The organism is Mycobacterium sp. 852002-51057_SCH5723018 (assembly GCF_001667035.1).
In the GTDB taxonomy this organism is placed as follows: Bacteria; Actinomycetota; Actinomycetes; order Mycobacteriales; family Mycobacteriaceae; genus Mycobacterium.
Window position 1 is genome coordinate 1 of sequence record NZ_LZIR01000069.1, and the last position, 42,051, is coordinate 42,051.

At 69.4% G+C, this 42,051-nt stretch carries 42 protein-coding genes, 1 tRNA gene and 1 pseudogene; 19 read left to right on the forward strand and 25 right to left on the reverse strand.

Annotated elements, in window-relative coordinates; genetic code table 11:
* Nucleotides 1-163: pseudogene (locus A5764_RS30060) on the reverse strand (hypothetical protein); the annotation flags it as partial.
* A gap of 16 nt (nt 164-179) precedes the next feature.
* On the opposite strand from A5764_RS30060, the gene A5764_RS12945 reads away from it, so the two are divergent.
* Nucleotides 180-974: an S-methyl-5'-thioadenosine phosphorylase gene (locus A5764_RS12945; protein WP_067113904.1), complete on the forward strand. Its 795-nt coding sequence runs from the start codon at nt 180-182 to the stop codon at nt 972-974.
* Nucleotides 971-2,008, forward strand: coding sequence for an NAD-dependent epimerase/dehydratase family protein (locus A5764_RS12950; RefSeq protein WP_067113905.1), 1,038 nt, complete (start codon nt 971-973; stop codon nt 2,006-2,008). Before A5764_RS12945 ends, A5764_RS12950 begins: the two co-directional genes overlap by 4 nt.
* A 6-nt stretch (nt 2,009-2,014) precedes the next feature.
* Here the strand turns inward: A5764_RS12950 and A5764_RS12955 are convergent, their stop codons facing one another.
* Nucleotides 2,015-3,568 carry a hypothetical protein gene (locus A5764_RS12955; protein ID WP_231989697.1) on the reverse strand — a complete coding sequence of 518 codons (1,554 nt, stop codon included), beginning with the start codon at nt 3,566-3,568 and terminating at the stop codon, nt 2,015-2,017.
* A gap of 388 nt (nt 3,569-3,956) precedes the next feature.
* Here A5764_RS12955 and A5764_RS12960 point away from each other — a divergent pair, with 388 nt between their 5' ends.
* Genes A5764_RS12960 through A5764_RS12970 form a run of 3 tightly spaced genes read left to right on the forward strand, consistent with a single transcriptional unit; the run spans nt 3,957 to nt 6,975 of the window.
* Entirely contained in the window at nt 3,957-5,636 is a 1,680-nt protein-coding gene (locus tag A5764_RS12960) for a hypothetical protein (protein WP_067113907.1), read from the forward strand.
* Between the two features lie 14 nt (nt 5,637-5,650).
* Nucleotides 5,651-6,307: a glycosyltransferase family 2 protein gene (locus tag A5764_RS12965; RefSeq protein WP_067113908.1), complete on the forward strand. Its 657-nt coding sequence runs from the start codon at nt 5,651-5,653 to the stop codon at nt 6,305-6,307.
* Nucleotides 6,304-6,975, forward strand: coding sequence for a DUF2064 domain-containing protein (locus tag A5764_RS12970; RefSeq protein WP_067113909.1), 672 nt, complete (start codon nt 6,304-6,306; stop codon nt 6,973-6,975). Before A5764_RS12965 ends, A5764_RS12970 begins: the two co-directional genes overlap by 4 nt.
* Before the next feature lie 7 nt (nt 6,976-6,982).
* Here the strand turns inward: A5764_RS12970 and A5764_RS12975 are convergent, their stop codons facing one another.
* From A5764_RS12975 to A5764_RS13030, 12 genes are all read right to left on the reverse strand, one after another.
* The gene (locus tag A5764_RS12975) at nt 6,983-8,335 is read right to left on the reverse strand and encodes a hypothetical protein (protein WP_067113939.1); all 1,353 of its coding nucleotides are present in this window, start codon (nt 8,333-8,335) and stop codon (nt 6,983-6,985) included.
* Nucleotides 8,336-8,346: 11 nt separating this feature from the next.
* Entirely contained in the window at nt 8,347-9,459 is a 1,113-nt protein-coding gene (gene menE, locus A5764_RS12980) for an o-succinylbenzoate--CoA ligase (RefSeq protein ID WP_231989698.1), read from the reverse strand.
* A 68-nt stretch (nt 9,460-9,527) separates the two neighbouring features.
* Nucleotides 9,528-9,830 carry a DUF3349 domain-containing protein gene (locus A5764_RS12985; RefSeq protein WP_067113910.1) on the reverse strand — a complete coding sequence of 101 codons (303 nt, stop codon included), beginning with the start codon at nt 9,828-9,830 and terminating at the stop codon, nt 9,528-9,530.
* A 53-nt stretch (nt 9,831-9,883) separates the two neighbouring features.
* Entirely contained in the window at nt 9,884-10,183 is a 300-nt protein-coding gene (locus tag A5764_RS12990) for a hypothetical protein (RefSeq protein WP_067113911.1), read from the reverse strand.
* Complete coding sequence (locus A5764_RS12995; RefSeq protein WP_067113912.1) at nt 10,180-11,433, reverse strand: inorganic phosphate transporter; 1,254 nt, start codon at nt 11,431-11,433, stop codon at nt 10,180-10,182. Before A5764_RS12995 ends, A5764_RS12990 begins: the two co-directional genes overlap by 4 nt.
* 97 nt (nt 11,434-11,530) lie before the next feature.
* The gene (locus A5764_RS13000; RefSeq protein WP_067113913.1) at nt 11,531-11,938 is read right to left on the reverse strand and encodes a VOC family protein; all 408 of its coding nucleotides are present in this window, start codon (nt 11,936-11,938) and stop codon (nt 11,531-11,533) included.
* A gap of 13 nt (nt 11,939-11,951) precedes the next feature.
* Entirely contained in the window at nt 11,952-12,434 is a 483-nt protein-coding gene (locus A5764_RS13005; protein WP_231989695.1) for a maleylpyruvate isomerase family mycothiol-dependent enzyme, read from the reverse strand.
* Nucleotides 12,435-12,440: 6 nt separating this feature from the next.
* Nucleotides 12,441-13,337, reverse strand: a complete 897-nt coding sequence (locus A5764_RS13010) for an SDR family oxidoreductase (protein WP_067113914.1) — start codon at nt 13,335-13,337, stop codon at nt 12,441-12,443.
* 32 nt (nt 13,338-13,369) lie between these two features.
* The gene (locus tag A5764_RS13015; protein WP_067113915.1) at nt 13,370-14,272 is read right to left on the reverse strand and encodes a 1,4-dihydroxy-2-naphthoyl-CoA synthase; all 903 of its coding nucleotides are present in this window, start codon (nt 14,270-14,272) and stop codon (nt 13,370-13,372) included.
* Nucleotides 14,269-14,961 (reverse strand): hypothetical protein, encoded by a 693-nt coding sequence (locus A5764_RS13020; RefSeq protein ID WP_067113916.1) that lies wholly within the window; start codon nt 14,959-14,961, stop codon nt 14,269-14,271. Before A5764_RS13020 ends, A5764_RS13015 begins: the two co-directional genes overlap by 4 nt.
* Nucleotides 14,962-14,965: 4 nt before the next feature.
* Nucleotides 14,966-15,439 carry a nitroreductase family deazaflavin-dependent oxidoreductase gene (locus A5764_RS13025; RefSeq protein WP_067113917.1) on the reverse strand — a complete coding sequence of 158 codons (474 nt, stop codon included), beginning with the start codon at nt 15,437-15,439 and terminating at the stop codon, nt 14,966-14,968.
* Complete coding sequence (locus tag A5764_RS13030) at nt 15,408-16,346, reverse strand: aldo/keto reductase (RefSeq protein WP_067113918.1); 939 nt, start codon at nt 16,344-16,346, stop codon at nt 15,408-15,410. The genes A5764_RS13025 and A5764_RS13030 overlap by 32 nt, the downstream gene beginning before the upstream one ends.
* Before the next feature lie 82 nt (nt 16,347-16,428).
* Between A5764_RS13030 and A5764_RS13035 the strand changes: the two genes are divergently transcribed.
* Nucleotides 16,429-16,980, forward strand: coding sequence for a TetR/AcrR family transcriptional regulator (locus tag A5764_RS13035; RefSeq protein ID WP_067113919.1), 552 nt, complete (start codon nt 16,429-16,431; stop codon nt 16,978-16,980).
* A 14-nt stretch (nt 16,981-16,994) separates the two neighbouring features.
* On the opposite strand, the gene fadD8 is transcribed toward A5764_RS13035, so the two are convergent.
* Nucleotides 16,995-18,614 carry a fatty-acid--CoA ligase FadD8 gene (gene fadD8 / locus A5764_RS13040; protein ID WP_369807315.1) on the reverse strand — a complete coding sequence of 540 codons (1,620 nt, stop codon included), beginning with the start codon at nt 18,612-18,614 and terminating at the stop codon, nt 16,995-16,997.
* A 112-nt stretch (nt 18,615-18,726) separates the two neighbouring features.
* On the opposite strand from fadD8, the gene A5764_RS13045 reads away from it, so the two are divergent.
* The 6 genes from A5764_RS13045 to A5764_RS13070 all read left to right on the forward strand — a co-directional run bounded on the left by A5764_RS13045 (nt 18,727) and on the right by A5764_RS13070 (nt 25,594).
* Nucleotides 18,727-20,340: an amidohydrolase gene (locus A5764_RS13045; RefSeq protein ID WP_067113921.1), complete on the forward strand. Its 1,614-nt coding sequence runs from the start codon at nt 18,727-18,729 to the stop codon at nt 20,338-20,340.
* Nucleotides 20,337-21,329: an o-succinylbenzoate synthase gene (locus A5764_RS13050; RefSeq protein WP_156664655.1), complete on the forward strand. Its 993-nt coding sequence runs from the start codon at nt 20,337-20,339 to the stop codon at nt 21,327-21,329. Before A5764_RS13045 ends, A5764_RS13050 begins: the two co-directional genes overlap by 4 nt.
* Nucleotides 21,326-22,114: an alpha/beta fold hydrolase gene (locus A5764_RS13055; protein WP_067113922.1), complete on the forward strand. Its 789-nt coding sequence runs from the start codon at nt 21,326-21,328 to the stop codon at nt 22,112-22,114. The genes A5764_RS13050 and A5764_RS13055 overlap by 4 nt, the downstream gene beginning before the upstream one ends.
* A gap of 98 nt (nt 22,115-22,212) precedes the next feature.
* Nucleotides 22,213-23,871, forward strand: coding sequence for a 2-succinyl-5-enolpyruvyl-6-hydroxy-3-cyclohexene-1-carboxylic-acid synthase (gene menD, locus A5764_RS13060; RefSeq protein WP_067113923.1), 1,659 nt, complete (start codon nt 22,213-22,215; stop codon nt 23,869-23,871).
* Nucleotides 23,868-24,401 carry a DUF3592 domain-containing protein gene (locus A5764_RS13065; protein WP_067113924.1) on the forward strand — a complete coding sequence of 178 codons (534 nt, stop codon included), beginning with the start codon at nt 23,868-23,870 and terminating at the stop codon, nt 24,399-24,401. The genes menD and A5764_RS13065 overlap by 4 nt, the downstream gene beginning before the upstream one ends.
* A 38-nt stretch (nt 24,402-24,439) precedes the next feature.
* Nucleotides 24,440-25,594, forward strand: a complete 1,155-nt coding sequence (locus A5764_RS13070; protein ID WP_067113925.1) for a glycosyltransferase family 1 protein — start codon at nt 24,440-24,442, stop codon at nt 25,592-25,594.
* Nucleotides 25,595-25,604: 10 nt separating this feature from the next.
* Here A5764_RS13070 and A5764_RS13075 read toward each other — a convergent pair whose 3' ends face one another.
* The gene (locus A5764_RS13075; protein ID WP_067113926.1) at nt 25,605-26,429 is read right to left on the reverse strand and encodes an SDR family oxidoreductase; all 825 of its coding nucleotides are present in this window, start codon (nt 26,427-26,429) and stop codon (nt 25,605-25,607) included.
* A gap of 115 nt (nt 26,430-26,544) precedes the next feature.
* On the opposite strand from A5764_RS13075, the gene A5764_RS13080 reads away from it, so the two are divergent.
* Complete coding sequence (locus A5764_RS13080) at nt 26,545-27,237, forward strand: demethylmenaquinone methyltransferase (RefSeq protein ID WP_067113927.1); 693 nt, start codon at nt 26,545-26,547, stop codon at nt 27,235-27,237.
* 3 nt (nt 27,238-27,240) lie between these two features.
* Here A5764_RS13080 and A5764_RS13085 read toward each other — a convergent pair whose 3' ends face one another.
* From A5764_RS13085 to menJ, 3 genes are all read right to left on the reverse strand, one after another.
* The gene (locus A5764_RS13085) at nt 27,241-27,576 is read right to left on the reverse strand and encodes a DUF732 domain-containing protein (protein ID WP_067113928.1); all 336 of its coding nucleotides are present in this window, start codon (nt 27,574-27,576) and stop codon (nt 27,241-27,243) included.
* A 25-nt stretch (nt 27,577-27,601) separates the two neighbouring features.
* Nucleotides 27,602-28,276: a class I SAM-dependent methyltransferase gene (locus A5764_RS13090; RefSeq protein ID WP_067113929.1), complete on the reverse strand. Its 675-nt coding sequence runs from the start codon at nt 28,274-28,276 to the stop codon at nt 27,602-27,604.
* Between the two features lie 85 nt (nt 28,277-28,361).
* Complete coding sequence (menJ, locus tag A5764_RS13095) at nt 28,362-29,582, reverse strand: menaquinone reductase (RefSeq protein ID WP_369807316.1); 1,221 nt, start codon at nt 29,580-29,582, stop codon at nt 28,362-28,364.
* 21 nt (nt 29,583-29,603) lie between these two features.
* Between menJ and grcC1 the strand changes: the two genes are divergently transcribed.
* Nucleotides 29,604-30,620 (forward strand): nonaprenyl/(2E,6E)-farnesyl/geranylgeranyl diphosphat synthase, encoded by a 1,017-nt coding sequence (gene grcC1 / locus A5764_RS13100; protein ID WP_067113930.1) that lies wholly within the window; start codon nt 29,604-29,606, stop codon nt 30,618-30,620.
* Between the two features lie 81 nt (nt 30,621-30,701).
* Nucleotides 30,702-31,562 carry a zinc metalloprotease HtpX gene (gene htpX, locus A5764_RS13105; protein WP_067113931.1) on the forward strand — a complete coding sequence of 287 codons (861 nt, stop codon included), beginning with the start codon at nt 30,702-30,704 and terminating at the stop codon, nt 31,560-31,562.
* Nucleotides 31,563-31,655: 93 nt separating this feature from the next.
* On the opposite strand, the gene A5764_RS13110 is transcribed toward htpX, so the two are convergent.
* The 4 genes from A5764_RS13110 to A5764_RS13125 form a co-directional block, all read right to left on the reverse strand.
* Nucleotides 31,656-33,215 (reverse strand): SulP family inorganic anion transporter, encoded by a 1,560-nt coding sequence (locus tag A5764_RS13110; protein WP_067113932.1) that lies wholly within the window; start codon nt 33,213-33,215, stop codon nt 31,656-31,658.
* A gap of 236 nt (nt 33,216-33,451) precedes the next feature.
* The gene (locus A5764_RS13115) at nt 33,452-34,477 is read right to left on the reverse strand and encodes an NAD(P)H-dependent glycerol-3-phosphate dehydrogenase (RefSeq protein ID WP_067113933.1); all 1,026 of its coding nucleotides are present in this window, start codon (nt 34,475-34,477) and stop codon (nt 33,452-33,454) included.
* 41 nt (nt 34,478-34,518) lie between these two features.
* On the reverse strand, nt 34,519-36,006 hold the full coding sequence (locus tag A5764_RS13120) for an NAD(P)/FAD-dependent oxidoreductase (RefSeq protein ID WP_067113934.1): 1,488 nt from the start codon (nt 36,004-36,006) through the stop codon (nt 34,519-34,521).
* Between the two features lie 112 nt (nt 36,007-36,118).
* The gene (locus A5764_RS13125) at nt 36,119-36,610 is read right to left on the reverse strand and encodes a YajQ family cyclic di-GMP-binding protein (RefSeq protein ID WP_067113935.1); all 492 of its coding nucleotides are present in this window, start codon (nt 36,608-36,610) and stop codon (nt 36,119-36,121) included.
* A gap of 69 nt (nt 36,611-36,679) precedes the next feature.
* Here A5764_RS13125 and A5764_RS13130 point away from each other — a divergent pair.
* Nucleotides 36,680-36,765, forward strand: a tRNA-Tyr gene (locus A5764_RS13130).
* A 157-nt stretch (nt 36,766-36,922) separates the two neighbouring features.
* Here A5764_RS13130 and A5764_RS13135 read toward each other — a convergent pair.
* The gene (locus A5764_RS13135) at nt 36,923-37,327 is read right to left on the reverse strand and encodes a YkvA family protein (protein WP_231989696.1); all 405 of its coding nucleotides are present in this window, start codon (nt 37,325-37,327) and stop codon (nt 36,923-36,925) included.
* 267 nt (nt 37,328-37,594) lie between these two features.
* Here A5764_RS13135 and A5764_RS13140 point away from each other — a divergent pair, with 267 nt between their 5' ends.
* A complete protein-coding gene (locus tag A5764_RS13140) occupies nt 37,595-38,881 on the forward strand; it encodes an NRAMP family divalent metal transporter (protein WP_067113937.1) in 1,287 nt (428 codons plus the stop codon).
* 4 nt (nt 38,882-38,885) lie between these two features.
* Here A5764_RS13140 and A5764_RS13145 read toward each other — a convergent pair whose 3' ends face one another.
* On the reverse strand, nt 38,886-40,235 hold the full coding sequence (locus A5764_RS13145; RefSeq protein WP_369807317.1) for a hypothetical protein: 1,350 nt from the start codon (nt 40,233-40,235) through the stop codon (nt 38,886-38,888).
* A gap of 112 nt (nt 40,236-40,347) precedes the next feature.
* Here A5764_RS13145 and A5764_RS13150 point away from each other — a divergent pair, with 112 nt between their 5' ends.
* The gene (locus A5764_RS13150) at nt 40,348-41,790 is read left to right on the forward strand and encodes an amidase (protein ID WP_067113938.1); all 1,443 of its coding nucleotides are present in this window, start codon (nt 40,348-40,350) and stop codon (nt 41,788-41,790) included.
* Between the two features lie 178 nt (nt 41,791-41,968).
* On the forward strand, nt 41,969-42,051 hold an 83-nt coding region (locus tag A5764_RS29380), incomplete at its 3' end, for a hypothetical protein (RefSeq protein ID WP_231989699.1).

The window sequence follows — 42,051 nt, forward strand, 5'->3', positions numbered from 1 at the left end:
CCCCCCCCCCCCCCCCCCCCCCCCCCCCCCCCCCCCCCCCCCCCCCCCCCCCCCCCGCGCCCCCCCCCCCCCCCCCCGCGCCGGTGCCGGCGACCACCGGCGCCACCGCGTTGGGCAGTGTGCGCGGCCGCGCCCCCGAGATCCACTGCGCGAAACTGGCCACCAGGGCATCCTGCCCTATGCACCACAATGGGCGGGTGCTTGGAGTCATCGGCGGCAGCGGCTTTTACACGTTCTTCGAGTCCGACACCCGCAGCATCGACGTGGAGACCCCGTACGGGCCGCCCAGCGCCCCGGTCACGGTGGGCGCCGTCGCCGAACACGAGGTGGCCTTCCTGCCCCGGCACGGCGCGGCCCACCAATTCTCGGCGCACACCGTGCCGTACCGGGCCAACATGTGGGCGCTGCGCAAGCTCGGCGTGCGGCGCGTCTTCGCGCCGTGCGCGGTCGGCAGCCTGAACCCCGACAACGGTCCGGGAGCGGTGGTGGTGCCCGATCAGCTGGTCGATCGCACCACCGGCCGCGCCGACACCTACTTCGACTCCGGCGGCATCCACGTCGACTTCGCCGACCCGTACTGCCCGACCCTGCGGGCCGCGGCCACCGGACTGCCCGGCGTCGTCGACGGCGCCACCATGGTGGTGATCCAGGGGCCGCGGTTTTCCACCCGCGCCGAAAGCCGCTGGTTCGCCTCGGCCGGGTTTTCTCTGGTCAACATGACCGGCTACCCGGAGGCCGTGCTCGCCCGTGAGCTCGAGATATGCTATGCCGCAATCGCTTTGGTGACCGACCTGGACGCCGGGGTGCGGGCCGGCGAGGGCGTCACGGCCGTCGAGGTATTCGCCGAATTCGAAAAGAACATCGAGCCGTTCAAAGAGCTGGTGCGTGCGGCGATCGGCCGGGTCGCCGCCGAGAACGCGTGCAGGCACTGCCAGCCGCACACCGGCGTCACGCTGCCGATGCAGCTGCCATGAGGGTGCTGCTCACCGGGGCGGCCGGTTTCATCGGGTCGCGCGTGGACGCGGCGCTGCGGGCGGCCGGTCACGACGTGGTCGCCGTCGACGCGCTGCTGCCCGCCGCACACGGCCCCGACGCGGTGTTGCCGCCGGGATGTCACCACGTCGACGTCCGCGACGGCGAGGCGCTGGCCCCGCTGCTGGACGGTGTGGACCTCGTGTGTCACCAGGCGGCGATGGTGGGCGCCGGGGTCGACGCCGCCGACGCGCCCGCCTACGGCGGCCACAACGACTTCGGGACGACGGTGTTGCTGGCGCGCATGTTCGCCGCCGGGGTGCGCCGGCTGGTGCTGGCGTCGTCGATGGTGGTCTACGGGCAGGGCCACTACGCCTGCCCCGACCACGGGCTCGTCGACCCGCCGGCGCGGCGGCGCGTCGACCTCGACGCCGGCATCTTCGAAAACCGTTGTCCGGCCTGTGGTCTCGACCTGGCATGGCGATTGGTCGGCGAGGACGCCGCGCTGCGCCCGCGCAGCCTGTACGCGGCCAGCAAGACCGCGCAGGAGCATTACGCGCTGGCGTGGTCGGAGGCGACGGGCGGCTCGGTGGTGGCGCTGCGCTACCACAACGTCTACGGCCCCGGCATGCCGCGCGACACCCCGTACTCCGGGGTGGCGGCGATCTTCCGCTCGGCACTGGAAAAGGGTCAGCCGCCAAGGGTTTTCGAGGACGGTAGGCAGATGCGCGACTTCGTCCACGTCGACGACGTGGCCGCCGCCAACCTCGCCGCTGCGTCGTCAGTGACCGAGCGAGACGGCTTCACCGCGTTCAATGTCTGCTCCGGACGGCCGATCTCGATCCTGGAGGTGGCCGGCGCGCTGTGCGAGGCGCGCGGGGGCTCCGCTTCGCCGGTGGTCACCGGCCAGTACCGCAGCGGCGACGTGCGCCACATCGTCGCCGATCCCACCCGCGCCGCCGAGGAGTTGGGGTTCCGCGCGGCCATCGAACCGCGCCAGGGCCTGCGCGAATTCGCCTTCGCGCCGTTGCGTTAGCTCGTTCTACGGGTCCTGCGACGGCCGGAAGATCCGGGGCCGGTGCACGGGGATCTCCGAGGTGGCGGAATCGTCTCCCCGGAAGATGCGGGGAGAACCGGCAAGCTGCGGTATCACGCCGGTCGGCGCCTCCATGTCGTCACCGGCCGGGATGCGGGTGGTCTCCGCGGACGACGGAGGGCCGGCGTGGCCGACGGGGATGCGCGTCGTCGGCGCGGCACCGGGCTGAGGCCCGCTGGCGCGCGTGTGGGCGGCGCGGCGGCGTTGCCGTCGCCGGCGCCGGCTGCTGAGCTGGCCGGTGACGATCGCCGCCGCGAGGATGCACAGCGCCAGCACGCACAGCGCCACGTCGAAGGTGCTGGTGATCTGCTGGGCGAGGTTGTTTCCGTAGACGGGGTTCGGCGCGGGCGCGTTGGGCGATTCGGCGAACCGTGGCGCCAGCGCGACCCCGACGACGACGCGCGTGATGCTCAGGGTGGCGACGAGCCCGCACAGCGACGAGATCAGCCGCGCCGAGACGGCGTCGTTGGCCAGGTTGATGCGCAGCCAGATGGCGAGCACCGCGGTGGCCAGGTCGAAGGCGGCCAGCACGACGGTGTCGTATCGGGAGAACGGGTAGTTCAGGCTCACGGCCACGACGAGGTCGGTGATGCGCATGAGCATCGACCCCAGGCACCAGATGGTGATGAGCAGCAAGCCATTTCGGGCGGCCGCGCGCCAGGCGTTTTCCTCCGTCGTCGACGCGTCGCGACGGGCCAGCAGGGCGCGGGGCGCGAAGATCGCCGCCGCCGCCGCCCACGCCAGGTAGCCCTCGAACCCGACCCCTGCCGTCGAGGTGTTCTGCGCTATGCCGTGGAACGCGTCGATGTCGCGGCCGATGGGCAGGGCCCAGACCAGGGTCCCGGCGATCAGAGTCGACACGCCCAGCGCCACGGTCGCCAGCCGCGAGGCCCTGGTGTTGCGCAGCAGCCAACGGGACCCGACCAGGACGGCGACCAGCGCCACGGCGCCGTACACCACCGCCGTCGCGATGACCGCGATGTTTTGCTTGCCGAAGTCGCCGTGCAGCGCGTAGCGCACCCGCCAAAACAGGTTGAACACGAAGCTCAGCGCGGCGCCCGCCATCGACGCGTAGCCGATGATCCGGGCGGACCTGAAGCTCTCACCCTCGGCCGCCGGACCGGTGATCACCGGTTGCGCGCTCAGCAGGGAGCCGGCGATACCCAGCCACGCCCCCGGCCCGACGCCGCCCGGCACGTTCACGGCGCCGCCGAACCGGACGGTTTCGACCACGTCGAACACCACGAAGCCCAGCACCAGCACCGCGTAGGGGACGTTGAGCCACAACCGAAGCCGCCCCGCCAGCGCGGGGTTCAACCGCCCGCTCGACGTCCGCCAGGAGCCGGCCAGCACGATCGAGATGAGGGACAGCAGGGTCGCGACGAACATCAACGCCAACACCGTCTTGCTGCTGCCGAGGATGCCCATCCCGACGTACAGGTTCCACGGCAGCATCAACGCGATGACGAGCAGGGCCGCCGCGGTCAGGTCGGCGGCGATGCTCCGCCGCCGTGTCGGCCCCCCGGCACCCGGCGGGGCCGCGGCCCCGGGGCGGCGGCCGGCGCCGCCCGGAGCCGTTTGCTGCGTCTGCCCGCGGATGGGCCCGGTAGGCGCGTCGTCGCTGCTCTGACTCACGGTTCCCCCCGGGTATCGAGGACGGTTACTGGCTCCGCAGCTTCGGTGACGGGGCCGGGGAACCCCCTGCCGCGCCGCCTTCGTTGCTTACTTGGAAACATAATCTCCGTTCGGACGACGCGGCAGTGTCGAAAAGGGGTTCTGCGGCGCATCGGCGAACGTTGTCGACCGAATGACTGTTACTGCCGACGCTATCGCAGTGTAATGATGCGGGAGATGCTGGTGGTGGGGTAGCCAGCCGAAGGAGTGCGGGATGGACGTCGTACTGGGGGTCGCGGTTACCGGCCCCGTTGCCCGCTTGGCGCTTGTCGGATCGGGCGCGCGGGGCGCCGAGGTGATCGACCAATCCAGCGTCGACCTGGCTGACCACCCGATCGGCACGCTGACCGACACCGTTGTCGGCACAAATCGCCTGCTGGCTGACGAGAACCATCGACTGGTCGCGACCCGGCTGTGCTGGGACGACGATGCTCAGGCCGACCGGCTCCGCCAGGCGCTGGAAGATTCCGGTGTCCACGACGTCGGGGTGCTGTCGGAGTCGCAGGCGGTGACGGCGCTGATGCGGGCCGCGGGCCGGGCGGGCGGCGTGCTGGTGGTCAACGACGAGACGGCCTCACTGTCGCTGGTCGAGGACGCGGACGCGCCGCCGACCATGCTGGCCAGGGAACCTCTCGGCGGCGGCTCGGGCGGCGACGCCACCGCCGCGCTGGACACCATGATGGCCCGGCTCACCGACCAACCCAACGCCCCGCACGACCTTTACCTGGTGGGCGCGTCGTCGGACCTCACCCAGGTCGCCGACCAGCTTCGCGACGCGTCGACCATGCGGGTGGAGATTCCCGACGACCCCACCTTTGCGCTGGCCCGGGGCGCAGCGCTGGCCGCCGCGCCGTCGATGGCAGGGGGCCCGGACGCGACCGCGATGGCCCCGGCGGCCGGGTTCGCCGGAGCCGCGACCGGGTTCTCCCCGGTGGCCAGGCTCACCGGCGACGAGACGGCGTTCGCCCCGGCGGCCGGTGCCGCTGCGGACGAACCGCAGCTGGCGTACTCGCAGGCCGCCGAGGGGCAGCCGTACGCCGACGAGTACGGCCCCGAATTCGATGAGGACGACTACGACGACGACGAAGAAGCGGGAACCGGGCCGGCGCGGCTCAGCCGGCGATCCTTGCTGCTCGGCAACGCCGTCATCGCGTTCGCCGTCGTCGCATTCGCGTCCCTGGCCGCCGCGGTGGCCATCGCCGTCAGGCCGACCGCGAGTCAACAGCCGGTGGTCGGACACCAGAACGCCGCCCCGGGCAAGTTCATGCCGCTGTTGCCCACGCAGCAGCAGGCGCCGGTGCCACCGCCTCCGCCGGATCAGCCCTTCGCCGGATTCCAGGGGGGCGTCGTTCCGGACGCCAATGGTTACCTTCCCGCCCAGGTAGTTTCGCCGGGCTCCGGTGGGGGGCCGGCCGCCCCGGTCGGACCCGAAACGCCGGGAACGCCGGGATTCGTGCCGAACCCGAACCCGAATGTGCCGATCCCCGTTCCGATCATCATTCCGTATCCGGGCTGGCAGCCCCCGTATACGCCGCCGCTTGGGCCGACGACCACGACGCCCACCACCACGACGCTCACCACCACTACGCCGACGACCACGACCACGACACCGCCGACGACGACCACGACACCGCCCGCCGCCACGCCGACGCCGCCGACCACCACGACGCCGCCGACCACGACTCAGCCGCCCTCGACCACCACCGTGGCGCCGACCACGAAGGCGCCCTCCACGGTGACGCAGACGACCACCGTTGCGCCGCACACGCAGACGCAGGCGCCACAAACGATTCCGACTCAGCCGCATACGCAGCAGCCGGTGACGCCACAGCCGGCGACCCCGCAGCCGGTAACACCACACCAGCCGGTGACGCCGCCCCCCACCCATCACTGATCGCGGGCGAGTCCATGCCCGAGGACGCGGTCACGGTGGTGCTGCCCTGCCTCAACGAGGAGGAGTCGCTGCCGGCGGTGCTGGCCGCCATACCCGGCGGCTACCGGGCGCTGGTGGTGGACAACAACAGCACCGACGACACCGCCGGGGTGGCATCGCGACACGGCGCCCAGGTGGTCGCCGAACCACGGCCCGGGTACGGATCGGCGGTGCACGCCGGGGTGGTGGCCGCGACGACGCCGGTCGTGGCCGTCATCGACGCGGACGGCTCGATGGATCCCCGGGATCTGCCCCGGCTGGTTGCGGCGTTGCACCTGGGCGCCGATCTGGCGATCGGGCGGCGCCGACCGGTACCCGGGCTGCATTGGCCCTGGGTCGCCCGGGTGGGCACCGTGGTGATGAGCTGGCGGCTGCGCACGCGCCACGGTCTGCCGGTGCACGACATCGCGCCGATGCGGGTGGCCCGGCGCCAGGCCCTGCTGGACCTCGGCGTCGCCGACCGGCGATCGGGCTACCCGCTGGAATTGCTGGTGCGGGCGGCCGCCGCCGGCTGGCGCGTGGTCGAGCTCGACGTCAGTTACGGTCCCCGCACCGGCGGCAAGTCGAAGGTCAGCGGGTCGCTGCGCGGCAGCATCACCGCGATCCTCGACTTCTGGAAGGTGATCTCGTGAGGGTCCTGCCGGTGACGGTGCTGGTGGTCGCCAAGGCGCCCGAGCCCGGCCGGGCCAAGACGCGGCTCGCGGCGGCCGTCGGTGACCGGGTCGCCGCCGACATCGCCGCCGCCGCGCTGCTGGACACGCTCGATGCGGTGGCCGCCGCGCCGGTCGCGGAGCGCGTGGTGGCCCTCACCGGTGACCTGGACGCCGCGGCGGGCGCCGCCGAGATTCGGCGGCGGCTCGAGTCGTTCACCGTCATCCCGCAGCGCGGGGACGGCTTCGCCGACCGGCTCGCCAACGCCCACGCCGACTCCGGTAAAGGTTCGGCCGGCTATCCGGTCCTGCAGATCGGCATGGACACCCCACAGGTCACCGCCGCGGTCCTCTCGGATTGCGCGCGGCGGCTGCTCGACGCGCCGGCCGTGCTGGGGTTGGCCCACGACGGCGGCTGGTGGGTGCTCGGGGTGGCGGAGCCGGCCATGGCCGAATGCCTGCGCACCGTCCCGATGTCGCAACCCGACACCGGCGAGCTGACGTTGAAGGCATTGCGCGACAACGGGATTGACGTGACACCGGTGCAGCCGCTGGCCGACGTCGACGTCGCCGCCGACGTGGCCGCCGTGCGGGAGGCCTGCGCGCCCGCCAGCCGATTCGCCCGGGTCACCCGCGCGGTCGGCCTCTGACGCCCGGCTACCAGTGGGTGACCATCACGGTGTTCACCAGCAGCGCGCCGGCGGCGTTGACGGCCAGCCAGCACCGGTGCGAGCGCACCGGCAGCAGGGCGGGCGCCGCGGTGAGCCAGATCGTGAACGGCAGCCAGATCCGCTCCACCTCGGCCTTGCTCAGCATGCTCAAGTCGGCGCAGGCGATGGCGCCCAGCATGGCCAGCAACACCAGGTGGAAGCCGGAGCGGCGGCGGATGGCGGCTTTATCAAAGACACGGCTGACTCCCGCGACGCTGCCGAGCCCGATCGCGCACACCACGGACGCCAGGTTGGCCCAGCTCCAATACTGGAACGGCCGGTATTTGGCGATACCCTGCCAATAACGTTGCTGCACAAAGGCATAGCCGTCGAACCAGTAGAAGCCGGCAACGGCGAACGCCACCGCCACGGCTAGTGCGGCCAGGGCCGCCGGGCCGAGCGCACGCAGTACCGCCCGCCAATCGGAGGCGCTCACCAGCACCGCCAGCGCCGGCATGCCCAGCAGGATCAGGCCGTAGCTGAGGAACACCGCCCAGCCCAGCAGCAGCCCGGCGCCCGCGGCAAGCAGCGCCGGGAAACGGACGGCCCGGTGCACCGCCACGGCCAGCAGTGCGATGCCCCACGTCGCGACCCCGGCGAAGTAGCCGTCGGCCGACACGGCGACCCAGATCGCCGTCGGCGCCACCGCGACGAACGGCGCGGCCCGGCGGGCGGTCTGCTCGTCGACCAGGGCGCGCACGGCGATCACCACGGCGGCCGCAGCGCTGGAGCCCGCCAGCAGGCACAGCAGGCCGGCCCACGCGCCGCCGTGCAGGCCGATCCGGTCCAGCCAGACGAATGTCAGCAGCGCGCCCGGCGGATGCCCGGAGACGTGGGTGGTCCAGGAGTTCGGCTGGTAGTCGACGATCCGGCCGGCGAACGTGCGGACCGCGGCCGGGATGTCGGTGATCGTCGGCACCTGGGACAGGTACTCGTCCCGGGTGGTCAGCCGCCCGGCGAAACCGCGCTGCCAGCCGTCGATCATCGCCAGGGCGAACGCCCACCCACACGCGGTGACCCAGGTGCCCAGCGTCAGCGTCCGCCACGAAAGACGTTGCGCCACAGCCGGTCCCCACACCACCACGGCCGCCGCGATCAGGAGTGCCGGCCCGCTTCCCCAGCTGGCGTGCACCTCCCACGCCCCGAAGATCGGGTCCGACCCGGCGTGCGTGGCGAGCCGCTGAGCGCCGATGTCCAGCCGCGGCCTGACCCCCAGGTTCAGATGCGGCAGCACGAACGCCGCCGCCACCAGCGCGACCCCGACCGCGACAGCCAGTAGCTCCCGCCGCGCCCTCGTCACGGTCACTCAGCCTATTGACCGACGCGATGGTCCCTGCCGCCGAACCGCCGCACCAACGCCGCCCGGTCGACCTTGCCGATGCCGCGCCGCGGCAGCGCCTCGACGATGTGCAGCTCGCGCGGCGCTGCGGTGGCGTCCAGCGTGCCGGCCACCTGGGTCCGCAGCGCCTCCAACGTCGGCGGTTGGCACCCGTCGCGCAGCACGATCACGGCGACCACTCGCTGTCCCAGCCGCTCGTCGGCAAGCCCGAACACCGCGCAGTCACCGACGGCGGGATGGCCGCACAGCGCGGCCTCGACGGGCTGCGGCAGCACGGTCAACCCGCCCGTGCTGATCGCGTCGTCGGCGCGGCCCAGCACGGTCAGCACACCGTCCTCGTCGAGGGCGCCCAGGTCGTCGCTGCGAAACCAGCCCGCCTCGGCGAACGGGTCGGGGTCGACCGGGTTGCGGTATCCCTTGGCCAGCGTCGCGCCACCGATGACGATGCGCCCGTCGGCGTCCACCCGCAGCCGCACCCCGTCGAGCGGCACCCCGTCGTACACGCAGCCGCCCGCCGTCTCGCTCATGCCATAGGTGCGGACCACCGTGACGCCCGCGACCGCCGCGGCTTCCAGGATCGGCCGCGGGGCCGGTCCGCCGCCGAGCAGCACCGCGTCCAGCTCGGCGAGCGCGGCCACGGCCGCCGGGTCGGCGAGCGCCTTGGCCAGCTGGGCGGCGACCAGCGAGGTGTATCGCCGCCCCGAGCCCAATCGCCTTACCGCCGTGGGCAATTCGGTGACGTCGAACCCGGCGGAGACGTCCAGCTCGACCGGCGCGAAACCGGCCAGCAGGCTGCGCACTAGCACCTGCAGGCCGGCGATGTGATACGGCGGCAAGGCCAGCAGCCAGCCGCCGGATCCGCCGAGCCGGTCGTGGGTGGCCGACGCGCTGGCGGTCAGCGCCACGGCGGTCAGCAGGGCGCCCTTGGGGGGACCGGTGGTTCCCGACGTCCCCGAAGTCACTGCCACCAGGGCCACGTCGTCGTCAATCTGGGAGCCCACCCGCAGGCCCACCCGCATCGCCTGCGAGACGCGGTCGTCGCCGGCCGGTAGCGCGACCAGCGCCGGATCGCGGCCGTCCAGCACCCGCTGCAGCGCGGGCATCAGCACTGGCACAGCGGAGCCCGATGCGACCCTGAGGGCACGCAGGACGGCTATGCGCGGTCCTCGGCGCCGTCCGGCTCATCGAACGGCCAGCCCTTGGCGGCCAATCGCTCCCGCACGCGCTCGACGTCTTCCGGCGACGGCAGCTCATCGGTGAGCTGGGTGATTGCCACGCCGATGTCGATGTTGTCGAATTCGCCGCGCTCCATCAGGTCACACGCCACGGCCTTGACCTCGTCATTGCCCAGCCGGCGGGTCAGCAGGGCGAGCACGGCGAAGGTATCGGTGGGCGGGACGCCCTCCGGGTATCCCGCGCGCAGCCACGAGACGATCGAACTCAGGAATCCGTTCACTTAGCTTTCCCTCCCCCGCACACGGGTTCGGCTGGGCGGACGACGATTCGATCCTACTTGGGTTTGGCGCCGAGGAATGGCTGGCCGACCTGGTGTGCGATGAAGTCGCGGGCGACGTACAGCAGGGCGAAGAGGATCACCGCGACCACCACCGCATAGATTGTCCACGCGACCGCCAGCAGCGCGGGATTCTTGTGCGGTGTGCTCCCGTCGGGGCTGACCTCTCCTGTGCCGACGGCGTGGAACCGGAGCCCGAGGGCGAAGATTCCCGGCAGTGCGGCACCGGCCAGCATGCTGAAGACCAAGATCTTCAGGGACGCTTGGTAGTTGAACCAGTCGGAGAAGTGGCTCATGAGGGGTTCCTCGCGCTCACCGTGTCTTGGGAATCGGGGCCGGAGCCGGGCCGGGAACTCGCCCCGGTTCCGACCTTGGGTCCCGTATCGGAGGGCGGCTTGTGCTGGTCCTCGTCGAGACCGGCGGTGAGGCTGCCTTCCCATTCGGCGTTGACGTTCTTGGCGTCGACCTTGACCCTGCGCGACCGGATGTAGATGGCGGTAGAAACCGCGACCAGTAGCCCGAAGCCGATGATCGCGCCCGGGTAGCCGCCGATGAGGTGCACGATCCAGTAGGTGACCGCCCCGACCAGCCCGGCCAACGGAAGCGTCACGAGCCACGCGGTCACCATCCGGCCGGCCACGCCCCAACGAACCTCGCCGCCTGGCTTGCCCAGCCCGCTGCCCATCACCGAACCCGTGCAGACCTGCGTGGTCGACAGCGCGTAGCCGAAGTGGGTGGATAGCAGAATGACTGCGGCCGAGGAAGATTCGGCGGCCATGCCCTGCGGCGACTTGATCTCGACCAGCCCCTTGCCCAGGGTGCGGATGATCCGCCAGCCGCCCAGGTAGGTGCCCGCCGCCATCGCCAGGGCGCAACAGACGATGACCCACAGCGGCGGCGCCGCGGCGCTCTTGCTGATCGCCCCGTAGGACATCAGCGCCAGGAAGATGATGCCCATCGTCTTCTGCGCGTCGCCGGTGCCGTGCGCCAGGGAGACCAGCGACGCCGAACCCCACTGGCCGTAGCGGAACCCGGCCTCGGTGCGCTCGGTCCCCACGCCCCGGGTGATCCGGTAGACCAGCCAGGTCGCGATGGCCCCGACCAAGATGGCCAGGATCGCGGCGACGACGGCCGGAATCAACACATGGGACACCAGGCCCTTCCAGATCACCCCGTGCGCGCCGACGGCGGCGATCGTCGCACCGACGATGCCGCCGATCAGCGCGTGCGACGAGCTCGAGGGGATGCCGAGGAGCCAGGTCAGCAGGTTCCACACGATGCCGCCGACCAGGCCGGCGAAGACCAGTTCGAGGGTCACGATATGCCCGTCGATCAGACCTTTGGCGATCGTGGCCGCGACGGCGGTGGACATGAAGGCACCGATCAGATTGAGCACCGCCGACAGAGCCACGGCGGCCTTGGGCGCCAGGGCGCCACTGGCGATGGACGTTGCCATCGCGTTGCCGGTGTCGTGGAAGCCGTTGGTGAAATCGAAAGCGAGTGCCGTGATTACGACGATGATCAAGAGGAACAAATCGATGTTCACAGCGCCTGATTCTGGTCGTTGGGGGATTAAATTGTCGAACGGAGAGATAGCTGAAACGCAGGTGTACCTTGACTTGTCGTCAGATGTTAGCTCTTAGTTAACCGGGCGTTTCTCCCCGTTCGCCGCGGGTGTCGCGGCGTAACGGGTGATCGCCGGGGATCTCGACGAAGATCAGTGTGATTCCGTCGGGATCGATCACATGCATCTCGTGCAGGCCCCACGGTTCGCGGCGCGCCTCGCGGGCGATCGGCACACCCCGGGCCTGCAGCTCGGCCTGGGTGGCCTCGACGTCGCGGACCTGGAGCCACAGCGCCCCGGGGAAGGGGCCCCGGGAGTGGTCGGGCGAGCCGTAACCGGCCAGCTCCAGCAACGACTGGCCGGCAAAAAGTACTGTGCCTGCGCCATATTCGCGGGCGATGGCCAGGCCGATCTCGTCGCGGTAGAAGCTCAACGACCGCTGATAGTCCGCCGGCCGCAGCAACATCCGGCTGGCCAGGATCTCCATAGGGTCGTGTCTATCACGTCGCTAGTGCGTCGGGGCGCAGCGCCCGCGAAGCGTCGGCACCCCGGGGCCGGCGAGGTCGTCGCATGCGCCGGCCCGGCCGGTCATGGCCAGCAACAGCGACAGCAACGGGCACCCAGCCACGAGGTTTGGGTCCCGGCGGCGCGGAGGTGGAATTCTGCAGGCCGCGGAATTCGCTGAGAGTGGCGGCCCGGTCGGCGCCGCGGTGCGCGGCAATCTGGTCGCTGGCAATCTGGTCGCTGGTGAATTTGTCGAATTTGAACCCAGCCTCGGCCATATTGAAGGCCATATTGAAAAGGAACGTGGCCGGGTTCAGCGAGGAGGTCGCCGACAGGTGCGCGACGACGTCGCGGACGGTCCAGCCCGTGCAGAGCGACGGCGTCTCCCACTGCGCCGGCGTCAGGTCGGCGAGGTCGTTGGCAAGCGCCCCGCGCTCGGTCGCAATGGTGGCCCAGAGATCGGACCAGCAACCTCCCAAAGGGGTTCAGGCACCGCCGTCGTGGTTGGGTTGGAAGTTCTGCCGCTGCATCAGGGTATTGACCCACCGGGGGCCGAAGGTGTCCAGCGCCTTCGCCGCGATCGCCATCCGCGGCGCGATCCGCACCGGCCGGGTGCGGGCCGCGGTGATCATCCACTCGGCTGCCTCTTCCGACGTCAGCGCGGGCATGCCCTGGTAGGCCTTCGTCGGCGCGATCATCGGCGTGGCCACCAGCGGGTAGTAGAGGGTGGTCGAATGCACGCCCCGGCGGCCCCACTCGGTCTCGACGACCCGGCTCACCGCCGACAGCGCCGCCTTGGACGCGTTGTACACGGAGAACAGTGGCGACGCCTCCGACAGCACGCCCCAGGTCGAGACGTTGATGATGTGGCCGTCGCCGCGGTCGAGCATTCCCGGCGCGAACCCGCGGATCAGCCGCAGCGGCGCGTAGTAGTTGAGCACGATGGTCCGCTCGACGTCATGCCAGCGTTCCAGCGACTCGGCCAGCGGCCGGCGGATGGACCGGCCGGCGTTGTTGATCAGGATGTCGACCCCGCCGATGCGCTTTTCGACGTCGGCGACCAGCGCGTCGACGGCGTCCATGTCCGACACGTCGCAGGGCATCGCGATCGCGTTGCCGCCCGCCGTTTGGATCCGGTCGGCCAGCGAGTCGAGCAGGTCGCCGCGGCGGGCGACGACGACCACGGTGGCGCCTCTGCGGGCCAGTTGTTCGGCCCCGGCCTCACCGATGCCCGACGACGCTCCGGTGAGCAGGATGCGCTTGCCGTCGAGGTCGACGGGTTTGATCGCGGGCCGGTTGACCAGCACCTGCGGCGACGCGGGTGGTCGCATGGTCGCCAGCACGATCTGGTCGGTGAACCGGCGAAGGGGGCTCTTGGTCACAGGTGGCGAGTCTAGGCGGGCCCGCGAGGAGTTCAGAAATAGCGCGGGAACCGGCTCCAGTCCGGGGCGCGCTTCTCCAGGAACGCGTCGCGGCCCTCGACGGCCTCGTCGGTCATGTACGCGAGGCGGGTGGCCTCACCGGCGAACAGCTGCTGACCCACCAGCCCGTCGTCGAGCAGGTTGAACGCAAACTTCAGCATCCGTTGCGCCTGAGGGGATTTGGCGTTGATCTCGGCCGCCCACTGGATCCCGACGCGCTCCAGCTCCGCGTGGTCGACCACCTCGTTGACCGCGCCCATCCGGTGCATCTGCTCGGCGCTGTAGGTGCGGCCCAGGAAGAAGATTTCGCGGGCGAACTTCTGGCCGACCTGACGGGCCAGATACGCGCTGCCGTAACCGCCGTCGAAGCTGCCGACGTCGGCGTCGGTCTGCTTGAAGCGGGCGTGCTCGCGGCTGGCCAGGGTGAGGTCGCAGACCACGTGCAGGCTGTGCCCGCCGCCGGCGGCCCACCCGTTGACCAGGCAGATGACCACCTTGGGCATGAACCGGATCAGCCGCTGCACCTCGAGGATGTGCAACCGGCCCGCCCGGGCCACATCGACCGTGTCCGCGGTTTCTCCGCTGGCGTATTGATAGCCCGAGCGGCCGCGGATGCGCTGATCGCCTCCGGAGCAAAACGCCCAGCCGCCGTCCTTCGCCGACGGGCCGTTGCCGGTCAGCAGCACCACGCCCACGTCGGGCGACATCCGGGCGTGGTCGAGCACGGTGTACAGCTCGTCGACGGTGTGGGGCCGAAACGCGTTGCGCACCTCGGGCCGGTTGAACGCCACCCGAACCGTGGCGTCGGAGACGTGGCGGTGATAGGTGATGTCGGTCAGCTCGCCGAAGCCGTCGACTCCTCGCCACGCCTGCGCATCGAATGGGTTGTCGCTCAAGGCTGTTGAACTCCGTCCTTGCTCATGGTGAGGTCGCCGCAGCTGATCGTCTGCGCGGAGGTCACGGCGGGATCCTGGGCGGAGGCGGCCGCCACGGTGTCGGACGCTCCGATGGTCGCCAGCGCGCCGTTCAGGTCGATCTCGGTGCGGCGGACGGTCCACTGGCCGTTGTTCAAGGCCTGCAGCCCGACCAGGTGCCGGCCGGTCGATGGCGGGCCGAGGTCGCTGCAGCCGATCCCGGTGCCGTTGTCGCGCAGGTTCTGCAGGTCGAACAGGAACGGGGCGCCCTGGTTGTCGGCGACGGTCTGTAGCCGGCAGTTGGCGAACACGTAGAGGTGCGCGCCGCGGCCGTCACTGACGATGATCTGGTGCTGGCCATCCTGCTGGGCGTCAATGGCCAAGGCGGCCAATGGAATTGGGCTTGCCGAGGTGACCTGCACGTCGGAGTTGGCGCCGCTGGCCGTCGTGACGCCGACGACACGGTCGGTGCGGCCGTCGCCTTCGCGAATCTGCCCCAACCACAAGGTGTCCGGCTGGCCGTCCCAGTCGAGATCGTTGACCTTGCGGGTGGCCGAGCCGGTCGGGGGAGGAGCGCCGCCGGGCGCGCAGCCCGACGCGGCGAAAGACCGCCCCGCCGGGACGCCCAGGCATACCGTGAGCAAGAGGGACACCAGCAGCACGCGTCGCATCGGGCTACACCGGCTCCAGCCGGAACACCGCGCAGCGGCCGGCCAGGGCTTCGAACTCCTCAGGGTGCCCCTCGATGACGAGTCCCGCCCGCTTCATGAAACCGACGCCCGTGGGCACCTCGGCCGGAAAGGCCCGCAGAATCGGCCGCGCGTCGTCCGGCGACAGCTCCACCATCCGCACCGTGTTTGCGCGGCGGCCGCGGGCCAGGGTGACCTGGCCGGCGGCGCGGACGTTGGCCACCCAGTCGGCGCCCGGAAAGCCGGCCACGACGTACTGTTTATCCTCGACCGTCATCGGGGTGACCGGCGTCGACCGTTCCCGGCCGGACTTGCGGCCTCGCACCGTCAGCACCGCCGGGCTCTCGCCGCCGAAACTCATTCCCAGCCGCGACATCTGGATGAAGACCTTGTTGGCCGGTTTCAGCCACCACGGCGGCCTGATCCGATCACTGATGCCCACGCGTGACAGAGTAGTCATGGCCCGCCGCCGAGCCGATGGCGTCCAGGCGCGCGATCGCGTCCGCGCTCAGTGTGACCTTCGCGGCGCCGAGGTTCTCCTCGAGGTGTGCGATGGATCGGGTGCCGGGAATCAGCAGCGTGTTCGGCGCGTGGGCCAGCAGCCACGCCAGCCCGACTTGGGCTGGCGTGCAGCCGATTTCGCCGGCGACGGCGCGCACCACCGCATTGTCGGCGACCTTGGGCGACCCGGGAAAGGCCGATCCCAACGGGAAGTACGGCACCCAGGCTAGTCCTTGCCCGCCCTGAGCCTTGCACAGGTCGAGCGTGGCTTCCTGTGAGCGGTCGAGCAGACTGTAGGCGTTCTGCACGCAGACGATCCCGGCGGGCAGCGCCCGCCGCACGACGTCGAGCGGCACGCTGCTGATGCCGATCGCGCCGATCTTGCCCTCGTCGCGCAGCGCGATCATCTCGGCGAGCTGGTCGTCGACGTCGACGACCTGGTCTCCCTCGAGCTGCACGCCGGGCCCCAGGTCCATGCGCCGCAGATTGACCACCGGCACGCAGTCGAGCCCGAGTTGGCGCAGGTCGTCTTCGACGGCGGCGCGCAGCTCGTCGGGTCGTTGCGCCGGGGCCAGGGGAATGGGTGCTTCGCCGGTGTATCGCGCACCGACCTTGCTGACGATGACGAGGTCTTCGGGGTAGGGGGCCAGCGCCGCGCGGATCCGGCGGTTCACTTCGCCGGGGCCATAAAACGACGCGGTGTCGATGTGGTTGACACCGAGCTCGACCGCGCGACGCAGCACCGCAGCCGCATCCTCGGCGGAGGTGGCCTCGAACAACTGCATGGCGCCATAGCCCATGCGGGCGACCGTGGGCGCTCCGGCCGCGCCGATGCTCCCGATACCGCCGGGGTTTTGCTTCGTCATGGGTGCTCCCGTCTGACACACTGGGGGAATGCGGAGGACCCTCCGCTTGTCCGAGCATAGCAGGAACGGAGGCACCTCCGGTTTGGTGGAATCACGTCGGTCCGACGCGCGCCGGAACCGCGAGAGGCTGCTCGAGGTGGCAACCGCGGCGTTCGCCACCGCAGAGGGGCGACCGGTCTCGCTCGAGTCGATCGCGCGCGACGCCGGCGTCGGGATCGGTACGCTCTACCGCCATTTCCCCAACAGGGAGGCCCTCGTCGAGGCGATCTACCGGGCCGAGCTCGCCGAAGTGGCCGCGGCGGCCGAGCAGCTGCTCAAGCGCTACCCGCCCAAGATCGCCCTGCGCCGCTGGATGGACCGCTACGCGAGCTTCGTGGCCGCCAAGCGCGGGATGGCGGAGTCGTTGCACGCGATGTTCGCCTCCGGCGCCATGCAGCCCAGCCACACGCGCGACAGCATCGTCGGCGCGGTCGACACGCTGGTGCGCGCCGGCGCCGACGACGGGACCCTGCGTGCCGACGTCCACGCCGATGATGTGGTGTCCAGCCTGATCGGCATCTTTTTGGTCAGCGGTTCACCGGAGCAGACGGGCCGCATGTTGGACCTGCTTGTCGCGGGGATAGCCGCGACCTGAGCCTGCCGAGTGCGCTAGCCCACGGCGCGGCTCGCGCCCTCCCAGAACTGCGCCCGGACGGCCTTCTTGTCCGGCTTGCCCAGCCCGGTCACGGGCAGCGAGTCGACGACCACCACCCGCTTGGGCGACTGCACCGAGCCCTTGCGCTCCTTGACCGCGGACTGGATCTCGGCGGTCATCGCGTCGATCGCGGCCTCGTCGCGGGGCGCGTCGGCGCGCAGCACCACCACCGCGGTGACGGCCTCGCCCCATTTGTCGTCCGGCGCCCCGACCACGCACACCTGGGCGACGGCCGGATGCTCGGCGACGACGTCTTCGACTTCCCGCGGGAACACGTTGAAGCCGCCGGTGACGATCATGTCCTTGACCCGGTCGACGATGTAGTAGAAGCCGTCCTCGTCCTCGCGGGCCATGTCGCCGGTGTGCAGCCAGCCGTCTTTGAAAGTTCGGGAGGTCTCGTCGGGTAAGTTCCAGTACCCACCGGCCAAAAGCGGCCCGCCGACACAGATTTCGCCCGGCTCGCCCTGCGGCACCGGATTGCCGTCCTCGCCCAGCAGCGCGACGCGGGCGAACAGCGTCGGACGCCCGCACGAGGTCAGCCGCTTCTCGTCGTGGTCGCCCTTGGCCAGGTAGGTGATGGCCATCGGCGCCTCGGACTGCCCGTAGTTCTGGGCGAAGATCTTGCCGAACCGGCTGATCGCCTCGGCCAGCCGTACCGGGTTGATCGCCGACGCGCCGTAATACACGGTCTCCAGCGACGACAGGTCCCGGGTGTGTGAATCGGGGTGGTCCATGAGCGCGTACAGCATCGACGGCACCACGAACGTGGCCGTGATCCGTTTCTCCTCAATGGTTTTCAGGACCTCGGCGGGATCGAACTTGGGCAGCACGTACATTTGGCCGCCCTTGACCAGGGTGGGGAGGAAATACGCGGCCCCGGCGTGGGACAGCGGCGTGATCATCAAAAACCGCGGCTCCTCGGGCCATTCCCATTCGGCGAGCTGGATCATCGTCATGGTCGAGATCGACTGCGCGGTGCCCATCACGCCCTTGGGCTTGCCGGTGGTGCCGCCGGTGTAGGTCAGCCCGATGATCTGATCCGGAGGCAGGTCGCGGGCAGTCAGCGGCCGCGGCGCGTACTTGTCCGCCTCGGCCGACAGGTCGACGGCGACACCGCGCAGCGCCTCGGGCACCGGACCGATGGTCAGGATCTGGTTGAGCGACGGCACCTTCTCCAGCAGCCCCAGCGCCCGCTCGACGAACATCGGGTTGGGGTCGATGATCAGCGAACTGATGCCGGCGTCCGACAGCACGTAGGCGTGATCGTCCAGCGAGCCGAGCGGGTGCAACGCGGTGCGCCGATAACCCTGGGTCTGCCCGGCGCCGATGATCATCAGCACCTCGGGGCGGTTGAGCGACAGCAGCCCGACGGCGGCGCCGGTGCCCGCGCCCACCGCCTCGAACGCCTGGATGTACTGGCTGATCTTGTCGGCCATCTGACCGCCGGTCAGCGTGGTGTCGCCGAGGAAGAGCACCGGTTTGTTCTTGTGGCGCTTGAGCGCGCCCACCAGCATGTGGCCGTTATGGGTCGGGTTGCGCAACAGCTCGTCACTCATAGCGCCGCTCCTCCTCATCGCTTCTGCTCTGCATCGTCGCCAGCGCGACTCATGGGGCAAGACTAGAACGTGTTGCAATTCGGGTCAGCCGCACCCTCGGCAACGCCCCCGATCATTAGGATCCCTGCACATGGCGCCCGCAGACCTAGTCATCACCGGAACCCTGCTGACCGTCGATGACGCGCGACCCACGGCCGAGGCGCTCGCGGTGGCCGGCGGCCGCATCGTCGCCGTCGGCAGCCGCGCCGAGGTCGCCGACCACATCGGCCCGGGCACCCGAACCATCGACGTCGGCTCGTTCGGTGGAGGCTGCGTTATGCCGGGATTCGTTGAGGCACATGGTCATCCGTTGATGGAGGCCGTCGCGCTGTCGGACCGCATCGTCGACATCCGCCCGGTCACCCTGCGCGACGCCGACGACGTCGTCGCCGCGGTCGCCCGCGAGTCGGCCGCACGAGGCACCGACGGCGCCTACCTCAACGGCTGGGACCCGTTGCTGCAGCCCGGGCTTCCCGAGCCGACGCTGGCCTGGCTGGACGAGATGGCGCCGGACGGCCCGCTGGTGATCATCCACAACTCCGGGCACAAGGCCTACTTCAATTCGCACGCCGCCCGGGGCGCTGGCCTGACCGGCGACACCCCAGATCCCAAGGGCGCCAAGTTCGGCCGCGACGCGCACGGCGAACTCGACGGCACCGCAGAGGAAACCGGCGCGGTGTTTCCGCTGCTGGCCGGCGCCATCGCGCCCGGCGATTACCCGGCGATGTTGCTCGCCGAGTGCGCCCGGCTGAACCGAGCGGGCCTCACCACCTGCTCGGAGATGGCCTTCGACCCGGGGTTTCGGCCCCTGGTCGAGCAGCTGCGCGGCGAGCTGACGGTCCGGCTGCGCACCTATGAGATCTCAAACCCGCAGCTGCACACCGACGCCACCCCCGGCGAGGGCGACGACATGCTGCGCCAGGTCGGCATCAAGATCTGGGTGGACGGCTCGCCGTGGGTGGGCAACATCGCGCTGTCCTTCCCGTACCTGGACACCGCCGCCACCCGCACCATCGGGGTGACGCCGGGGTCCTGCGGGCACGCCAACTACACCCGGGAGCAGCTGAGCGAGATCGTCGGCGCCTACTTCCCGCGGGGCTGGCCGATGGCGTGCCACGTCCAGGGCGACGCGGGCATCGACACCATCCTCGACGTCTACGAAGAAGCGCTGCGCCGCGATCCGCGCCCCGATCACCGGTTGCGCCTCGAACACGTGGGCGCCATCCGGCCCGATCAACTCCAACGAGCCGCCGACCTCGGCGTCACCTGTAGCATCTTCGTCGACCAGATCCATTACTGGGGCGACATCATCGTCGACGGCCTGTTCGGCCCGGAGCGCGGATCCCGTTGGATGCCAGCGGGTTCCGCGGTGGCCACCGGGATGCGGATCTCGCTGCACAACGACCCGCCGGTCACCCCCGAGGAGCCGCTGCGCAACATCAGCGTGGCCGTGACCCGCACGGCGCCCAGCGGCCGGGTGCTGGCGCCCGAGGAGCGGTTGACGGTCGATCAGGCCATTCGCGCGCAGACGATCGACGCCGCCTGGCAGCTGTTCGCCGACGATGTGATCGGCTCGCTGCAGGTCGGCAAGTACGCCGACATGGTGGTGCTGTCGGGCGATCCGCGCACCGTGCCGCCGGAGCGGATCGCCGACCTCGAGATCCGCGCGACGTTTCTCGCGGGTCGCCAGGTCTACCAGCGGTGACTCGCCCTTTTTTGCCGGCGCTTGCGGACCTTTTGGACCGCCTGCACGTGGTGGCGCTGCCGATGCGGGTGCGCTTTCGCGGCATCACCATCCGCGAGGTCGCCCTGATCGAGGGCCCGGCCGGCTGGGGCGAATTCGGGGCATTCGTCGAATACGGCCCGCACGAGGCCGCGCACTGGCTGGCGTCGGCCGTCGAGGGCGCGTACCGCCCGCCCCCGCCGGTGCTCCGGGACCGCATCCCCATCAACGCCACCGTGCCGGCCGTCCCCGCCGCCCGCGTCGCCGAGGTGCTGGCCCGGTTCCCCGGGGCCCGCACCGCCAAGGTGAAGGTCGCCGAGCCCGGCCAGACGCTGGCCGACGACGTCGAACGGGTCAATGCCGCGCGCCGGCTCGTTCCCACCGTGCGGGTGGACGCCAACGGCGGCTGGACCGTCGAGGAGGCGGCCCGAGCGGCGGCCGCGCTGACCGCCGACGGCCCGCTGGAGTACCTGGAGCAGCCCTGCGCGACCGTCGACGAGCTCGCCGCGCTTCGCCGCCACCCGGACATGCCGGGCGTGCCGATCGCGGCCGACGAGAGCATCCGCAAGGCTGACGACCCGCTCGCCGTGGTCCGCGCCGGTGCCGCCGACATCGCGGTGCTGAAAGCCGCTCCGCTGGGCGGCATTTCGGCCCTGCTGGGCATCGCCGCGCGGATCGACATCCCGGTCGTGGTCTCCAGCGCGCTCGATTCGGCGGTGGGGATCGCCGCCGGGCTGACCGCTGCGGCGGCCCTGCCGGAACTGCGCCATGCCTGCGGGCTCGGCACCGGCGGGCTGTTCTCAGCAGACGTGGCCGACGTCGCCGTCCCCGTCGACGGCTTCCTCCCGGTGGCGCCGGTGACGCCCGACCCCGCACGGTTACAGGCGCTGGCCGCACCCCCCGCGCGGCGCCAGTGGTGGATCGACCGGGTCAAGTCCTGCCACCCGCTCCTTGTACCGTCGTCCGGGTGATTAACCTGGCTTACGACGATCGCGGGTCCGGTGAACCCGTCGTTTTCATCGCTGGCCGCGGCGGCGCGGGACGCACCTGGCATCCCCATCAGCTTCCCGCGTTTGTGGCCGCCGGATATCGGTGCATCACCTTCGACAACCGCGGGATCGGTGCCACCGAAAACGCCGAGGGGTTCACGACGCAGACCATGGTCGGCGACACCGCCGCGCTGATCGAGTCGCTGGACCTGGCCCCGGCGCGGATCGTCGGGGTGTCCATGGGTTCGTTCATCGCGCAGGAACTCATGGTGTCGCGGCCCGAGCTGGTCAGCGCCGCGGTGCTGATGGCCACCCGCGGCCGGCTGGACCGCGCGCGGAAGTTCTTTTATGACGCCGAGGTCGAGCTATACGCCTCCGGGATCGAGATGCCGCCCGCGCTGGACGCGAGAAACCGCCTGCTGGAAAGCTTTTCGCGCAAAACGATCAACGACGACGCGGCCGTCGCCGACTGGATCGCGATGTTTTGCACCTGGCCGGTCAAGCAGACCCCGGGGCTGCGCTGCCAGCTGGACGTCTCCCCGCAGACCAACCGGTTGCCCGCCTACCGCAGCATCGCCGCGCCCGCGCTGGTGATCGGCTTCTCCGACGACGTGGTGACGCCGGCCTACCTGGGGCGCGAGGTTGCCGATGCGATGCCCAACGGCCGGTACCTGCAGATCCCCGACACCGGTCACCTCGGGTTCCTGGAGCGGCCCCAGGCCGTCAACACCGCGGCGCTGCAGTTCTTCGCCGGGGTGAGGGCCTAGTCCATCCCGGTCCATCCCGGTCCATCCCGGTCCATCCCGGTCCAGCCCCGCAACTCCACGCTCGGCGCGTGGTCAGCGGGTTATGACACCCTGTAGGAGTGAACCCCTCGACGACACAGGCCCGCGTCGTCGTTGACGAGCTGATCCGCGGCGGCGTCCGCGACGTGGTGCTATGCCCCGGGTCGCGCAACGCGCCGCTGGCGTTCGCGCTGCAGGACGCCGACCGGTCCGGCCGGATCCGGTTGCACGTTCGCATCGACGAGCGCACCGCCGGCTACCTGGCGATCGGGCTGGCGATCGCCGCCGGCGCGCCGGTGTGCGTCGCGATGACATCCGGGACCGCGGTGGCCAACCTCGGTCCGGCGGTGCTGGAGGCGAACTACGCGCGGGTGCCGCTCATCGTGCTGTCGGCCAACCGGCCCTACGAATTGCTGGGCACCGGGGCCAACCAGACCATGGAGCAGCTGGGCTATTTCGGCACCCAGGTCCGCGCGGCCATCAGCCTGGGCCTGGCCGAGGACGCGCCCGAGCGGCTGGACGCGCTCAACGCCACGTGGCGATCGGCCACCTGCCGAGTCCTGGCGGCGGCCACGGGATCTCGCACCGCCAACGCCGGTCCCGTCCAGTTCGACATCCCGCTGCGCGAGCCGCTGGTGCCCGATCCCGAACCCCGCGGCGCCGTCATTCCCCAGGGGCGGCCCGGCGGTAAGCCGTGGACGTACACGCCGCCCGTCTCGTTCGACCAGCCGCTGGACATCGACCTGTCGCCCGACACCGTCGTCATCGCCGGCCACGGCGCCGGCGAGCACCCCAACCTGGCGCAGCTGCCGACCGTCGCCGAGCCCACTTCATTTTCTGGCCGGCCCGTGCCTAATCCGCTGCACCCATTGGCGCTGCCGCTGCTGCGCCCCAAGCAGGTGATCATGCTCGGCCGCCCGACGCTGCACCGCCCGGTGTCGGCGCTGCTGGCCGACCCAAAGGTGCCGGTGTACGCGCTGACCACCGGGCCGCGCTGGCCCGACGTCTCGGGGAACTCGCAGGCCACCGGCACCCGGGCGGTCACCTCCGGCGCCCCGGATCCGGCCTGGCTGAAGCGCTGCGCGGAGGTCAACAGGCACGCGAACGAAGCGGTGCGCGGTCAACTCAAGGCGCACCCGCTGACCACCGGGCTGCATGTGGCCGCGGCCGTCGCCGACGCGCTGCGGCCCGGCGACCAGCTGGTGCTCGGCGCGTCCAACCCGGTCCGGGATGCGGCGCTGGTGGGTCTGGACCCCGATGGCATCAAGGTGCGCTCCAACCGCGGCGTTGCCGGCATCGACGGCACCGTCTCCACCGCCATCGGGGCGGCCTTGGCTCACGAGGGGTCGCACGAGGGGTCACACGAGGGACGCACCGTCGCGCTCATCGGCGACCTGACGTTCGTCCACGACAGCTCTGGGCTGCTGATCGGCCCCACCGAACCCACGCCGCAGCGGCTGACCATCGTGGTGTCCAACGACAACGGCGGTGGCATCTTCGAACTGCTCGAGCAGGGCGACCCCCGGTTCTCCGACGTGTCCTCGCGCATCTTCGGCACCCCGCACGACGTCGACGTCGGCGCGCTGTGCCGCGCCTATCACGTGGAGAGCCGGCAGATCGAGGTCGACGACCTCGACGCGGCCCTCGATGAGCCGGGTGCCGGCATGCGGGTGCTGGAGGTCAAGGCCGACCGGTCCTCGCTGCGACAACTACACGCTGCCATCAAAGCTGCGCTGTGACGTCACCAAAAGCGTTGTTGCGCATCCTGCTTCATGGTCGCAGTGATGAGCCGCCGAGGACCCGGGCCAGGATTGTGTTGGGGTGGGCGCGGATTGCGGTGTTGATCGTGGCCGGTTTGGTCACGCTGCAGTCGTTGCTGCTGGTGGCCGGCGCCTGGCGCGACGACATTGCGATTCAACACAACATGGGGGTGGCGCAGGCGGAGGTGCTCAGCGCCGGGCCGCGGCGCTCCACAATCGAATTCGTCACACCCGAGCGCGTCACCTACCGCCCCGAACTCGGTGTGCTGTATCCGTCCGAATTGGCGACGGGCATGCGGATTTACGTCGAGTACAACAAGAGGGACCCCAACTTGGTCCGGGTGCAGCACCGCAACGCCGGGCTGGCGATCATCCCGGCGGGTTCGATCGCGGTGGTGGCGTGGCTGGTTGCGGCGGCGGCGCTGATTGGCCTGGCGCTGCTGGACAGGAGGCTGGACCGCCGCGCCGAGGCGTCCGACCAGGAGATTTCGCGCGACGTATGCTCGTAGGCAACCTTTCCGACAGGCGATGCTGACATCGTGGTGTCGTGCGCGTTGCTATCGTCGCCGAGTCGTTCCTCCCCAATGTCAACGGTGTCAGCAATTCAGTGCTGCGCGTCTTGGAGCACCTGCGGCGGACGGGTCACGAGGCCCTCGTCATCGCACCTGACAACCCGCCGGGTCAGCCGCGGGCGGATCGAATTCACGACGGCATTCGGGTGCATCGCGTGCCGTCGCGGATGTTCCCGAAGGTGACCACGCTGCCGCTGGGTGTGCCGTTGCCCCGAATGGTGAGCGTGCTACGCGGATTCGACCCCGACGTGGTGCATCTGGCGTCGCCGGCCCTGCTCGGCTACGGCGGCGTCAAGGCAGCTCGCTGGCTGGGGGTCCCGACGGTCGCGGTGTACCAGACCGACGTCCCCGGCTTCGCGGCCAGTTACGGCATCCCGATGACGACCCGGGCGGCCTGGGCGTGGTTCCGCCACCTTCACCGACTCGCCGACCGCACCCTGGCCCCGTCCAGCGTGACGATGGAATCCCTTGTCGCACATGGATTTCCCCGGGTACACCGGTGGGCACGCGGCGTCGACGTGCTGCGTTTCGCGCCGTCGGCGCGCAGCGAGGAGCTCAGGCGGCGGTGGTCGCCGCAGGGCAAGCCGATCGTCGGCTTCGTGGGCCGGCTGGCGCCGGAGAAGCACGTCGAGCGCCTGGTCGCGCTGAACGCCGGCAATTCCGTACAGGTGGTCATCGTCGGCGACGGCGTCGATGAAACCAAGCTGCAATCCGCCATGCCCACAGCGGTTTTCACCGGTGCGCTGTACGGCGAGGAGCTCGCCGCGGCGTATGCCAGCATGGACGTGTTCGTGCACACCGGTGAACACGAGACGTTTTGCCAAGTCGTGCAGGAGGCGCTCGCCTCGGGGCTGCCGGTGATCGCGCCCGACGCCGGCGGGCCGCGCGACCTCATCGCCCCGTGTCGCACCGGACTGCTGTTGCCCGTCAACGAGTTCGAGGCTCAGCTGCCCGGCGCCGTGGCGCATCTGCTCGCCGAGCGGCACCGCTATGCGCCCGCCGCCCGCCGCAGCGTGCTCGGCCGCAGCTGGCCGGTCATCTGCGACGAGCTGCTCGGCCACTACGAGGCGGTGCTGTCGCCCTTCACCCGGCGGCGGGTGTCCGCGACGCGATACGCCTTGGGCGAGTGACGATCTGCGCTCAACCCTGCGCGAGCTCGGCGACCGGCTGCCACTGCTCCCAATTGCGTAGCCGGCTCTCGTAGTCGGCCCTGGCCGTTTCCAGCGGCGACGCGCCGAAGAAGACTCGCAGCGGCGGTTCCTTGGCGTCGACCACCTTCAGCAGCGCGGCGGCGGATGCCTCTGGGTTGCCCGGGCTGGCCCAGCGCTTGCTGCGCTCGGCCTGCACGGCGGCGCGAATCTCATCGTACGCCGGCAGCGAGTCGGCGTGCTTGGCCGAATCTCCCGCCCAGTCGGTGTCGAAGCCGCCCGGTTCGATCAATGTGACGTGCACGCCGAACGGGGCGACCTCCTGGGCCAGTGCCTGCGAGAAGCCCTCCAGCGCCCACTTGGACGCGTGGTAGATGCCGACCAACGGGAACGCGGTGATGCCCCCGATCGACGACACCTGGATGATGTGTCCGCTGCGCTGCTCCCGCAGGTAGGGAAGAGCGGCCTGGGTGATCCACAGGGCGCCGAACACGTTGGTCTCGATCTGATCCCGCGCGTCTTGCTCGGAGAGCTCCTCGACGAAGCCGAACTGGCCGTAGCCGGCGTTGTTGATCACGATGTCCAGGCGCCCGAAATGGTCGTGCGCCTGCTTGACCGCGGCGAAGTCGGCTTCGCGATCGGTGACGTCCAGCCGAATCGGCAGCAGCGCGTCGCCGTACTTCTCTGCCAGGTCGTCCAGCGATGCGGTGTTGCGCGCCGTCCCGGCGACCTTGTCACCCCGCTCCAGTGCGGCGATCGCCCACGCCCGTCCGAAGCCTCTCGATGTACCGGTGATAAACCAAACTTTTTCAGTCACGCAGCCCTACAACGCGCTCGTCGTCATCTCATTCCCGGGCTAACTGCCCGGCTCCTCCTCACCCCGCTTCGCGGGCCGCATCGTCGTCGGGCGGGCGGCCGGTAGCGTTGCCGTCGTGAGTCGCGCGGCATTGGACAAGGACCCCCGCGACGTCGCGTCGATGTTCGACGGCGTGGCCCGCCGTTACGACGTGACCAACACGGTGCTGTCGCTGGGTCAGGACCGGCATTGGCGGCGGGCCACCCGGTCGGCGTTGCGGATTGGCCCCGGCCACAAGGTGCTCGACCTCGCCGCCGGCACCGCGGTGTCCACCGTGGAGCTGAAGAAATCGGGGGCGTGGTGTGTGGCGGCCGACTTCTCTGTCGGGATGCTGGCCGCCGGCGCCGGTCGCAGGGTGCCCAAGGTCGCCGGCGACGCCACCAAGCTGCCGTTCGGCGACGAGGTCTTCGACGCGGTGACGATCAGCTTTGGGTTACGCAACGTGGCCGACCAGCAGGCCGCCCTGCGCGAGATGTTCCGCGTCACCCGGCCCGGCGGCCGGTTGGTGGTGTGCGAATTCTCCACGCCCACCAGCGCGCTTTTCGCCACGGTCTACAAGGAATATCTGATGCGGGCGCTGCCGCGGGTGGCGCGGGCGGTGTCGAGCAACCCCGAGGCCTACGTGTACCTGGCCGAATCGATCAGGGCCTGGCCGGACCAGGCCGGGCTGGCGCAGCGGATTTCAGCGGCCGGGTGGTCGGCGGTGCGCTGGCGCAACCTGACCGGGGGCATCGTGGCGCTGCACGCGGCGTACAAGCCGCCCAACTAAGGTTTAGCGGCCGGCCCGCTGGATGAAGCCGACCTGGTCGGGGCAGTAGTGGTCGATCGCGGCGCCCAGGAACTGGAACGCCTGACCCTGCGTGGTGCCCAGCGGCAGGTTGTGCTGGAGGAAGTTGGCCGACTTGTACGGGTCGCCGTCCACGCCGTGGCCGATTCGGTCACAGGCGATCTTGCCCAGCCACGCGAGCTGGTCCTGCGGACCGTATACGCCGAAGTGGTTGACGGTCTGCTTGAACGTGTAGTCGTAGTCGTCGGCCTGCGCCGGCGCCGCCAGTGCGATAGCGGCACCGACCACGGCGCCGACACCAGCCAGCCTCGTACCCTTCATTAGCCGGACTATACACCTGATGTTTTCACGAGCCCAGGTGCGCGGATAGCAGCCACGCGGCGACGGACCTGAGCCCGTTCGGCTCTTCGCGCACCCCGGTGAACGGCAGGTCGGGGGAGCTGTCGGGCAGGTTGCCGTGGATGCGCGCCGGCCTGATCTCGTCGATGACCCAGTACCTGGCCACCACGTCGCGCAGCTCGTCGGCGGTGACCGCGTTGATCGGGCCCCCGGGCACCGCGGTCTTGTCGAAGACCAGGGCGAAGTAGGAGGCCCCGGGCGCCGCGGCCCGCTTGATCGATTGCTGGTAGCCGTCGCGCGCCTCGACCGGGATGGAGTGGAACAGGGTGCTGTCGACGATGGTGCCGAACCGCCCGTCATAGCCCGTGAAGGAACTGATGTCGGCCACCTCGAAGGTGGCGTTCGTCAGGCCCCGCTTCTCGGCCTCTTTTCGGGCCAGCTGGATCGCGGTGGGGGAGAGGTCCAGGCCCACCGTCTTGTGTCCTCGTTCGGCGAGCGCCAGCGATATCGCCGCTTCCCCACAGCCCACGTCCAGGACGTCGCCGTGGAACTTGCCCTGCTCGATCAGGGCCGCCAGCTCCGGCTGCGGGGCGCCGATGCTCCACGGCGGGCGCACGCCCGCACCGAATGGGGATTCACCCCGGTAGGCACCTTCGAATTGGAAATCCACTGGTTGAGTCATGTGCTCCTGTATATCAAGCAGCCTGATATATGTCAACGGTTTTGATATGATAGGGGCGGATTGGCGCAGGCCGGCAGAAGCTGGCTTAGCTGAACGGCTTTCGGTGATCGATGAGCTGTGACAGCCGGCCGCCGCCGCGCCAGGCGCGCGCCACCCAATCGGCGTCGTCGTCGGTGACCAGGTTCGCCATCACCCGCACCGCGATGGACATCAGCCTCGTCGAGCGCATCGCCATCGGCCCCGTGGTGGGCAGGAACCGCTGGAAGGTCAGCAGCAGGGCCAGCCGGCGCGCCACCGAGAACCCGCGGCCGTAGTGCTGATGCAGCAGCGACGGCCACACGCGCGACAGGTCGCGCGAGCCCGGCAGCCCGGCGGCCAGCCGCCCGGTCTCCAGGCCGTAGTCGATGCCTTCGCCGTTGAGCGGGTTGACGCAGGCCGCCGCGTCGCCGATCAACATCCAGTTGGGCCCGGCCACCCCCGAGACCGCGCCGCCCATCGGCAGCAACGCCGACGACACCGCCCGCGGCTCGCCGGTAAAGCCCCACTCGTCGCGGCGCAGGTCGGTGTAGTAGCAGATCAGCGGTCGCAGCGCCAGATCCGCCGGGCGCTTCGACGTCGACAATGCTCCGACGCCGATGTTCACCTCGCCGTTGCCCAGCGGGAAGATCCAGCCGTAGCCGGGCAGCACGGCGCCGTCGGGGGAGCGCAGCTCCAAGTGCGAGGTCAGCCAGGGGTCGTCGGATCGCGCGGTGGCCAGATAGCCGCGTGCGGCGACGCCGTACACCGTTTCCTGATGCCAGCGCCGGCCCAGCTTGCGGCCCAGCGACGACCGGGCCCCGTCGGCGACGATCAACTTGCCGCAGCGCACCTCGGTCCCGTCGGCCAGCGTCAGCGACACCACCCGCGTCGACGAGTCATGGTGAACCGCAACGGCTTTGGTACCAAGCAGCATCCGCGCCCCGGAGTCCTCGGCGCATTTGCGGATGCGGTCGTCGAGCTCCAGGCGGGCCACCGCGCTGCCGGTCGACGGGAAGGACGGGCCCGGCCAGTCGACCTCCACCTCGCCGCCGAATCCGCTCATCCGCAATCCGCGGTGCCGGATGCGCGTATCGAGCCAGTCGCCCAGCCCCAGCCGTTCCAGCTCGGCGACGGCGCGCGGCGTCAGACCGTCGCCGCACGGCTTGTCGCGGGGAAAGCCGGCCGAGTCGATCACCAGCACGTCGTCGCCGGCGCGGGCGGCCCAGGCTGCCGCGGCCGAACCGGCGGGTCCGGCGCCCACGACCACCAGGTCGGCTGCGATCTTCACACCCACCAGTATGTTGGTCGCGTGAGCACTCCGGCGACGGTGGTCGCGGGCATCGACTTTGGAGACGCCGCGTTTGCCGCGACCGTGCGGGACGGTGTCGGGCGCATCGAGCAGCTGATGGACACCGAACTGCACGGCGCGGACGCGGTGATGACCGATTCGCTGACGCACCTGTTCAAGGCCGGCGGCAAGCGGTTCCGGCCGCTTTTCACCGTGCTGTCGGCGCAGCTCGGGCCGAACCCGGATGCGGACGAGGTGACGATCGCGGGCGCGGTCATCGAACTGGTGCACCTGGCCACGCTGTACCACGACGACGTGATGGACGAGGCGGAGGTGCGCCGCGGCGCGCCCACCGCGAACGTGCGCTGGGGCAACAACGTCGCGATCCTGGCCGGCGACTACCTGTTCGCGACCGCGTCGCGGCTGGTGTCGCGGCTGGGGCCGGAGGCGGTGCGGCTCATCGCCGAGACCTTCGCCCAGCTGGTGACCGGGCAGATGCGCGAGACCCGGGGCCTGAGAGAAGGGGCCGAGGGGGCGGACCCGGTCGAGCACTACCTGAAGGTGGTGTACGAGAAGACGGCCTGCCTGATCTCGGCGGCGGGCGAATTCGGGGCGATGTTCTCGGGCGCCGACAGCGAGCAGGTGCAGCGGCTCAGCCGCCTGGGCGGCATCGTCGGGACCGCTTTTCAGATCTCCGACGACATCATCGACATCGACAGCGACTCCCATGAATCCGGGAAGCTGCCCGGCACCGATGTGCGCGAAGGCGTGCACACCCTGCCCATGGTCTACGCGCTGCGCGAGCCCGGGCCCGAGGCGGCGCGGCTGCGCGAGCTGCTGGCCGGGCCCGTCGACGACGACGAGGCGGTGGCCGAGGCGCTGGCGCTGTTGCGGGCGTCGCCCGGCATGGCCAAGGCCAAACAATTCCTGGCGCAGTATGCGGAGCAAGCACGCCAGGAGCTGGCCCTTTTGCCTGACCTACCCGGTCGGCGCGCGCTGGAGACGCTGGTCGACTACACGGTCAGCCGCCACGGTTAGCGCCCTAAATAACCCAGCGGAACCTCGACCACCGTCTCAGGCGTTCAATGAGCAGTAGTTGATGCTCCAAGGAGGACACCGATGACCTGGCATCCGCATGCCAACAGGTTGAAGACGTTCGCCCTGCTGGTCGGTATGTCCACGTTGATCGTGTTTGTCGGGTCGTTGTTCGGCAGGACCGCGATGTTCATTGCGGTGCTGTTCGCAGTCGGCATGAACATCTACACGTACTACAACAGCGACAAGCTGGCGTTGCGTGCGATGCACGCCCAGCCGGTTTCGGAGCTACAGGCGCCGGTGATGTATCGGATCGTGCGCGAGCTGGCCACCTCCGCGCACCAACCGATGCCCCGCCTATACATCAGCGACACCAACGCGCCCAACGCGTTCGCCACCGGCCGCAACCCGCGCAACGCCGCGGTGTGCTGCACCACCGGCATCCTGCAGATCCTCACCGAGCGCGAGCTGCGCGCCGTACTGGGACACGAGCTTTCGCACGTCTACAACCGCGACATCCTGATATCTTGCATTGCCGGCGCGATGGCGTCGGTGATCACCGCGCTGGCCAACATGGCCCTGTGGGCCGGCATGTTCGGCGGCAACCGCGATGGTGAGAATCCCTTTGCGCTGCTGCTGGTTTCGCTGCTGGGCCCGATCGCCGCGACGGTGGTGCGGCTGGCGGTGTCGCGGTCGCGCGAGTATCAGGCCGACGAATCGGGCGCCGTGCTGACCGGCGACCCGCTGGCCTTGGCGTCGGCCCTGCGCAAGATCTCCGGTGGGGTGCAGCTGGCCCCGTTGCCGCCCGAGCCGCAGTTGGCCAGCCAGGCGCACCTGATGATTGCCAACCCGTTCCGCGCGGGTGAGCGGATCGGGTCACTGTTTTCGACACACCCGCCGATCGAGGACCGCATCCGCCGGCTGGAGGAGATGGCGCGGGGATAAGGCCCGCCGTTGTTCGCGGGCGTAACGCCACGGCGAAATATCGGCTTCAAAATCGCCGCAGGGTTACGCCCGCGAAGCCGTCGACGCGGCGAATTACGCAGCGGCCCCGGGCCGTTCGGTCTCCTTGATCAGATCGTGGGGGCGCCGTAGGGCGAGGTGCCCCGTCTCGAGCGTTCCCTGAAGGCGAACCGTGCCACCCGTGGCCTGGTATTGGCGCTGCCAGTCGGTGATCGCTTGACGCGCGGCGTGATCGAGGTAGTTGACCGAAAGCTCCACCGTCACAACGTTTCCAGCGGGGACAGACGCCAGCACACGGGTCAACCGAGGTAGCGCGAGAAACGTGCATGCCGCGCCCTCGATCATCACGCGCCAGCCGTCCTCGACGGGCGTAGCCGCCACCTTGGCCCGGATCACCCGCCATCCGGTCAGCGTGATGGCCAGCGCCAGTCCGATCAACACACCGTGCAGCAGATTGAGGAAGATGACGCTCACCGCGGTCACCACGTAGACCGCGAGATCCCCGTTCTTCAATGCGGTTTCGATGTGCGCCGGCTTCAGCAGCTGGATGCCGATGACGATCAGCAGGCCGGCGAGCGCGGCGGTCGGGATCTCTTCGACCAATTCCGAGAACGGAACCGTGAACAGCAGGATCCACACGCCGTGCATGACCGAGGAGGCCCGGGACCGAGCGCCCGCGTTGACGTTAGTTGAGCTGCGGACGATCACGCCGGTGACCGGCAGGCCGCCGATGGCCCCCGACACGACGTTGGCGGTGCCCTGACCGATCAGCTCGCGATTGAAGTCGGTCCGCGGGCCATTGTGCATCCTGTCGACCGAGACCGCCGACAGCAGGCTCTCCACGCTGGCGATCAGCGCGACCGTGATCACGCCGATCGCCACCGCGCCCCAGTTGCCGTGCGGAAGGTCGGGCAGCTGCAGCGCATCCAGCGGCGACCCGTCGAGATCGATGCGCCGCACCTGGAACGGGAAGACCACCGAGATCAGGGTCACTCCCACAATGGCGACCAGCGGTCCGGGAACGGCGCGCAACCGAGCCGGAACCCACCGCCAGGCGACCAGGATCGCGATCACCAGCACCCCCAGGATCACGCCGGGCCGGTGCGCGCCAATGATCTGACCCGGCAGGCCGACGAGATTGTGCCAGGCATCGCTTTTGGACTTTCCGCCCAGCAACACGTGGGCTTGTTGCAGCGCGATGGTGATGCCGATGCCGGCGAGCATGGCGTGCACGACGACGGGTGAGATCGCCAGCGCGGCTCGCGCAACGCGGCTGAGACCCAACAAAACCTGCAGCCCCCCCGCGGCGGCGGTAATCAAACACGTTACGCCCCAGCCGAAGTCGGAAACCAGATCGGCGACCACCACGGTCAGGCCGGCGGCCGGCCCACTGACCTGCAGCGGTGATCCGCCGAGGCACCCGACGATGATGCCGCCGACGATCGCGGCGATCAGGCCGGCGAGCACCGGGGCGTTGGACGCGATCGCGATGCCCACCGACAACGGAAGGGCGACCAGGAAAACCACCAGTGACGAAGGCAGGTCATGCCGAGCAACGGATCGTAGCCGTTCCCTTCGTGATTCCTTGTGTCCCTGCTGAAAAACTTGGTCGCCGCGCTGTTCGATGTGTTGCATCGGTCGCTTTCCCTCATCGGTCTTTGCGGGGGAAGTTCGGAATATCCGGCCCCGGGATCACGCTGCGTTGCGTCGGCGTAGCTTCTTGGCGCGCAAAGGATTACAACCGCGCCAGCGGCAGCTCAAAGCCCTGCTACGTCGTTCGACGGTATTTTGCGACAAACCGCCGGTCAAGGCGGCGACCCCGGCGCATAGGGAATGCAAATATTTTCGTTACGAGTTGTTTGGTTGACAGCTCAGAACCCGGCGCCGTGGACCTCGTGCCCGGGGACCTCGACCATCAAGCCCCGGTAGGCCTGCTCGACGGTCGCGCCGTGGTTGATCACCGCGTCGACCTCGCGCGCGATCGGCATGTTCAGGCCGAACTCGCTGGCGAACTCCATGATCACGCTGGCGGCCTTGACACCCTCGGCGACCTGGCTCATCGACGCGATGATCTCGTCGATCGGCTTGCCCGCGCCGAGCTGTTCGCCGACGTGGCGATTGCGGCTGCGCTGGCTGGTGCAGGTGACGATGAGGTCTCCCAGACCGGCCAGCCCGGGGAAGGTGTCGGGGTGGCCGCCTATCGCCGCGCCCAGTTTGGTCATCTCGCGCAGCGCCCGCGCGATCACCAGTGCGCGGGTGTTTTCGCCGATGCCCAGCGAGTAGCCCATCCCGGCGGCGATCGCGTAGACGTTCTTCAGGGCGCCGGCCATCTCGACCCCCACGACGTCATCGGTGGTGTAAACCCGGAAGCGGCGGGTGCGGAACAACCCCGAGAGCCGGGTCGCGAGATGCTGGTCGGGCATGGCCAGCACCGCCGCGGCGGCGTAGCCCTCGGCCACCTCGCGGGCGATGTTGGGTCCGGCCAGGATCCCCGCCGGATGACCGGGCAGCAGCTCCTCGATGATCTGCGACATCCGCATGTTGGTGCCCTGCTCGAGGCCCTTGACCAGCGACACGAACGGCACCCACGGCCTGAGTTCCTTGGCCAGTTCGGTGAGCACGCCCCGAAAGCCGTGCGACGGCACGCCCATGACCACGACATCGGCGCAGCTGGCGGCCTCGGAGAAGTCGGTGGTGGCGCGAAGCGTTTCGCTCAGGATGACATCGTTGCCCAGATAGCGGCTGTTGCGGTGATTCTCGTTGATGTCCTTGGCCGTCGCTTCGGAGCGCACCCACTGCAGCGTCGGCCCGCGGCGCGCGCAGATGGACGCAACGGTGGTCCCCCAGGAACCGCCACCGAGCACAACGACCGTGGGTTCGCGCTGCTGAGCTGCCATGGGCATCAGCGTATTGCCGACATCCGGGATTTAGAAGCAGTTCACCCGGCGAGTGCTACCCGGCCGGCCACCCGCCCGAAGACCATCGCCTCGTCGATGCGGTCGAACCGGTAGTCGATGGCATCGGCGAAGTAGTTCTGCCGCACATTCCACGGCCGCCGGGTCCCGGACTTGGGCAGCGCGTGCCCCGACCGCTTCACATAGTTGGCCTGTATGTCCCAGGAGGGCTTGACGTCCATCGGCTCGTCGCCGCGGTGGGGGTAGGCATGGGTGTAGCCGTGAGTTGCCATGTGGGCCAGCAGCTTCGCCGTCGCACGCGCGGTGATATCGGCCCGCAGCGTCCAGGACGCATTCGTGTAGCCCACGCACCAGAACAGGTTGGGCACGTCTTCGAGCATGTGCGCCTTGTAGACGAAGCGGTCGCGGTGGTCGACCTTGGCGCCGTCCAGGCTGATCGTGGCCCCGCCCAGCGCCTGCAGCTGCAGGCCCGTGGCCGTGACGATGATGTCGGCGTCAAGGTGACCACCGGATTCCAGTGCGATGCCGGTGGCGTCGACATGGTCGATGTGGTCGGTGACCACCTCGGCGCGGCCCGCGCTGATGGCGGCGTACAGGTCCGCGTCGGGAATCAGGCATACCCGCTGGTCCCACGGCTTGTACCGCGGCTTGAAGTGGGTGTCCACGTCGTAGCCGTCGGGCAGGTTCTTGATCGCAACCCGCCGCAGCAACCACTTCACGAACCGCGGAACCTTGCGGGACAAGAACCAGAACACCGCTTCCAGCAAGGCGCTGTTCATCCGGATGGCCAAGTGGGACGCCTTGCGCGGCAATAGCTTCCGGGCCAGGGCGGCGAAGCTGCTGTATTTGGAGGCCGACATTATGTAAGTGGGCGAGCGCTGCAGCATCGTGACCTTTCCGGCCCGGTCGCTCAGCGCCGGGATCAGCGTGACCGCGGTGGCCCCGCTGCCGATCACCACGACCTTCTTGCCGGTGTAGTCCAGTTCTTCGGGCCAGTGCTGGGGATGCACCACGGCGCCCTCGAACCGCTCGATGCCGGGGAAGTCCGGGGTGTAGCCCTCGTCGTAGTTGTAGTAACCGCTGGCGAAGAACACGAACCGGCCGCGGTACAGCCGGCGGGCGCCGTCCTGCTCGACGGTGACCGTCCAGGTGTCGGTCGACGAATCCCAGTCCGCCGAGCGGACATGGCTGTTGAACCGGATGTGCCGGTCGATGCCGTACTTGCGCGCGGTCGCGCCGAGGTACTCGCGGATGTGGACGCCGTCGGCGACGCCTTCCCTGCGGGTCCACGGCTCGAAGGGGAACGACAGCGTGAAGATGCTGCTGTCCGAGCGAACGCCGGGGTAGCGGAACAGGTCCCACGTGCCGCCGATCTGCGCGCGCCGCTCGAGGATGGTGTAAGTCAGGCCCGGGTTGCGCTCGGTGATCCGATACGCCGCGTCGATGCCGGAGATGCCGGCGCCGACGATGACGACGTCGAAGTAGTCGGCGTCATGGGGAGCCGCGGTCATCGTGAACCTCGCTTGGAAAACGAACGCCGCGAGCGTAACGCCACGGCGAAAAACGGCGCGGATTTTCGCCGTGGCGTTACGCTCGGCGCGGGTCTCACGGGCTCGCGCATTGCTATCGGTAGTTGACGAACTGCAGCGCGACGTCCAGGTCGGCGTCCTTCAGCATCGCGATGACGGCCTGCAGGTCGTCGCGTTTCTTGCTGCTGACGCGGACCTCGTCGCCCTGGATCTGGGTCTTGACGTTCTTGGGCCCCTCGTCGCGGATCAGCTTGGTGATCTTCTTGGCGTTCTCGCTGCTGATGCCCTGCTTGAGGGTGCCGGTGATCTTGTAGGTCTTGCCCGAGGCCTGCGGCTCGCCGGCGTCGAAGGCCTTCATGGAGATGTCGCGGCGGATCAGCTTCTCCTTGAAGACGTCGACGGCGGCCTTGACGCGCTCCTCGGTCGAGGAGGTCAGCTCGATGGCCTCATCGCCCTTCCACGTGATCTTGGTGTCGGTGCCGCGGAAGTCGAAGCGGGTGGCCAGCTCCTTGGCGGCCTGGTTGAGCGCGTTGTCGACCTCCTGCCGATCCACCTTGCTGACGATGTCGAACGATGAATCCGCCATTCGATCCGTCCCTTCCTCGGTTGATGGCCGTTTGTGCCTTGTCTACCCGTTCGTTGTAACCTGTCTGGCGGCAGGTTGCCCGAGCGGCCAATGGGAGCGGACTGTAAATCCGTCGGCTTACGCCTACACAGGTTCGAATCCTGTACCTGCCACCAATCGGAGAGAATTATCTGACCGCCGTCCACCGGCTCAGCAGAGTCGATCTCCGCAGGACGTGCCCAGCGGCGATGAATGCGGCTGAAACCACCAGTGATGCGCAAGTGCGACGGCTGTCGTAAAGGTACGTCGAACGCGTCACCGGCGAGAGCTGATTCAGCCGTGTTGAGGCAGACCACAGAGTCGGCGCAACACCTGCAGTCCTTGCGGTGTTCCAGGCCAATGTTTTTGCAGCATCTCAGGGCCTGCGGTGCGCACGACGATGCGCAGCATGATCGCGACGACGAGGGCGTCATCGAGGAATCCGATGACCGGGATGAAATCCGGTATCAGATCGATGGGCGAGACGAGATAGCACAGCAGCAGCACCAGCTCGACGCGGACCATCCGCGGCACCGCGCCGTCGGTGGCCACGCGCTTGAATAACCGCAGCAGATCGGGCAGCAACCGGATCATGTCGCCGACGCCGAGGTCGTCCGGTTTGGCCAGCCAGATCGCGGCAACCAGGATGAGCCACGCCAGCACGATGCCGCTCAGGGCACCGACCACAATCGACCACACCGCTGAATCCTGTCGCAGAGCTGCTGCTGGGGCGGGTCCCCCGTTTACCGGCAGTTCAAACCCCGTTCACCTTACCTTGGGTTGACGCGGTGGGCGCAGGGGAGCGCGCGTCGCAGCAAAGCAGCGTGCAGGCGCTATCGCCTGATGCACAAGATGGGCTGCTAGCTCGTCAGCGTCGTGTGGGCGAACCCGGGGCTGGCGTCGACCCCCGGTTAGGGTAGCCTCACTTGATCCCAGGCCGCGCCGCACCGCACGAAGGAGTCGAGGGTGACCGATACAACCACGCCGGTGGCGGAAGGAGGATCGCCGCGACCCATCTCCCGGGGCGGACGCTGGCTGCGGCTCGGGCTGCTGACGGTGTGGGGCCCGGGCCTGGTGGTCATGTTGGCCGACACCGACGCGGGCTCGCTCATCACCGCGTCACAGTCCGGTGCGCAGTGGGGTTACCGGATGGTCCTGCCCCAGTTGATCTTGATGCCGATTTTGTATGTCGTGCAGGAGATGACGGTGCGGCTGGGCATCGTCACGAAACGGGGGCACGGCGCGCTGATCCGGGAACGGTTCGGCCGCTTCTGGGCCTGGATCTCGGCGTTCACGCTGTTCGCTTCGGCGATCGGGGCGCTGCTCACCGAGTTCGCCGGCGTCGCCGGGGTCGGCGAGCTGTTCGGCGTCTCGCGGTGGGTCAGCGTCCCGGTCGCGACCGCGGCGCTGCTGGGACTGGCCTTGACGGGCAGCTACCGGCGCGTCGAACGCATCGGCCTGGCCATCGGCGCCGCCGAACTGGCCTTCCTGGTCGCCATGGTCATGTCCCGGCCGGACCCGGAAGCGCTTCTGAACGGCCTGAAGTCGATGCCGCTGGGCAACTCGTCGTACCTGCTGCTGATCGCGGCCAACGTCGGCGCCGTCATCATGCCCTGGATGGTCTTCTACCAACAGGGCGCGGTGGTCGACAAGCACCTGTCGGTCGCCACCATCCGCCAGGCCCGCCACGACACCGCCGCCGGCGCGGTGCTGACCCAGCTGATCATGATCGCGGTGGTGGTCACCATGGCCTCGACGATCGGGAAGCACAACGGCGAGGCGACGCTGAACACGGTCGGCCAGATCGCCACCTCACTTACCCCGTACCTCGGCCACGTCGGTGGCACCGTCTTGTTCGGCCTGGGCATGCTGGGCGCGGCGCTGGTCGCCGCGATCGTCGCCTCGCTCGCCGGGGCGTGGGGTCTCTCGGAGGTGTTCGGGTGGCGGCACACCCTCAACCAGCGGCCCAACCGCGCCACCGCGAAGTTCTACATCACCTATGCGCTTGCCCACCTCATCGGCGCCGCGCTCGTCCTGGCCAGCGTCGACCTGGTCAACCTGGCGGTCGACGTCGAGGTGATGAACGCCCTGCTGCTGCCCATCGTGCTCGGGTTGCTGCTGGCGCTGGAGGCCCGCGCGCTGCCCGAGGAGTGGCGGATGCGCGGCGTTCACAAATACGTCGCCCGCGCCCTGTGCCTTCTCGTGATGGGGTTCGGGCTCTACATGGTTCCGCAGGCCCTCGGCTGGACCTAGTCCTTCAGGACCAGGGGCCCGGGAAGCGGCCGTCCTGATCCTGCACCATCACGATCTCCTTGCAGTCTCCGTTCAGCGCCGCGGCGTTCTCGCCGCGGCACACCAGCGTCCAGCCGGAGATCCGCGCGAACGGCCGGACCGACCAGGTCGTCGCGATCGGATCGGTGGCGGGCAAGGCCAGGACCGCGAACGTGTTGCCCGTGTTGGTGATGTAGAGGTGGTCTTCGAAGAACGCCAATTTCGAAATCGACATCTTGTTGGCGTCGTCACGCGTCTTCAGCAGATCCCACTTCTGCGTCCGCAGGTTCCACACCCCGAACCCGAACTGCGACGTATCCGAATTGCGGCCGTCGACGAACAACTTCCCGTCCGACAGCGTCGCCGCCAAACCGCCGCCGGAGATCCGGTCTGTATCCCCGACTTTGATCAGCGATTTGGCGTTCAAGTCGTAGAACATCGTCGAGAGCACCGACGGGCTGGACGGATCCGAATACGTGATCTTCACCAGTTTGTCTGGGCCGTCGGATAATTCGGCGTCGACGCTGGAGATGTCGTTGTCCTGATAAATCGCTTCCCCGCTGGGGCGGCGCAGTTCGGCTCCCGACGTCTTGGTGGCGTCGGTGTTGCGTTGAAACGCGAGGACGTCCTGCCACACGCGGCCGGGCTGCGGATCGTTCCACGCCGTCGAAAGATCGGTGCCGGAAAGGATCACGGTCCGGGGCGGCGACGCGGGCGCGTGCCCATCGGTGAAGGCGTTCACCCACGCCACGCCGGATGCGGTCGAGGCCAGCGCCCATTCGGCCGGTGCGGTCAATTTCAGGTCGGGGGTCGGCGGCTGCAGTTCCTTGGTCACTAACGGCTGGCCCGCCTTCAAATCGAAGGCATACGCCGTCGTCTTGGTGATCTCGGGTTGCGGGGCTTGCGCCGGTTTGACGGTGGATACGACGTAGACGACCTTCATGTCGTCGGTGGTGCCGGTCAGCGCGCACATGCCGCCGGTGAGGTTTTCGCCGGCGGCGACGCTCGGGACGGCCGGCGCCACGTACTGTCCCGATTTCGTATCGAAGACCTTGGGCCGGACGTCCTGCAGCGCCGTTTTGCTTTGCGAAAACTTTTCCGGACAACCGAAGTAGGCCGTGCCGCCATAGCTTTTCCAGTCCTTCTCCAGGGGACCGGTTACCGGAGGCGGCGCGGAAACCTTGCTGGTGGCGGTCTGGGCGGTCGAAGTCGAGGTGGTCGGTGTGGCCGCGGGCGGACCCACGGTTTCCGAACACGACGCGGTGACGAGACAGCCGGCCACCGCGATCGGGGCAAACCAGTGTAAGGACACAGTTTGCCCCTCGATCCCACGCATCAATAAACCCCCGTTAAGTTCGTGCAACCAACGAGCGTAAGGCCGGGCCGCCGCCACCGCGACTCTTGTGCGGGCGCCGGTGCGACGTTGACTACGTGATACACCGGAGGCCATGACTGCTCTGGCCGACGAGACCCGCTGGATGGACGCCACGGATCAGGCGGCGCTGGTGGCCAACGGCGATGTCACGCCGAGCGAACTGCTGGAGGCGGCGATCGCGCGGATCGAGCGAGCCAACCCGTCGCTGAACGCCGTCGTCATCGAGTGGTTCGACCACGCCCGTTCCGTGGCCGCCGACCCGGACCTGCCCAACGGCCCGTTCCGCGGCGTCCCCTTTTTGCTCAAGGACCTCTACACCAGCTTCGCCGGCCAGACGCTGTCGAACGGAAATGTCGCGCTGAAAGCGGCCGCCAAGATCGACGCCCGCGACACCACGCTCGTGGCCCGGTTCAAGGCGGCCGGGCTGGTGATCGCCGGCCGGACGAACACCCCCGAGCTGGGCAGCCTGCCGACCACCCAGCCGATCGCGTGGGGAGCGACCCGCAATCCCTGGGCGTTGAACCGCACGCCGGGCGGGTCGAGTGGCGGCGCGGCCGCCGCGGTGGCCGCCGGGATGGTCCCGTTCGCGAACGCCTCGGACGGCGGCGGAAGCATCCGCATCCCGGCGTCCTGCTGCGGGCTGGTGGGACTCAAGCCGAGCCAGGGCCGGATCACCGTCGGGCCGGTGCGCGCCGAGGCGGGCCTGGGCGTCGAACTGTGCGTCAGCCGCACGGTGCGCGACACGGCGGGGCTTCTCGACGCGGTCCGCGGACCCGGCGTCGGGGACGCGGTGATCGCGCCGGCGCCGCGGCGCCCCTACCTCGATGAGGTCGGCGCCGACCCAGGCCGGCTGCGCATCGGGCTGCTCGACGTCCACCCGCGCGGCGATTCCCTGCACGAAGACTGCGTCGCGGCCGTGCGCGCCGCCGGGTCGAAGCTGGAGGGGCTCGGGCACATCGTCGAGCCGGCGTGGCCGGCCTGCCTCGCCGATACCACGTTGACCAAAGAGTTCATGGCGCTGTGGGCGACACAGATGGCGATGGGCGTGCGCGGCTTCGGCCGGACGCTGGGGCGAGAGCTGACCTCGGCCGAGGTCGAGCCGGTGAACTGGGTGCTCGCCGAGCGGGCCCGTCAGGTCAGCGCGCTCGACTACGCGGTGGCGCAGGAGGCGGTCTATGCGTTCCGGCGGGCGCTGCAGCAATGGTGGGCCGACGGCTGGGACCTGTTGCTTACCCCCACCGTGGCCGAGCCGCCGCCGTTCCTCTCGGAGTTCGAGAACGATCCCGAGCACCCGACGGCGCCGATGCGGCGCGCCGGTCGGTTCGCCGTGTTCACGCCGCCCTTCAACATGAGCGGCCAGCCGGCGATCAGCCTGCCCCTGCACCGCAACGCCGACGGAGTGCCCATCGGCGTACAGCTGGCCTCGGCGTACGCCCGGGAGGACGTCCTCATTCGCGTTGCGGCCCAACTGGAATCGGCCCACCCGTGGGTGTCCGCTCGCCCGGCGATCGCGTGACGCTCATTTCTGCGAGCGCGGGCAAAATCTGAAATCGGTTCTGCCACCTGCCGCAGCGGCTTGCATATTCCCTGGCTAGCACCCCAATCCGACCGCCACGTTCCGGCCCGGAAAGAGAGCTCCGACAGGCAGGGATGGACGGCCGAAACTTGTCGTAGGTGGCTGCGATGATGACGTTATGTCTTCGATCGCATCGTCTGCCGCGGTGTTGAGTCCTGCTGAGCGTGTTGAGGTGTTGTTCGAGGAGTTGGCGGAGTTGGC

What these genes read in the sequence shown, in the direction of transcription:
- A5764_RS13000 (WP_067113913.1), bottom strand. Translation starts at nt 11,938, where the DNA reads ATGGAGATCCTGGCCAGCCGGATGTTGCTGCGGCCGGCGGACTATCAG.
- A5764_RS12990 (WP_067113911.1), bottom strand. Translation starts at nt 10,183, where the DNA reads ATGAGCCACTTCTCCGACTGGTTCAACTACCAAGCGTCCCTGAAGATC.
- A5764_RS12950 (WP_067113905.1), top strand. Translation starts at nt 971, where the DNA reads ATGAGGGTGCTGCTCACCGGGGCGGCCGGTTTCATCGGGTCGCGCGTG.
- fadD8 (WP_369807315.1), bottom strand. Translation starts at nt 18,614, where the DNA reads ATGAGGAGGAGCGGCGCTATGAGTGACGAGCTGTTGCGCAACCCGACC.
- A5764_RS13085 (WP_067113928.1), bottom strand. Translation starts at nt 27,576, where the DNA reads ATGAAGGGTACGAGGCTGGCTGGTGTCGGCGCCGTGGTCGGTGCCGCT.
- htpX (WP_067113931.1), top strand. Translation starts at nt 30,702, where the DNA reads ATGACCTGGCATCCGCATGCCAACAGGTTGAAGACGTTCGCCCTGCTG.
- A5764_RS13115 (WP_067113933.1), bottom strand. Translation starts at nt 34,477, where the DNA reads ATGGCAGCTCAGCAGCGCGAACCCACGGTCGTTGTGCTCGGTGGCGGT.
- A5764_RS12960 (WP_067113907.1), top strand. Translation starts at nt 3,957, where the DNA reads ATGGACGTCGTACTGGGGGTCGCGGTTACCGGCCCCGTTGCCCGCTTG.
- A5764_RS13090 (WP_067113929.1), bottom strand. Translation starts at nt 28,276, where the DNA reads ATGACTCAACCAGTGGATTTCCAATTCGAAGGTGCCTACCGGGGTGAA.
- A5764_RS13145 (WP_369807317.1), bottom strand. Translation starts at nt 40,235, where the DNA reads ATGCGTGGGATCGAGGGGCAAACTGTGTCCTTACACTGGTTTGCCCCG.
- A5764_RS13150 (WP_067113938.1), top strand. Translation starts at nt 40,348, where the DNA reads ATGACTGCTCTGGCCGACGAGACCCGCTGGATGGACGCCACGGATCAG.
- A5764_RS13020 (WP_067113916.1), bottom strand. Translation starts at nt 14,961, where the DNA reads ATGCGACGCGTGCTGCTGGTGTCCCTCTTGCTCACGGTATGCCTGGGC.
- A5764_RS13030 (WP_067113918.1), bottom strand. Translation starts at nt 16,346, where the DNA reads ATGACGAAGCAAAACCCCGGCGGTATCGGGAGCATCGGCGCGGCCGGA.
- A5764_RS12945 (WP_067113904.1), top strand. Translation starts at nt 180, where the DNA reads ATGCACCACAATGGGCGGGTGCTTGGAGTCATCGGCGGCAGCGGCTTT.
- A5764_RS13025 (WP_067113917.1), bottom strand. Translation starts at nt 15,439, where the DNA reads ATGACTACTCTGTCACGCGTGGGCATCAGTGATCGGATCAGGCCGCCG.
- A5764_RS13045 (WP_067113921.1), top strand. Translation starts at nt 18,727, where the DNA reads ATGGCGCCCGCAGACCTAGTCATCACCGGAACCCTGCTGACCGTCGAT.
- A5764_RS13110 (WP_067113932.1), bottom strand. Translation starts at nt 33,215, where the DNA reads ATGCAACACATCGAACAGCGCGGCGACCAAGTTTTTCAGCAGGGACAC.
- A5764_RS12965 (WP_067113908.1), top strand. Translation starts at nt 5,651, where the DNA reads ATGCCCGAGGACGCGGTCACGGTGGTGCTGCCCTGCCTCAACGAGGAG.
- A5764_RS13125 (WP_067113935.1), bottom strand. Translation starts at nt 36,610, where the DNA reads ATGGCGGATTCATCGTTCGACATCGTCAGCAAGGTGGATCGGCAGGAG.
- A5764_RS13120 (WP_067113934.1), bottom strand. Translation starts at nt 36,006, where the DNA reads ATGACCGCGGCTCCCCATGACGCCGACTACTTCGACGTCGTCATCGTC.